The 56383-nt window shown below is 67.9% G+C and carries 51 protein-coding genes, 2 rRNA genes and 1 other RNA gene (2 of these 54 running past the window's edge); 26 read left to right on the top strand and 28 right to left on the bottom strand.

The features are described 5' to 3' along the window. The 3 genes in view from E6J58_12720 to E6J58_12710 are tightly spaced (at most 52 nt apart) and all read left to right on the top strand, a layout consistent with a single transcriptional unit that may run on beyond the window. Nucleotides 1-805, top strand: the 3' portion of a protein-coding gene (locus tag E6J58_12720) for an ATP-dependent DNA ligase (GenBank protein TMB36981.1). 263 nt of this gene lie to the left of the window's left edge; 805 of the gene's 1068 nt are visible here — the last part of the coding sequence; the start codon falls outside the window, past its left edge; the stop codon is at nt 803-805. A 52-nt stretch (nt 806-857) separates the two neighbouring features. After that, nucleotides 858-3242 (top strand): ATP-dependent Clp protease ATP-binding subunit, encoded by a 2385-nt coding sequence (locus tag E6J58_12715; protein ID TMB36980.1) that lies wholly within the window; start codon nt 858-860, stop codon nt 3240-3242. Then, nucleotides 3239-4150: a DUF2520 domain-containing protein gene (locus E6J58_12710; protein ID TMB36979.1), complete on the top strand. Its 912-nt coding sequence runs from the start codon at nt 3239-3241 to the stop codon at nt 4148-4150. The genes E6J58_12715 and E6J58_12710 overlap by 4 nt, the downstream gene beginning before the upstream one ends. A gap of 460 nt (nt 4151-4610) precedes the next feature. Here the strand turns inward: E6J58_12710 and E6J58_12705 are convergent, their stop codons facing one another. The 8 genes from E6J58_12705 to E6J58_12670 all read right to left on the bottom strand — a co-directional run bounded on the left by E6J58_12705 (nt 4611) and on the right by E6J58_12670 (nt 12754). Further along, nucleotides 4611-6554, bottom strand: coding sequence for a HEAT repeat domain-containing protein (locus E6J58_12705; protein ID TMB36978.1), 1944 nt, complete (start codon nt 6552-6554; stop codon nt 4611-4613). Beyond that, complete coding sequence (locus E6J58_12700; GenBank protein TMB36977.1) at nt 6551-8080, bottom strand: DUF4388 domain-containing protein; 1530 nt, start codon at nt 8078-8080, stop codon at nt 6551-6553. The genes E6J58_12705 and E6J58_12700 overlap by 4 nt, the downstream gene beginning before the upstream one ends. A 6-nt stretch (nt 8081-8086) precedes the next feature. Further along, on the bottom strand, nt 8087-8815 hold the full coding sequence (locus E6J58_12695) for a GAF domain-containing protein (protein ID TMB36976.1): 729 nt from the start codon (nt 8813-8815) through the stop codon (nt 8087-8089). An 8-nt stretch (nt 8816-8823) separates the two neighbouring features. After that, nucleotides 8824-9201, bottom strand: coding sequence for a response regulator (locus tag E6J58_12690; GenBank protein TMB36975.1), 378 nt, complete (start codon nt 9199-9201; stop codon nt 8824-8826). Nucleotides 9202-9265: 64 nt separating this feature from the next. Further along, complete coding sequence (locus E6J58_12685) at nt 9266-9580, bottom strand: tetratricopeptide repeat protein (protein ID TMB36974.1); 315 nt, start codon at nt 9578-9580, stop codon at nt 9266-9268. Between the two features lie 8 nt (nt 9581-9588). After that, nucleotides 9589-10860 carry an MBL fold metallo-hydrolase gene (locus E6J58_12680; protein TMB36973.1) on the bottom strand — a complete coding sequence of 424 codons (1272 nt, stop codon included), beginning with the start codon at nt 10858-10860 and terminating at the stop codon, nt 9589-9591. Next, entirely contained in the window at nt 10832-11902 is a 1071-nt protein-coding gene (locus E6J58_12675; protein TMB36972.1) for an FHA domain-containing protein, read from the bottom strand. The genes E6J58_12680 and E6J58_12675 overlap by 29 nt, the downstream gene beginning before the upstream one ends. 102 nt (nt 11903-12004) lie before the next feature. Next, a complete protein-coding gene (locus tag E6J58_12670; protein ID TMB36971.1) occupies nt 12005-12754 on the bottom strand; it encodes an anti-sigma factor in 750 nt (249 codons plus the stop codon). A 342-nt stretch (nt 12755-13096) separates the two neighbouring features. On the opposite strand from E6J58_12670, the gene queF reads away from it, so the two are divergent. Both queF and E6J58_12660 read left to right on the top strand, forming a co-directional pair. Next, nucleotides 13097-13477: an NADPH-dependent 7-cyano-7-deazaguanine reductase QueF gene (gene queF / locus E6J58_12665; GenBank protein ID TMB37065.1), complete on the top strand. Its 381-nt coding sequence runs from the start codon at nt 13097-13099 to the stop codon at nt 13475-13477. A gap of 36 nt (nt 13478-13513) precedes the next feature. Further along, on the top strand, nt 13514-13996 hold the full coding sequence (locus E6J58_12660; protein ID TMB36970.1) for a DUF2231 domain-containing protein: 483 nt from the start codon (nt 13514-13516) through the stop codon (nt 13994-13996). 60 nt (nt 13997-14056) lie between these two features. Here E6J58_12660 and E6J58_12655 read toward each other — a convergent pair whose 3' ends face one another. From E6J58_12655 to E6J58_12640, 4 genes are all read right to left on the bottom strand, one after another. Next, nucleotides 14057-14278, bottom strand: a complete 222-nt coding sequence (locus E6J58_12655; GenBank protein TMB36969.1) for a hypothetical protein — start codon at nt 14276-14278, stop codon at nt 14057-14059. Nucleotides 14279-14314: 36 nt separating this feature from the next. Then, nucleotides 14315-14518 (bottom strand): hypothetical protein, encoded by a 204-nt coding sequence (locus E6J58_12650; GenBank protein TMB36968.1) that lies wholly within the window; start codon nt 14516-14518, stop codon nt 14315-14317. Between the two features lie 17 nt (nt 14519-14535). Next, nucleotides 14536-15003 carry a phage holin family protein gene (locus E6J58_12645; GenBank protein TMB36967.1) on the bottom strand — a complete coding sequence of 156 codons (468 nt, stop codon included), beginning with the start codon at nt 15001-15003 and terminating at the stop codon, nt 14536-14538. A 91-nt stretch (nt 15004-15094) separates the two neighbouring features. Continuing rightward, a complete protein-coding gene (locus E6J58_12640; protein ID TMB36966.1) occupies nt 15095-15367 on the bottom strand; it encodes a hypothetical protein in 273 nt (90 codons plus the stop codon). Nucleotides 15368-15500: 133 nt separating this feature from the next. Here E6J58_12640 and E6J58_12635 point away from each other — a divergent pair, with 133 nt between their 5' ends. Then, complete coding sequence (locus E6J58_12635) at nt 15501-15701, top strand: hypothetical protein (protein ID TMB36965.1); 201 nt, start codon at nt 15501-15503, stop codon at nt 15699-15701. On the opposite strand, the gene E6J58_12630 is transcribed toward E6J58_12635, so the two are convergent. Together E6J58_12630 and E6J58_12625 are read right to left on the bottom strand one after the other, a co-directional pair. Then, nucleotides 15698-16894: a serine/threonine protein kinase gene (locus E6J58_12630; protein ID TMB36964.1), complete on the bottom strand. Its 1197-nt coding sequence runs from the start codon at nt 16892-16894 to the stop codon at nt 15698-15700. The two genes, E6J58_12635 and E6J58_12630, sit on opposite strands and share 4 nt — an antisense overlap. 99 nt (nt 16895-16993) lie before the next feature. Continuing rightward, nucleotides 16994-18730 carry an FHA domain-containing protein gene (locus E6J58_12625; protein TMB36963.1) on the bottom strand — a complete coding sequence of 579 codons (1737 nt, stop codon included), beginning with the start codon at nt 18728-18730 and terminating at the stop codon, nt 16994-16996. Nucleotides 18731-18804: 74 nt separating this feature from the next. On the opposite strand from E6J58_12625, the gene truD reads away from it, so the two are divergent. Continuing rightward, on the top strand, nt 18805-20169 hold the full coding sequence (truD, locus tag E6J58_12620; protein ID TMB36962.1) for a tRNA pseudouridine(13) synthase TruD: 1365 nt from the start codon (nt 18805-18807) through the stop codon (nt 20167-20169). 75 nt (nt 20170-20244) lie between these two features. Then, nucleotides 20245-20664, top strand: a complete 420-nt coding sequence (locus E6J58_12615; GenBank protein TMB36961.1) for a hypothetical protein — start codon at nt 20245-20247, stop codon at nt 20662-20664. 1 nt (nt 20665) lies between these two features. Here E6J58_12615 and fdhD read toward each other — a convergent pair whose 3' ends face one another. Together fdhD and E6J58_12605 are read right to left on the bottom strand one after the other, a co-directional pair. Next, nucleotides 20666-21505, bottom strand: a complete 840-nt coding sequence (gene fdhD / locus E6J58_12610) for a formate dehydrogenase accessory sulfurtransferase FdhD (GenBank protein TMB36960.1) — start codon at nt 21503-21505, stop codon at nt 20666-20668. After that, on the bottom strand, nt 21502-21702 hold the full coding sequence (locus E6J58_12605) for a hypothetical protein (protein TMB37064.1): 201 nt from the start codon (nt 21700-21702) through the stop codon (nt 21502-21504). The genes fdhD and E6J58_12605 overlap by 4 nt, the downstream gene beginning before the upstream one ends. A 110-nt stretch (nt 21703-21812) precedes the next feature. Here E6J58_12605 and E6J58_12600 point away from each other — a divergent pair, with 110 nt between their 5' ends. Together E6J58_12600 and E6J58_12595 are read left to right on the top strand one after the other, a co-directional pair. Then, complete coding sequence (locus E6J58_12600; protein TMB36959.1) at nt 21813-23417, top strand: DUF4091 domain-containing protein; 1605 nt, start codon at nt 21813-21815, stop codon at nt 23415-23417. A 69-nt stretch (nt 23418-23486) separates the two neighbouring features. Continuing rightward, entirely contained in the window at nt 23487-24242 is a 756-nt protein-coding gene (locus E6J58_12595; protein ID TMB36958.1) for a DUF3108 domain-containing protein, read from the top strand. Nucleotides 24243-24246: 4 nt separating this feature from the next. On the opposite strand, the gene E6J58_12590 is transcribed toward E6J58_12595, so the two are convergent. The 3 genes from E6J58_12590 to uvrB form a co-directional block, all read right to left on the bottom strand. Further along, on the bottom strand, nt 24247-24765 hold the full coding sequence (locus tag E6J58_12590; protein ID TMB36957.1) for a DUF507 family protein: 519 nt from the start codon (nt 24763-24765) through the stop codon (nt 24247-24249). A gap of 90 nt (nt 24766-24855) precedes the next feature. Next, nucleotides 24856-27075 carry an excinuclease ABC subunit UvrC gene (gene uvrC, locus E6J58_12585; protein ID TMB36956.1) on the bottom strand — a complete coding sequence of 740 codons (2220 nt, stop codon included), beginning with the start codon at nt 27073-27075 and terminating at the stop codon, nt 24856-24858. Between the two features lie 3 nt (nt 27076-27078). Further along, the gene (gene uvrB / locus E6J58_12580; protein TMB36955.1) at nt 27079-29193 is read right to left on the bottom strand and encodes an excinuclease ABC subunit UvrB; all 2115 of its coding nucleotides are present in this window, start codon (nt 29191-29193) and stop codon (nt 27079-27081) included. 49 nt (nt 29194-29242) lie between these two features. Here uvrB and E6J58_12575 point away from each other — a divergent pair, with 49 nt between their 5' ends. Further along, a complete protein-coding gene (locus tag E6J58_12575) occupies nt 29243-30331 on the top strand; it encodes an asparaginase (GenBank protein ID TMB36954.1) in 1089 nt (362 codons plus the stop codon). 1 nt (nt 30332) lies between these two features. Here E6J58_12575 and E6J58_12570 read toward each other — a convergent pair whose 3' ends face one another. The 3 genes from E6J58_12570 to E6J58_12560 form a co-directional block, all read right to left on the bottom strand. Beyond that, nucleotides 30333-30857 (bottom strand): GNAT family N-acetyltransferase, encoded by a 525-nt coding sequence (locus tag E6J58_12570; protein TMB37063.1) that lies wholly within the window; start codon nt 30855-30857, stop codon nt 30333-30335. After that, the gene (locus tag E6J58_12565; protein ID TMB36953.1) at nt 30839-32281 is read right to left on the bottom strand and encodes a cysteine--tRNA ligase; all 1443 of its coding nucleotides are present in this window, start codon (nt 32279-32281) and stop codon (nt 30839-30841) included. The genes E6J58_12570 and E6J58_12565 overlap by 19 nt, the downstream gene beginning before the upstream one ends. An 82-nt stretch (nt 32282-32363) precedes the next feature. Continuing rightward, the gene (locus E6J58_12560; GenBank protein ID TMB36952.1) at nt 32364-32852 is read right to left on the bottom strand and encodes a CarD family transcriptional regulator; all 489 of its coding nucleotides are present in this window, start codon (nt 32850-32852) and stop codon (nt 32364-32366) included. Nucleotides 32853-32973: 121 nt separating this feature from the next. Here E6J58_12560 and E6J58_12555 point away from each other — a divergent pair, with 121 nt between their 5' ends. Beyond that, the gene (locus E6J58_12555) at nt 32974-35205 is read left to right on the top strand and encodes a DNA internalization-related competence protein ComEC/Rec2 (GenBank protein ID TMB36951.1); all 2232 of its coding nucleotides are present in this window, start codon (nt 32974-32976) and stop codon (nt 35203-35205) included. Here the strand turns inward: E6J58_12555 and E6J58_12550 are convergent. Continuing rightward, nucleotides 35202-35900 carry a hypothetical protein gene (locus tag E6J58_12550; protein TMB36950.1) on the bottom strand — a complete coding sequence of 233 codons (699 nt, stop codon included), beginning with the start codon at nt 35898-35900 and terminating at the stop codon, nt 35202-35204. The two genes, E6J58_12555 and E6J58_12550, sit on opposite strands and share 4 nt — an antisense overlap. 79 nt (nt 35901-35979) lie before the next feature. Continuing rightward, on the bottom strand, nt 35980-36405 hold the full coding sequence (locus E6J58_12545) for a PH domain-containing protein (GenBank protein ID TMB36949.1): 426 nt from the start codon (nt 36403-36405) through the stop codon (nt 35980-35982). A 47-nt stretch (nt 36406-36452) separates the two neighbouring features. Here E6J58_12545 and E6J58_12540 point away from each other — a divergent pair, with 47 nt between their 5' ends. The 7 genes from E6J58_12540 to E6J58_12510 all read left to right on the top strand — a co-directional run bounded on the left by E6J58_12540 (nt 36453) and on the right by E6J58_12510 (nt 46102). Further along, complete coding sequence (locus E6J58_12540) at nt 36453-39371, top strand: bifunctional [glutamate--ammonia ligase]-adenylyl-L-tyrosine phosphorylase/[glutamate--ammonia-ligase] adenylyltransferase (GenBank protein TMB36948.1); 2919 nt, start codon at nt 36453-36455, stop codon at nt 39369-39371. Beyond that, nucleotides 39295-40839 (top strand): patatin-like phospholipase family protein, encoded by a 1545-nt coding sequence (locus E6J58_12535; GenBank protein TMB36947.1) that lies wholly within the window; start codon nt 39295-39297, stop codon nt 40837-40839. Before E6J58_12540 ends, E6J58_12535 begins: the two co-directional genes overlap by 77 nt. Nucleotides 40840-40957: 118 nt before the next feature. After that, nucleotides 40958-41848: a branched-chain amino acid transaminase gene (locus tag E6J58_12530; GenBank protein ID TMB36946.1), complete on the top strand. Its 891-nt coding sequence runs from the start codon at nt 40958-40960 to the stop codon at nt 41846-41848. Nucleotides 41849-42163: 315 nt separating this feature from the next. Next, the gene (locus tag E6J58_12525; protein TMB36945.1) at nt 42164-42943 is read left to right on the top strand and encodes a cell filamentation protein Fic; all 780 of its coding nucleotides are present in this window, start codon (nt 42164-42166) and stop codon (nt 42941-42943) included. A 75-nt stretch (nt 42944-43018) separates the two neighbouring features. Next, nucleotides 43019-43894: a deoxyribonuclease IV gene (locus tag E6J58_12520; protein TMB36944.1), complete on the top strand. Its 876-nt coding sequence runs from the start codon at nt 43019-43021 to the stop codon at nt 43892-43894. Between the two features lie 16 nt (nt 43895-43910). After that, nucleotides 43911-44999, top strand: a complete 1089-nt coding sequence (locus tag E6J58_12515) for a bifunctional oligoribonuclease/PAP phosphatase NrnA (GenBank protein ID TMB36943.1) — start codon at nt 43911-43913, stop codon at nt 44997-44999. 56 nt (nt 45000-45055) lie between these two features. Further along, complete coding sequence (locus E6J58_12510; GenBank protein TMB37061.1) at nt 45056-46102, top strand: cysteine desulfurase; 1047 nt, start codon at nt 45056-45058, stop codon at nt 46100-46102. On the opposite strand, the gene E6J58_12505 is transcribed toward E6J58_12510, so the two are convergent. Beyond that, the gene (locus tag E6J58_12505) at nt 46092-46949 is read right to left on the bottom strand and encodes a serine/threonine protein kinase (GenBank protein TMB37062.1); all 858 of its coding nucleotides are present in this window, start codon (nt 46947-46949) and stop codon (nt 46092-46094) included. The two genes, E6J58_12510 and E6J58_12505, sit on opposite strands and share 11 nt — an antisense overlap. Nucleotides 46950-47157: 208 nt before the next feature. Between E6J58_12505 and ssrS the strand changes: the two genes are divergently transcribed. The 7 genes from ssrS (at nt 47158) to E6J58_12470 (ending at nt 52826) form a co-directional block, all read left to right on the top strand. Continuing rightward, a non-coding RNA gene (gene ssrS / locus E6J58_12500) (6S RNA) lies at nt 47158-47359 on the top strand. Between the two features lie 44 nt (nt 47360-47403). After that, the gene (locus E6J58_12495; GenBank protein ID TMB36942.1) at nt 47404-47967 is read left to right on the top strand and encodes a 5-formyltetrahydrofolate cyclo-ligase; all 564 of its coding nucleotides are present in this window, start codon (nt 47404-47406) and stop codon (nt 47965-47967) included. After that, on the top strand, nt 47964-48755 hold the full coding sequence (locus tag E6J58_12490) for a TIGR00282 family metallophosphoesterase (protein TMB36941.1): 792 nt from the start codon (nt 47964-47966) through the stop codon (nt 48753-48755). The genes E6J58_12495 and E6J58_12490 overlap by 4 nt, the downstream gene beginning before the upstream one ends. Continuing rightward, nucleotides 48752-49993: a tyrosine--tRNA ligase gene (locus tag E6J58_12485; protein ID TMB36940.1), complete on the top strand. Its 1242-nt coding sequence runs from the start codon at nt 48752-48754 to the stop codon at nt 49991-49993. Before E6J58_12490 ends, E6J58_12485 begins: the two co-directional genes overlap by 4 nt. Further along, nucleotides 49990-50763: an alpha/beta hydrolase gene (locus E6J58_12480; protein TMB36939.1), complete on the top strand. Its 774-nt coding sequence runs from the start codon at nt 49990-49992 to the stop codon at nt 50761-50763. The genes E6J58_12485 and E6J58_12480 overlap by 4 nt, the downstream gene beginning before the upstream one ends. Before the next feature lie 33 nt (nt 50764-50796). Further along, nucleotides 50797-52215 (top strand): aspartate aminotransferase family protein, encoded by a 1419-nt coding sequence (locus tag E6J58_12475; protein TMB36938.1) that lies wholly within the window; start codon nt 50797-50799, stop codon nt 52213-52215. 68 nt (nt 52216-52283) lie between these two features. Beyond that, the gene (locus tag E6J58_12470) at nt 52284-52826 is read left to right on the top strand and encodes an ester cyclase (GenBank protein ID TMB36937.1); all 543 of its coding nucleotides are present in this window, start codon (nt 52284-52286) and stop codon (nt 52824-52826) included. Nucleotides 52827-52873: 47 nt separating this feature from the next. Here E6J58_12470 and E6J58_12465 read toward each other — a convergent pair whose 3' ends face one another. From E6J58_12465 to E6J58_12455, 3 genes are all read right to left on the bottom strand, one after another. Next, nucleotides 52874-53188: a hypothetical protein gene (locus tag E6J58_12465; GenBank protein TMB36936.1), complete on the bottom strand. Its 315-nt coding sequence runs from the start codon at nt 53186-53188 to the stop codon at nt 52874-52876. A 114-nt stretch (nt 53189-53302) separates the two neighbouring features. Further along, nucleotides 53303-53418: ribosomal RNA gene (rrf, locus tag E6J58_12460) — 5S ribosomal RNA — on the bottom strand. A 106-nt stretch (nt 53419-53524) separates the two neighbouring features. Further along, a 23S ribosomal RNA gene (locus E6J58_12455) occupies nt 53525-56383 on the bottom strand (it continues 418 nt past the right edge of the window).

Genomic DNA, 56383 nt, shown 5'->3' with positions numbered 1-56383 from the left:
GGAAAAGGCGCTCTGGCCCTCGTTCACGAAAGGGCAGATGATCGAGTGGTACCGCGCCGCCGCACACGCACTGTTGCCGCATCTCGCCGGCCGGGCGGTAACGCTCGCGCGGTTCCCCGACGGAGTCGATGGGCCGGGTTGGTACCAGAGCAACTGCCCGCAAGGCGCGGCGCACACGACGACGGTGACGGGACCGAGCGGCAAGAAGGTACGCTATTGCCTGATCGACGATACGGAGGCGCTGCTCTGGGCGGCGAACCTGGGGACCATCGAGTTCCATCCCTTTCTCGCGCCCGCATCGACGCCAGACCGTCCCCACGCGCTGGTGCTGGACCTCGATCCGCGTCCTCCCGCGGGCCTCGGCGAGTGCTGCGCCGTCGCGCTGCATCTCCGCGCGAAGCTTCGGCCCCTGGAGAGCTTCGTCAAGACGAGCGGCGCCAAGGGCCTGCACCTGTACGTTCCTCTCAACGGCAGCGCGACCTATACGCAGACGAAACCGTTCGCGCGCGAGCTCGCGCGCGCGACCGCGGCGGACCTCCCGGACATGGTCACGGACATGCCGTCGAAGGCGCAGGGATCAGGCAAGGTCTATCTCGACTGGGCGCAGAACGACGCCAACCGATCGACCATCGCACCCTGGTCGCTGCGCGCGACTCGCATTCCGCTCGTCTCGATGCCGTTGCGATGGGAGGAGCTGTCTTCCGAGCCGCGCAGGCTCGGCTTCACGCCAGAGGCGGCCCTCGACCGGCTGCGCCGCGACGGTGACTTCTTCCGGCCGGTGTTGGAGATCGCGCAGCGTCTTTGAGCCGCTTCGCGCTTGCGTCGAAAGATCGCTGTGGGCGAGGATGCCGGCATCGATGCCCCTCGATTCCGCCGAGCTCTCGCAGATCGCCGCCGAAGCCCAGGACATCGCGAAGAGCGTCGGCCAGCCTCCGCGCACCCATCACCTCTTGCTGGCGACGTTCACGGTGCCCGGCCCCGCCGACGTGCTCCTGCGAGAGCGGGGCTGTGACGAAGACCGGGTGCTCGCAGAGCTCACCGCGCTGGGAAAGGCGCCCGAGGAGCCTTCCGCCTCGTTCGCCGACGCACTCGAGAGGGCGCGGCAGCTCGCCCTTGACTGCGGCAACGCACAGGCGGGGGGCCTTCATCTGCTGATCGCGTTGACCCGCCTCTCCCGCAGCACCGCCGCTTCACTGCTGGAACGCACCGCCGGGCCGACGGCCACCCTGCGGACCACCGCGCTCGGCTATCTGACGGGCGCGATCCCGCGGCGCAGGGACGTCGCCGTCGCCGCCGCGCAGACGCCCAAGGCCGCGGTGGTGACCCGGCAAGCCCCTCAACCGTCCACTCCGCAAGTCCGCGTCGCTACCCTGCCCCCGACCGCGGAAATCGACCGGGGCCCTGAACGCGAACCCGCGCCCGAACCGGGACCCGCGCGCCCGCCGGCGCCAGGGGCGCTGGACCCGCGCGAATACCCTTTCCTCGCCACCCATGCGCGCAACCTCACCTCCCTGGCGGTCGAAGGAAAGCTCGATCCCGCAGTGGGCCGCGAGCGCGAGACCGAGGAGCTCCTCGACATCCTCGGCAAGCGCCGGTCGAACAATCCGGTGCTCGTCGGCGAGCCCGGGGTTGGCAAGACCGCCATCGTCGAAGGCCTCGCGCTGCGCATGCTCGGCGGCGACCGCGTTCTCCTCCAGCTCGACGTGGGTGGCCTGGTGGCCGGAACGCAGCTGCGCGGCTCGTTCAGCGAACGCCTGATCGGGATCAAGGACGAGGTGAAGCGCGCCGACGGCCGCTTCATCGTCTTCGTCGACGAGCTTCACATGCTGATCGGCGCCGGAGCCGCCGGCGAGGGACCGCAGGATGCGGCCAATGAGCTGAAGGCGGCGCTCGCGCGCGGCGAGTTTCCCTGCATCGGCGCCACGACGCACGACGAGTTCCAGAAGCACCTCCAGACGGATCCGGCGCTGGAACGGCGCTTCGTTCCGGTGCTGGTGCGCGAGCCGTCGCCGGCGGACGCGGCGCGGATCCTCCGCGGAGCGGCCGCGCAATACGAGCAGCATCATCGCGTGCGGTTCCTTCCCGAGGCGTTGGACGCGGCCGCGCAGCTCACCGCGCGGTACGTTCGCGACCGGTGCCTGCCGGACAAGGCGTTCGCGGCGGTCGACCTGGCGGGCTCGCGCGCACGCCGCGAGGCCCGGACAGCGGTCACACGCGACGACGTCGCCCGCGCCGTCGCCCGGATGGCGGGCTTGCCAGAAGATCGGCTCCTGCAACCCGACGGCGAGCGCTTCCTTAGCCTCGAGAAACGGCTCGGCAGCCGCATCGTGGGGCACGAGCACAATCTCTCCACCATCGCGCGCGCCGTGCGCCGGAACTATGCCGGCTTCTCCGCGCAGCGGCCGCTCGCCTCCTTTCTCTTCTGCGGGCCCTCGGGCGTGGGAAAGACCGAGACGGCCCGCGCGCTCGCCGACGAGCTCTTCGACGGTGCCCTGGTCCGGGTCGATCTGTCGGAATACTCGGAGGCGCATTCCGCCGCACGGCTCGTGGGCGCTCCCCCGGGATACGTCGGATACGGCGAGGGGGGCCTGCTCACGGAAGCCGTTCGACGAAGGCCGGCCTGCGTGGTGCTCCTCGACGAGGCCGAGAAGGCGCATCTCGCGGTCCTGCAGCTGCTGCTCCAGGTCCTCGACGAAGGACAGCTGACCGATGGCCGGGGACGGCGGATCGACTTCTCCGGAGCAGCAGTCATCCTCACCAGCAACCTCGGCGCGTCGGCCTTCGCCGGGGAGAGCCAGCGGCCGATGGGTTTCGCCCAGCCGGCAGGCGCGACGAGAGAGGACGCTCGAGAGCTTGCCGATCCCGCGCAGGCGTCGCGCGCCCTGGAGCAGGCGCGCACCGCCTTTCCACCGGAGCTGTGGGGGAGGCTGGACGAGAAGCTCGTCTTCGCTCCGCTCGCGCGCGGCGAGGTGGCGCAGATCGCGCAACTTCTCCTCGCGGACAGCTCGCGCCGGCTGTGGGAGGAGCGCCGCATCGCCTTCCGCACCGGTCCCGGGCTCGTCGATCACCTGATCGCCTCCGGTGGATACCAGCTCGCATTGGGAGCGAGGCCCATGCGGCAGACGATCCAGCGGCTCGTCGAATCCCCGCTCGCCGACGAGATCCTCGCCGGCCGCGTGAACAGCGGCGAGACCCTCCTCGCGTGCGCCGGCGGCTGCGGAGTGGAGTTCCGGCGGAAATGATCGAGACCGCGGCAGTTCTCGGCGGCGGCGCGGTGGCAAGGGCGCTGCTCCGGGCGCTGCCGCTTTCCGGCGTGCGCGTGCTCGCGTCCTGGCACCGCCGCAGCGGCCTCGAGCCGCCGCCGCTGCGCGATGTGGACGTGGTCCTGCTCGCCGTCTCCGATCAGGCGGTCTCCGAGGTGTGCGGACGGCTCGAGGTTGGCCCGGGACAGCTCGTCGCGCATCTCGCCGGCGCGCTCGGGCTCTCGCCGCTCGCTGCCGCGCGGCGGAAGGGCGCGCGGACGGGATCGCTGCACCCGCTGCGGCCCTTTCGCGGAGCCGACGGAGACGTGTTGGAGGGCTTCGCCGCAGGCATTTCCGGCAGCGATCCCAGCGCGGCCGCGGATCTCGCGCAACTCGCCGTTCGCCTCGGGATGACGCCGCTCCTCACCCGCGATCGTTCTCGCGCCCTGTACCATGCGGCCGCCGTGCTGGCGGCGGGCGCGCAGGTGGCGCTCTTTTCCGAGGCGACGCGCGCGTTCCGGAAGGCGACCGGCCTCCCCGAACCGCAGGCCCGCGCTGCGCTGTTGCCTCTGGCGCTCGGCGCGCTGGAAAAGCTTCGCCGCGAGCCGCCGGAAGCGGCGATCACCGGACCCGCGCTTCGCGGCGACGAGGCAACCATCGCCGCGCACCGCAAAGCCCTGTCCGCGGATTTGCTTGCCCTCTACGATCAGCTGACGGCCGTGGCGCTTCGGCTCAGAAAACCCCTGGAGCCAAAGCTCCTGGCACCGGCCCGAGAGAGCCGATCATCGCATCGACGTCGTCGACCACTTCGGGCGGCGCGCCCATCGGCCAGCTCGCCACGGCAAGCGCCACATGATCGCCGGCGCGGACGACGGCGACGCGGCCCCGCACCTCGTCGGCCACGGTGAACGAGAAGCCGTAGGCCTCGCCTCCGCGAGCGAGCACGCGCTGCAAGTCCTCGACGTGCACACGCGACTCGCCGGCCAGGTTTTCCATCAGCATCCGGGCGAGCAGGCGGATGTCATGGATCCCGTCCGTAGTCTGAACGACGAGCTGCGCGCCGGTCTCCTGCGACATCGCCAGGAGGGGGACGGCCTCGCCATCGGGTCCGCGAACACCACCGCGCAACATCCAGCGTTCCGCGGCCGGCCTCTCGAGCGCAAATTGCCCCGTGCGGTCCTGCCACATCTTCGGAGTCGTGAGGCCGGTCTGCGGCTTTGGAGCGCGACCCAGCGGCGCCTGCACCCTCGCCGGAACGAGCGAGAAAGCGAGCGAGAGCATGGCCGCTCCGGGGATCGCGCTGTACATTCTTTGACGGTCGACACGCCGCGCCCAAAAAGCAACGCGGTTCGAACCGGGCCGATCGCTTCAGGAATGCGGCAGCTTCGCCAGCGCAGAGCGGGCGGTCCGCGCCACCACCGGCTCGGTGTCGCGAACCAGCGCCAGCAGCGCGTCGCGCCCTTGGGGCAGCGCCAGCCGCCCGAGACCCCAGCCGGCGTGGTTGCGGATGCTCCAGTCGGCATCCTGGGCCAGCTTCACCAGCAAGGAGAGCTCGGACGCCGGCACCACGCGCGCGAGCCCGTCCGCTGCCACGCGGCGCACTTCCGGCTCGGCGTCCTTGAGCCGCGCCTTGAGGAATTGGAGAAGCCCCGGCGCACCGATGCGGATCAGCGCCGCGACGATCTCCAGCCGCTCGTGACCCGTCGCGCGCGGGAACAGCCGCTCCAGCTCGGCGGCGGCAATCTCGGCATGCAGCCGCCCCAGCGCGCGGATGGCGTGATACCGCAGATCGTCGGAGACCACGAGCAACCCGACGAGCGCGGGGACCGCGCGCGTCGACCCGTTGCGCACCAGCAGCTCCACCGCCTCGATGCGAACGGACTCGTCGGCGTCCTGGAGCTTGCGGACGAGATGTTCCTCGGCGTCGACGTCGTCGTGGTTCACGAGCACCCGTAGCGCCGCGCGGCGAACCGGCGCGTGGGGAGCATCGAGCAGCTCGACGATCTTGTCCGGGAACAGCGGGCTGCGCGCGGCTTCGAGGATCTCCAACGCGGGCAATACCTTCTCCTCGGCCTCCAGGTACGGAGCGAGCGCGATCAGGCTCTGTCCCGGCATGCTCCCGAGCGCCTCCGCCGCCGCCACGCTCTCCGGCGGTGTCCCGCGGCCGAAATGCTCGACCAGAGCCGGAATGGCCGATACGTCGCGGCACCTTCCCAGCGCCTGGCAGGCCGCGGCGCGGACGTTGGCGTCCCGGTCGCGCATCAGCGGGACGAGGAGCGACACCGTCGCCGGATCCGCCGGTGCGCACATCAGCGCGCCGCGCCGGACGCGCGCGTCACCGCTGCGGAGGAGCTCCGGCAGCGCCGTCCGCACGGCGCGCTCGTGCTTGCGGCAGAGGGAGGCGGTCCAGCGGGCTTCCTCGGCGTCGGGCGACAATGCCCGCTGGACGAGAGCGGGATAGAGCTTTTCCAGGTGTCCAGCGAGCGCAACCGATGCCGCGGCGCGCGCCAGCGCCACCTCGTCGGAACCGAGGAGGCCGCCCAGGTACTCGATCACTCCCGGGTCGCGCCGCTCCTCGTCGAGCTTCCGACGGAAGCGCGTGAAGACCGACGGGGGCGCGAGCTGCGCCTCGAGGATCGCGGCGCAGGCCTTCAACACGCCGTCGCGCAGCGGCAGCCGGTCGTGATCGGCGAGCAGCGTGAGGAGCCGCGGCAGCGCCTCCGGAGAGGCGATCCGCCCCAGCGCGTCCACCGCCGGCTCCGAGAGCATCTCGTTGGGAACCGCGTCGAGCAGCGCCTGCACGGCGCGCGGATCGCCGATCTCGCCCAGGGCAGCGACGGCGGCGAACTGCAACCAGAGATCGGCGTCCAGCAGCCGGATCAGCCCGGGCACCGCTTCGCGCGCTTTCAGCGCTCCGAGCGCCTCGATCGCCGCCTGCGCGATGTTGGAGTCGCCGTGCTCGAGCAGAGGTAAGAGCGCTCGCGCCGAGCCGGGATCCTTGATCCTCGAGAGGATCTGCACGGCGAACATCGCCACTTCGGCGTTCTCGCCGCGCGAGAGCGAGACGAGATGCGGCACCGCGTAGGGCCCCTGCCGCTCGAGCGCCGAGAGCGCCGCGTTGCGCAGCACGGCGTTCTCGTCGTTGCCGACGAAACGGCCCAGCGTCTCGGGGGCGAGGTGCCGCGCCGCCAGCGCGATGGCGCGGTCGCGCAACGCCGGCTCGGACTCCTGGAGCGCAGCGACGATCTGCGCGTCGCTTGCCCCCGCCTGGAAGACTTTCTCGATCTCCGGTGTGCCCAAAGCCGGCCTCACTGCGGCTGCGTCGCCTGCCGGCGCAGCAGCTCGTTCTCGAACGCCAGCCCGGCCTGCGCCGCGGCCAGCTCCAGGATGTCCAGCTCCTCGATCGCGCGATTCGATGGACCGTTGTCCGCGTAGACCAGCGCGATCACGCGTTGCCCGCCCATCACCGGGAAGATCGCGCACTCCCCCGAGCGAGGCTTCCCCACCAGCGCGCGGAAGGCATCCGGAAAGCTTGCTTCGTCGAAGGGGATGGACCGGACCTGGCCATCGGCCAGGCTGTCGGTCAGAGCGTTCTTGCTGGCCAGCTCGATCTTCAGCCCGCGGGTGAGCTGCGCCAGCGACTGACCTCCGGGGCTGTTCCCGAATGCGCCCAGCGCGGTGAGGCCTTCGCGCCGGACGAGGAACAGCACCGCGCGCTCCACCGACTCGCTGATGATGTTCATCAGGCTGAGCGAGATGGTGGTCGAGATCAGGCCGCTGCGGAGATCGCCGACGATGCGCCGCAGCTTGGCGAAGTTCGCGTTGATCCCGTCGGCGCGCGAGCCGCCGGTCATCAGATCCTGCCGGTTTTGCGCGACGGAACGAAAGCACGCAGCGACGAGCTCCAGCTCGGCCGGGAGCACCGCCAGCGCCCCCGCCTGGTACGCCGCCGCGGCGGGCGCGTCGCCGTCGATCAGGGCGAGGATCGACGCTCGCGGACGCGCGCGCCTCAATGCCGAGACCGCGTCCAGTCCGACGCCTCCCTTGCGCATGTCGAGCAGCACCAGCGGCGGCGCCTCTCCGGGCGGAGGAGTACCGGCGTCGCGCACGTTGACCCGGGCGACCGTGATGCCGGGAAGTACATGTGCGAGCCGTTCGGCGAGCTCCCGCTCGGTGGACACGACCTGCAGCCGCGTTCGCGGCTCGTCCGCGAGCGGACCTACTCCGTTCGCCGGCGTCGGCGTCGGCGCGGAGCGGGTAACCGGCATCGGCGTGATCGGCGGGACCGATCTCGCCGCCGGCGTATCGTTGCGCTGCTCCCGCTGCTGGCGGCTGCGCTCGTCGAAGATGCGAAGCGCGTCGAGCAGGACCATCTGCGTGTCGAGGTTGAGGTGCCGGATCACGTCGCCGGGAACCACCGCGATGTCGTCGATCGGCTTCAGATCGTCGAGAGCGAAGTGGAACGTGCCCTGGTTCCAGGTGACGAGGTCGTAGACTGTCCGCTCGATCTGCTGCTCGATGGTGCGGTAGATCGTATCGCTGTCCACCGCCTTCATTGCCACGAGGATCTGTCCGAGCGAACGCCGCGGGTGCTCCTCCCCCTGCTTCCTGAGCGCCTCGCCCAGGGTCGGCGGCTCGATCGCGCCGGCCTCCAGCAAGAGCTCTCCGAGCCGCTTCGTGCCGGGCGACGAGGCGTTGACGATGCGGCCCTGGTGGAACCCGATCTCCGCCTTTACGTCCCCGCGCAGCAGCGTCAGCGTCCCGGTCCTGCCGCCGAGGTGGATGAACTGCATCGCGTCGGCGACGGAGACGTCCTGGAGGTTGCCGGAGAGGCTCATGGGGCACTATTGCCTGCGCACCAGCGCGACGAGGCTCTCCAGCGTCTTGAGCTTCCGGTCCGTCGTCGAATAGACGCGGGCGGCGAACAGCGCGGAGGCGGCGTGCGCCGCGATGAGGTCGAGGAGATCGCGGTCTTCGGGCCGCAGCATGGCCTTGTGATCGAAGAGCTTGAGGATGACGAGCGCCCCCACCCGCGCGCCCTGCATGGTGAGGGGCACGCACGCTAGCGCCTCCGAGCCGTCGATGGGACCGATCCGGAGCCCCCCGTCGGCGAGCGTCGCGTCGACCGCCGGGTCTCCCCCCCGATAGCAGCCATTCGGATAGAGGCCGCTCTTGTCGTCCTCCATTCCCTGCGCGAACGCGACCTCGCATTCGCCCGACGCCTCGTCGCCGTCGTGCTTCCAGAAGAGCAGGACGAACCGCTCGGCGCCGAGCAGGTTGATGGCGATCTCCGCGATGGTGGCCTGCACCTCGCCGGGATCGAGCGTAGCGTGGAGCTGGTAGGTTGCGACGTAGAGGTTCATCAGCCGTCCGACCTGCTGCTCGTACTCCGCCAGCTTGGTGGACAGCTCGTCGCGGTCGGACTGCACGTCCGCCAGCCGCGCCGACAATTCTGCGGCGCTCTCCGGCCTGCTCCCGATCTCCTTGGCCAGCTCCGCGGCGCGGTCCAGCGTCGCGCGCAGCTCATCGAGCGCGGACCCGACCTGAGACGGGAGCTGCTCGGGAGCCGCCATGCGCGAATTCAAGCCGCGGGGCTCGCCGTCAGCCTGTTGATGACGCCGATGAGCTCCTCGTTGCGGAAAGGCTTCTTCACGTACGCGGCGGCGCCCGCCTGCATCCCGCGCTCGGTGTCGTCCTCGGTCCCCTCGGTGGTGATGATCACCACCGGGATCCGCGCGAACTCCGGGTGCGCTTTCACCGCAGTCAGGAACTCGAGCCCGTTCATCCGGGGCATGTTGATGTCGAGGAGGATGAGCTCGACGTCCTTGTGCTCGGCGAGGCGATCCAGGGCCTCCCGGCCGTCGAACGCATGGACGAGCGGGAAGCCGCGCAGCATCATCTCGAACATCCGATGCAGCAGCTTGGAATCATCGACGACGAGGACTTTTTTGGGTTTCATTGCTCTCGCGATCCTCGCCTCCGGCAGATCACCAGTCAAGGAATCGCGCCCTGCTTACCTGCACCTACCGCGAGGGCAGAGTCTCCAGAGCCTGGGTAAGCTCCGAGAGCGTGTGGCCATTGTTTTGCGAGCGCGCAACCTGCTGGCCGCGCACGAGGATCTCGCGCGCTTCGTCGGCCCGGTCGAGCGAGGTGAGAAGCATTCCCAGCTGCAGGTATGCGGCAAGGTAGTCCGGGTTTCGCGCGAGAAGATCCTGCAGCTCCGTTGCGGCGCCGCGCGCGTCGCCGGTGCCCTTCAGCTCCAGCGCCAGCGCATAGCGTGGAAATGGATCGTCCGGTCGAGTGGCGATGAAGTTGCGCAGCTGCCCGATGCGGTCCATGGGCCGCCTTATAGCTCGACCGAGTCGAGATCGTCGCACACGCGCACACCCGCAGGCGGAGCGATGCCGGCGCGCGCGTCGGACCCGAGATGGCCGAGAATCACCATCGGGACCCGCGGCAGCTTCGCGCCGAGCGTCTTCCAGCCGATGTGCTGGTCGCTGCTCTCGCCGAGGTTGGTGCACTCCGCGCAGAGGATCCGCGCTCCGGCGCAGAGGCCGTCCGGGATCTCGCCGGTGTCCCCGGTGAACGCGAGATCGTCGATCCGCAGCGACAACGCGATCTGCGGAGGACTCATGTGCGCGGCGCGGAACGCGAGCAGCGATCGGCCGGCGACCTCGAGGCGATCGCCCGGCATCACCTCGTGCATCTCGACAGCGAACGGCAGCGGGCGCTCCGCGGCGGCGGCGTAGCATGCGGCCCAGAGCGCCTGAAGCCGTTCGCCGGTGCCCTTCGGACCGGTGACGAGGAGTGGCTTGCGGCGCTGCGATCGGTAGACCGCATCGACGAGCAGGAACGGCCACCCGCCGATGTGATCTCCGTGCAGATGAGTGAAATGGACGGCGTCGATCTGGTCGGGGTCGCGCCCGAGGCGCTTCAGCGCCGCAAGCGCGGTGGCCCCGAAGTCGACGGCGAAGGCGCCGCGCGCGTCGTCCACCAGCCAGCAGGTGTGGCCGCGTCCGGCGGAGCAGAAGGCATCGCCGCTGCCCAGCGCCGTGACCCTCATTTCGGCGTCCGCTCGAGCAGCGGCGCAAGCTGCTCCGCGACGTTCCCTTGCCGCAAATGGATCTCGCGCCGCAGCGCTTCCAGCGATGCCATCCCGCCGCGGAGCGACAGCTCCGTTTGCATCACCTCGCCGCCGCGCCGCCAGCGCAGGCGCATCATCGGCAGCTCCTTCTCGGCGATGGGCGCGTACGCGCGGTGCAGCGCCGCTTCCGCGACCTCCGCGTGGGCGATGGAAAGCACGGCCTCGCGCCCTTCGCGCCGGATGAACAGCGCCGCGTCCGTGCACCAGACGTCGCACACGCAGGGCTCCTTCCAGGCCCGCGCGAGCAGCGCGGAGCCGTCCGCGAATCGCGTCCCATGATAGAGGGCCTGGGGCTGATCGAGGATCCGCTCCGCGTCGCCTGGCGCCGGCGGCGGTGGAGCGTCGAGGAAACGGCGGTGGCGCGCCCTGAGCCGTGCCGCAAACGACAGCGCGCCCGCGCCGACGAGGGCGACGAGCGCGCAGGCGATCCAGATCGGCAGCAAGCTCACTCGGCCGGGGCGCCGCCGGCGACATCGTCGAGTTCCTTGAGCTTGTCCTCGACGTTGTTTTTGGCCCGGTCGAAGTTCCGGTTGCAATTGACCAGCACTTCCTGCGCCGTCTTCGCCGCGATGCCGCGGTCGACTTCCGAGTAGAGCGCCTTGTTGCCCTGGACGAATGCCTGGTCGGCCACGTTGGCGTAGCTGCTCGTCGCCTGCGAGAGCTTCTTCCAGTCCGCGATGAACGTGCCGGTCACCTGCGTGCGCTGCTCGACCAGCTCCTGCGCCTCCGCCACTTTGTTCCGCATGTCGGAGTCCGCGATCTGCTCCGCGGAGCCGGTCAGCGCGGCGGCGGTGGACGTGGATTGCGCAGCGAACTGGGTGATCGACACCGCGATGCGATCGTAGGTCTTCGCCAGCTCGCGGTACCCGGCGACGACACGCCGCGCCTCGTCGCCCTTGGGCGGATTCGCCGACGAGGGCCTGCCGAGCGTGTTCAGCGTCCTGGCCACGTCGCCGACCTTGTCGACGGCGGCGGCACAAGGCTTGCTCTTCTGGCTCTCGCGCGCCGCGGCGATGAACGCGGTCAAGGTCGCCCGGTCGCGCTTGGTCTGGGCGCGCTTCTTCAGATAGAGGCCGCCCGCGATTCCCGCTCCCGCCAGCACGAGGACGCCGGCGATGATCCCGGCGAGGACCTTCGGGCTCAGCCCGGCGTCGGGGCGCTTGCGTCCGCCGACCACGTCGACGCGGATGGAGGTCTGACCGAGCCGCAGCACGTCGCCGTCGAACAGCTCCACGTCGTCGACGCGCTCGCCGTTCAGCCAGATCCCGTTTGCCGAGCCCATGTCCCTGACGCGGATCTCGCCGTTGATTTTGCTGATTTCCGCGTGGCGACCGGACATCGAGCTGTCCTTGACCGCGATGTCGCACTGGTCCGAACGCCCGACCGTCACCGTGATCGCGCGCATCGGATAGGCCTTCTCGACACCGCTCGGCCCCTTGACGATGAAGTTGGCGGAGACCCCGTCGAGAAGCGCGGGGTTGATCATCTCGGTTTTCGGAGTTCCTTCTTCGCCCATGATGCCCCCGCAAACGGCCGCCGCTGCGCGCGCCCGGAAGAGCGCAGAGCGTACGGGGGAGCGCCGGTTCGGTCAAGGATCGAGGGGGGTTGGGCGAGTCTGCTACTTCCCGGTCTGGTGCATCTGCTGCGTATCGGTGCCGGCCTTCGCCTTGCTCTCCGACGCGGGAGTCTGCTGCGTGTCCTGCGCCTGCGGAGCCGCACCGGTCATCGTCGGCTGCAGCTTCGGCAGATCGGCCTTGGCGACGACCTCGCCCGGCTGCTTCGCGTCGTGGGCGTCGATCGTCAGCATGACCGCCTTCCCCTGCTCGACGCCGGGAAGGTCCGCCTTCATGGCGAAGCCGCTGCCGTTCTGATCGATGTCGATGGCGCCGATGTCGACCGGATCGCCGGTCTGAGGCGCCATCCACAGATGGTACGCCTTGCCGCCGTCGAGGTTCTGCGACAGTCCGTAGGCGTTCACGCGCATCCAGCTCTTGCCGGTCGGAAGCTCGCCCCAGGTCACTGCCGCCCAGGAGCGGTTCGTCGCGGGCGCGGCCCCCTTTTTCGCCGGCTGCGCCGCCTCGACGATCACCGTGGTGCGACCCGGGCTACGCGCGAGGGAGACGTCTTTCTGCAAGTCCCCGACCTGCTTGCCCATGGCAGCCACTTGGTCGCGGTACTGATTCGCGTCGCGTTCGGCGGTGCTTGCCCTCTGGGAGTAGGAGCTGACGCTCGAGACCAGGTAGGCGATCAGCCCGAGAAAGATGACCAGGACGACGACCGCAGGGACGGCTGCCCGCCAGGAGTGCCGTTTCGATCCTTCGGTAATGCGCGAAAACTGCGGCCGCGTATCGGTCACGGTGGTTTCCATGGCCGCAACGGTTTTCACTGCTGAACAGAAGGGCAACCCTACGACTGCCCGAGCGATTTTACGTATCGCTGCGACGCCGGAGAGCAGGAGCGAGCGCCAGGCAAATGCCGAAGTCCGAGTCGGGGGCCTCGGCCGGCTCCTTGCGGTGGGGGCGCAGATGCGGGTCGGGCGGAACGAGCTCTGTGTTCCGGCGGCGAGGAGAACGACGACTGCTGGGGTCGGCCTTTCTCGACATGGTGCGTTGTTGTACTCGACCTCACCCCTCCCCGCAACCACACACCCCGCCGGCTGGCGGCGGAGCGGGTTTCCTGTTACGACGCGCCGCACGCGATGGCTCGCAGAATGAAGGCCGATCTGGCGCCGCGGAAGGTCACCGAGCCGGGCAAGTCCTTGGCAACGTTCCCGAATCCGAGTCCGGCGCGCGATTACGAGATCCGGTTCGAATGTCCCGAGTTCACCTGCGTCTGCCCGATGACCGGTCAGCCCGACTTCGCCACCATCAAGATCGCGTACGTGCCGGATCGCACCTGCGTGGAGCTGAAGAGCCTCAAGCTGTACCTCTGGAGTTACCGGAACGAAGGCGTCTTCCACGAGGCCGTGACAAACCGGATCCTCGACGACCTCGTCGCAACGCTGAAACCGAGGCGCTGCGAAGTCATCGGCGACTTCTTCGTCCGCGGCGGAATCCACACGGTAGTGGTCGCCCGATATCCGGACCGCTGATTTGCCTCACCCTCCGGCGACCGGCAGGATGACGCGGTGGTCGCCGGCGAGTTCCACCCATTCCTCGTGCACTTCGCGGTGGGGCTGCTCTTGATTGCGCCGCTCGCCGACGTGTTCGGTCTGCTGCTGCGTCGCGAGGCCCTCCTCTATACCGGGCGGTGGACGACGTTGCTCGGCACCGGGTTTGCGCTCCTCGCCGTCGCCAGCGGCTGGGGAGCAGAGGCAGGTCTCGGGGCGCACAGCGCCGCGGGAGAAGCGCTTCTGCATCTGCACGAGGCGCTCGGCTACGTTTCGGCGGCGATCTGGGTTCCGGTCGCAGCCTGGCGAGCCGCCTCGAAGCTCGCCTTGCCCCTGCGCGCCCGCACGCTCTATCTCGCCGCCGCTTTCGCGGCGGCGTCGGTGCTGATGGCAGAAACCGTTCTCGGCGGAGCGTTGGTGTATCGCCACGGAGTCGGGCTGTCGCCCGCGGCGCGGGCAGAGCCCGTGGTCCGCGCTCCGCCGACCGACCGCGGCCGTTGAGCGGCTGCCCCGAAGGCAGCGCGCGGACCTCCGCGGCGTTGTGGGACAGCCGGCGCCGGGCTAGCCTGGCTCGTCGATGATCGGCGCCGGGTGGCGAAAGAGGAGCTTGCCCAGGACGAAGCCCACGGCAAGTCCGGCGAGGAGGACGTGGCCGGGGTTTTCCTCCGCCCACGCGCCGATCTTCCGCGCCGCTTTCTCGGCATAGTCGCGGCCGAGCTCCAGGCCACGCCGGAATGCCTCCGTTTCCTCCGTTGCGGCGGGCGGCGTTGCGATTCCAGACATCGGCAACTGCGTCTTGCTTCGCGTCTCGCCCACGGCCTACCTCGACGTCATGCGGGCGATGAACAGACCCGCGACGAGAGCGCCTGCGAACGACGCGCCGGGATGGCGGCGGACGAAGCTGCGCCAGTTCAACGTCTCCGACACATTGGCGCGGAGGGCATTCACGGACTGCTCGATGTCTTGTCGGGCCCGCTCGATTCCCGCCCGGATGGCAGCGGCGTCCCTGGGGTTTTCAGCCATCACCTTCCTCCTGTGCGTCATCGCGAGGCCGCATCGGACGGGCCGCCGCGGTCCGCGATCGCAACCGGCTGCGGCAGCGCATTTTCCGCCGGGCGGTTGCCCTGCTTCATCGACGAGAGCCACCGCCGGTCGCGGCGGAGCTCTTCTGCCGTGCGCGGCAGGTCGACGCGGTCGCGCATGACGCGCCGCGTGCCCGACCAGGTCAGCGTGCCGCCCGTCACGAGATTCGCCAAGGCGACGATTCCGAACGCCGCCCAGTACGGCAGCCAGCTGGAGAGCAGGAACGACATCGCGACCATCAGCAGCAGATATCCCGCCCCGAGCGCCGGCATTCCGGCCGCTCCGACTGCGAGGTCCCTGCCCATGGCGCGCAGGTCCTGCTTCATCTCCACGCGCGCGAGCGCCAGATGCTCCCGGATGAACGTCTGCAGCCCGTCGAGCAGCCGCTGCAGCGCATCTCTGGAGGGCATGGTGGGCGCCTGCATGGCGCCAACGTAGGTATCGCTCGCCTGCGGTGCCAGCCGCTGCCGCACCGGAGGTGCGGCTTTGCGGCTACTGCTCGAGACCGTACAGCGTCTAGTGCAGCAACGGACTGTCCGCTAGCGACTTGCGGCGGTCGAGATCTTCCTCGAAGCAGCGGATCAGGTACCCGATCAGCAGCAGCGACGAGGCATTCTCGGTGGCGCGCTGCGGCTCGCGCATCATGAGATCCGTCGCGTACATGAGGAAGAACTGAGCCAGCTCCTCGCCGGCCTCGCCGAGGATCAGCTCGTGCAGCTTGTTCCGATCCATGGCGCGGATCTTCCGGATGAACTCGATAGCGAGTTCGCGCTTCCGCGCCGAGTTCATACGTTCCGCCGGCCTCGCCATTTTCTACCCTCGCGCATAGGGTGGGCGCGGCCCTGCTCTTCGGCAAGCCCGCTGATTTGACATCCGGACGGCCGGGTGGATGATTCGCCGGTCAACACCCCGGAGGGGCGGGATGTTTACGGGCGTGAAGGTGTTCTCCGCGACGAAGGCCAAGGAGCGGGACGATCTGGGTGAGCAGGTGACGCGCTGGCTGCGGGCAAACGCAGACCTCGAGATCGTCGATCGCACGGTGACGCAGTCCAGCGACAACGAGTTCCACTGCTTGACGGTGGTGATCTTCTACAAGCCGCGGAACGGGAGCAAGAAGCCTTAACGCAGTCTTTGCGCGGACTTCTTCGCCAAGGCTCGCGCGAGCGAGGGTTTCGGGGACTTGTGCTCCTGCGACACGCGCAACCCCGCCACCCCGAGCATCACCGCGACGGCGGTTCCAATTCCGAGCCATGACCAGACGCCCGATTTTCGGGTGTTCTTGCGGGTGCGCGGCGCCAGTTGCATGGCCTTGGTCATCCCGGCCAGCGCCTCGAGGGCGTGCGCAAGCTCGAGGGCGCTGTGGGGCCTCGATCCCGGGTTCGGCTCGAGGCAACGCTCGATCAAGGCGTCCCAGCGCGGGTCGAGGCCGGCGACGAGCTTGGACGGCGGCGCGAACTTTCCCACCGGCAGCTCGCCCGTGAGCAGCTCGTAGGTCATCACGCCGAAGGAATAGATGTCGGCCTTGTGGTCCGCGCGCTTCGCGTCCTTGCGCTGCTCGGGCGCCATGTAGTTGGCGGTTCCCATGGCGACGTTGCTCTGCGTCAGGCACTGGGCACCCTCGGCGTGCAAACCCGCGAGACCGAAGTCCAGCACCTTGGTGCGCAGGTCCTTCGTCACCAGCACGTTGTCGGGCTTCAGATCGCGGTGCACCACCGCCCGCGCATGCGCGTACGCGAGCGCATGCGCCACCTGCGCGAGCAGCATCGCCAGCTGGCGCGCGCCGGGGCGGTTCTTGTGCGCCCAGAGCCGCAGGGACTCGCCGTCGATCAGCTCCATCGCGATGTAGACGTGCTGACCGGCCTTGCCGCGTCCGCGCAGGCGGACGATGCCCGGGTGGTCGAGCTGCGCCATCGCCGCGGCTTCGCGGCCGAAGCGGCGGACGTAGTCCGGGACCGCCGCCATCTCCGGCGTCAGGATCTTCACCGCGACCAACAGGCCGTCGGAATCGCGGCTGCAGCGGAAGACCTCACCCATTCCGCCCTGCCCGATCCGCTCGAGGACGATGAAGCCGTCGAGCCGGGGCAATGGAGCTTCCGGCGGCGGCGGCAATTTCGGCGGCTCCGGAAGCGGCACGGCGCGCGGGGGGGTGCTTTTCTCGCGATGCACCTCGAAGCGCACGCCGCAGTGGCCGCAGCGCGCGAGCGACCCGTCCACGAACAGGCTCACGTCGCAGCGGATGTCGCAATTGGGGCAGCGCTGGATCGCCCGCTTCTTCGGAAGCGGAGGCTGCGACTTGGGGGCGCCGGAGTCCGCCATTGTGGGGCAGTGTGCCCCCCTGGATCCGAGGCGCAAGTTTTCAACTTCCGTCGCCGGCCGCGTCGCCGTCGCCGCCCAGGTGAACGTGTACGTGATCGTTTATTCGAGCGCTTCGATCACCCGGTAGATATCGACGGGGGCCTCGCGGTTTTTCACCTTCGTGGGCGGCAGCGCTTCCAGGACGAACTTGTCCTTCCCCGCCTTCTGCACGCACTCCTCCGACACCACGATCATGTCCTCGCGCGCCACCCCGCAGAGGCGGGAAGCGAGGTTCACACCATCGCCGATCGCCGTGTAGCTCAGCGCCTTGGACGATCCCATGTTTCCGACGACCACCGACCCGGTGTGCAGCCCGATGCCGATGTGGATGGGCACCTTGCCCTGCGCCGCGCGCTCCTCGTTCCACTCCGCTACCCGCTTCTGCATCTTCACCGCCGCGCGCACGGCGTTGGTCGCGTCGTCGGGCCGCGCCAAGGGGGCGCCCCAAAGACCCATGATCGCGTCGCCGATGAACTTGTCGAGGATGCCGTTGTGCTCGAAGAGGATGTCCACCATCAGCTCGAAGTAGTCGTTGAGCATCCGGACCACCTCCTGCGCCGGCATCTTCTCCGAGATGCTGGTGAACCCCCGGATGTCGCTGAAGAGGATGGTCAGCTCGGTCAGCGCCCCGCCCTTCGACAGCTCGATGCTGCCGCGCGCCGCCTGCTCCACCAGCGCAGGCGAAAGGAATCGCGCGAGCTGCGCGCGCTGGGTGGCCTCGAACTCGAGCGCGCGCGCATAGTCGCTGTTCTCGAGCGCCACCGACGCCTGCGCCGCGATCGCGGAGAGGACCTCCAGGTCCTTGGTGGTGAAGGCGGCGATGCGCTCGCGGGAATCGAGGAACATGATCCCCTTCACGTCCTCGCCCGAGGAAGTCAGCAAGGGAACCGCCATGGCGCTGCGCACGCCGAGCGCGATGATCGAGTGCGAGGCCTGGAAGCGCTTGTCCGCGATGGCGTCGGAGGTGAGGACCCCCTCCTTGGTGAGCTGGACCTGCGCCAGAAGCGTGTCGGAGACCAGCACTTTGCCCTGGCCCGGCTTGCGCTGCCGCATGGCCTGGATGACGAGGTCCTGCGAGTTCGGGTCGCGCAGCAGGATCACGCCGTTGTCGCAGGGGATGAGGTCGAACGCGATCTCGAGGATGCGCGCGAGCAGCTCGTTGAGATCCCGCTCCAGGCGGACGTAGGTGGAGAACTCGTGCCCGACCCGAAGGCGCTCGTAGTCGCGCTTGAGCTGGTTGATGTCCTGGATCTGCTCGACCGGCACGAAAGTCGCCTTCGCCGAGGTCCGCGCGACCACGCCTTCCAGCTCTCCGGTCTGACCGGTGTGCACGATCTCCGCGTTCTTCGGCCGGGCCGGTCCGCTGGTGAGGCGGAACTCCATCTTCGAGGTGCCGACGACCACTTCGTCGCCGTCGCTCAGGGAGGCCGGCGCGACGAGGCGTTTCCCGTTGAGGAACGTTCCGTTCGAGGACTCGAGATCGCGCAGGACGTACCCGTCGCCTTCCCGGTCGATCTGGCTGTGTCTGCGCGAGACCTCGCGGTCGGTGAGCCGCACCGACGCGGTGGTGCTGCGCCCGATCACGCTGCTGTCGTCGAGCGGGTATTCGGTCACCTCGCCTGGCGCCCCCTTGAGGATCAATCGGGGTCCGGGAGACGGGCGGGCAGGACGGGAGCGGGGTGAGTGAGCCTCCTCCGGCGGGGCGTCAGGCACCGGGCGGATTCGCGGCGCACTGCAGGACGGACAGCGGTCCGCGACTGGCTCGTTCTCGCGGTAGCACACTGGGCAGACGGACACGAGCTCCCCCGAAGGTCGAGGGTACCATCGCCCTTGTCCTTTACGAGATTTCGACCTTCTGCTAACCGCACCGCGTGAAGATCAAACAGCGGCCGGAGGATTTCGTGGTGCGGGAGGGCTACCGCTTCGCACCCGAACCGCAGGGGCCCGTCTGGGTCTATCGGCTGGACAAGCAGAAGGTCTCGACGCTGCAGGCCCTGGAGCGGATCGCGAAAGAGTTCGCCGTCCGCCGCCGCGACCTCTCCGTCTGCGGGCTCAAGGACAAGCAGGGCCGAACCGAGCAACTGGTCGGAGTCCTGGGTGGCGCACTCGGCGCATCCGAGGTGGTGCAGACCGGCGACCTCCGGCTGAAGCTGATCGGGCGCACCGCGCAGCCGCTCAGCTCCGCGAACATCACCGCCAACCGGTTCGAGGTCACCGTCCGCGACCTGTCGGGCGAGGAGGCGTCGCGGAGCGCCGAAGCCATCGCGGAAGTGCAGCGCGTCGGCGTGGTCAATTACTTCGACTCGCAGCGGTTCGGCTTCCTCAAGCATGGGCAGGGCTTTCTCGCCCGCCACCTGGTGCGCGGCGACTGGGAAGCCGCGCTCAAGGCGTTCCTGGCGACGCCCAGCGAGCTCGACCACAGCGACGATGCGAAAGTGAAGGCCTTCTGGCGGGATCACTGGGGCGAGTGGCAGCTCCGCGCCCCGCACGAGGCGGCCCGGCGGTATGCGCCTCTGCTCCGCCGCCTGCGGGAGGACCCGCGCGATTTCAAGGGAGCGTTCCTCCACATCGATCGCCGCGTGCGCGCGATGGCGCTGTTCGAGCTGCAGAGCTTCATCTGGAACGAGGGAGTGAAGCGCTATCTCTCGGCGCGCGTTCCGCCCCCTGAGCTGATCGGCCTCCGCTACCAGGCGGGGTCGCTGGTGTTCCCCCGCGCCCTGCCGCGCGGCCTGCGCGACGAGCTGTGGGCGCGAACGTTTCCGCTTCTCGCGCCGGAATCGACGTTCGAGGACGACGACGTTCGCGACGCGGCGCTGGGGGCGCTTCGCGCGCAGGGCCTGCGGTTGGAAGACTTGCGCGTGCCGCAGACGCCCCAGCTCTTCTTCAAGCACGAGGAGCGTCCATTGTTCGTCGTGCCCGGCAAGCTGCGCGCGAACGATCCGCGACCCGACGAGCTGAATCGCGGGCGGATGAAGGTGAACCTGTCGTTCACGCTGCCGCCGGGGGCGTACGCCACCCTCGTGGTCCGGCGGGCGCTCTGGTTCGCCGTCGAGTCGCGCCGGGAGGGACAGTCTGTAGGGCGCGCCTGGGGACGGCCGCTGGAGGAAGCTGCTCCGCCTCAGGAGCCCGCGCGGCGGCCACAACACGCCCCGCGCGCGAAGGCAGTCGGCTTTCGCGAGCGACAGCGGCGCAAGAAAGCCCTCCGCGCGTCCAATCGCCAGGCCGCGAAGAAATAGGCGCCTGCCCGCCTGCCCGCCTCTTGTCGGGCAGAACTTCGCGTTTGCACTTTAATCGACAACAAGGAGACGAGCATGCTGAAAGGCATTGTCGTGGCTTGCGCATGCGCATTGGCGATACCGGTACAGGCGCGCGCAAACGAGGTGAGTCGGCCAAAAACGGTAGCGCCGCCGGAGGCGCTCCCGCAGCAAGTGTACGAGGTGCAGCAGAAGCGCTCTCCGGGAAGCGTCATCGTCACTGACGCGATCGGCGGCGCGGTGCTCGGCGCCCTTGCGGGCGGCGGCGTGGCCGCGTATCGCAACTTCGTGCAGAACGACGGTTGGGGCAACTGGCAGCGCGACGTGCTGATCGGCGCGGGCATCGGTCTCGGCGTCGGCCTCATCGTCGGTGTCGCGGACGCGGCGTCGTCGGATCGGACATTCACGGGGCCGGTCGCAGACCGCCGGGAGACGGGGTTCAATTCCCCGATGCCGGTGTACGGCAACCGGTTCTAGCTTACCCGGTTGCGGGTACAACGATCCGGTCTGCGTGCGCGTAGACGGTCATCGTGCCCTTGCGCACGAAGCCGCAGAGCGTAATCCCGGTGGCCCGCGCCAGGTCGACGGCCAGCGAGCTCGCCGCGGATACGCTCGCGATGACCGGCACTCGCGCCGCGGACGCTTTCTGAACCACCTCGTATGAGGCGCGCCCGCTGACGACGAGCAGCGCCGCTTCGGCCCCGGGGATGCGCCCGGCAAGCAGCAATGCCCCGACCACCTTGTCGACGGCGTTGTGGCGGCCGATGTCCTCGAAGGCGGCGAGAACGTTTCCCTGCGCATCGTGAAGCGCCGCGCCGTGGATCCCGCCGGTCCGGGCGAAGTTCGGCTGCCGGGCTCGAAGGCTCTCCACCGCCGCCAGGATGCTTGCGGCAGCAATGGTTGCGCGGCCAACGGGAAGCGGCGCACAGCGCGCGATCACGTCGTCGACCGTGCGGCGGCCGCAGACGCCGCACGCCGCCGTGGTCAGGGTCCCGCGGCGCGTAGCGGAGATGCGTTCGATGTCCAGCGACACGCCCGGCCCGGGGACGACGTCGATGGTGTTTCCGTAGCCTTCCTGATCGGGCCGGCCGCAGTGTGCCACCCTGCCGACTTCGTCGCGCGAGCCGATCACGCCTTCGGCGAAGAGGAACCCTACGGCCAGCTCGCGGTCTGCTCCGGGCGTCCGCATGGTGATCGCCAGCGTCTCCCCCTGGGCGCGGATCTCGAGCGGTTCCTCGGCGACGACGTCGTCGGCGGCGGGCGCCTGCAGCACGCCTTCCGCCACTCGCCGGACTTCCCTCTGCGCGACGCCCTTCACAGTTCCTTCAGCCCCAGGTTTCCTTCGTCGTCGACCACGGCCTTGAACTGAATCCCGCACCAGTTGCAGAGCACCTCGTCGTTGTTGCCGAACTCGTCGAAGGGATTGTTCGCGCTGCAGGCGGGGCACTCGAACTCAGAGAACCGCCGGCGCGTGCCGAGAGCTCTTCCCGTCGGCTTTTCATCTTCGTCTTCCATCTCCGCGCTGCGACGGTCGTCCCGAGGTGCCATCCGATGAGTGTAACGCCAAACTCCTGACCCACGCACACATTGTCCCGGACCGCCGGGCGCCCCACTTTCCCGCTCCGATGCTCTGGCTTCTCGCAGCGCTGCAGATCTGGGTCGCAGACGAGTCGGACAAGGTGCGCCCCGATGCGCGGCCGCCAGCGGTCGCGCAGGCGCCGCGCATCCGCCTGGCGGCGGCTGGCGGTGAATGCGTGGGAGCGCAGGTGGTGATCCGCGGGCCGGCGCTTGGTTTGACTGCGGTGGCCCGGGGCAAGCCGCAGCTCGGTCTGTACCGCGTCGGCACCATCTTCCTCGAGCATCCCTCCGGTCCCGACGGGGAGACGGGGGAATGGCCCGACGCGCTCATCCCGGTGCGCGACGCCGTCTACGGCGAGGACCGGCGCGCCTTTCCGGTGGACGTCGCGGAGGGCCGCGCACAGGCGATCTTCGTCGAGGCGTGCGTTCCGCGCGGAAGCGGTCCTGCGCGGATGGCAGGGGCGGTCAAGCTCGCCTGGCGCGGCGGCTCGGCGGACATTCCGGTGGAGGTCCGCGTGCGCGCATTCGACCTGCCGGCGACACCCGCGCTCGCTACCGCATTCGGATTTTCCGGTTATTCGGCCATCAGGGGACATGGCCGCGGCGAAGACGCCGCGCGCGAGCTGACCCGGGCGTACAACCTCAGCGCGCTGAGGCGCGGGATCACGCTGTTCGGCGGAACGCAGAATCCGCCCTCGTTCACCAAGGACGGCGACGAGGTGCGGATCGACTGGACGAGCTACGACGCCGAGGTGGCGCCCTTCCTGGATGGCACCGCGATCGCCGGCGGCGCGCACTGGACCGCGGTGGAGCTGCGCGAGCCCGGCCGGCTGTCGCGCGCGCAGCGGAGATCGTACCGCCGGCAGTGGCAGGAGCACTTCCGTGAGCGGGGCTGGCTCGACCGCCTCTTCCGCTACGTCGAGGACGAGCCCTCGCCCGGCGCCTTCGGCCGCGTCGAGGAGAAAGCCCGCGAGGTTCGCGAGGACGCTCCCGCCGTGCGCCGGCTGGTGACCACCGCCTGGACCGACGCGCTGCCGGACGTGAACCAATGGACGCCCCTGCTCAACTGCGTCGGCGAGAAGAACGCGACCTGTCCCCGGGCGGTCTCCAGATCGAAGTATGAACACCTCTGGTGGTACCAGAGCTGCATGTCGCACGGCTGCAGCAGCGACGGAAAGCCGCTCCGGGATCCGGCCTTTCGGGGCTGGCCGAGCTACATGATCGACGCGCCCGCCATAGCAGCCCGCGTGATGGGAACGCTCGCATTCCTGAACGACGTCTCCGGCGAGCTCTACTTCGACACCGTATACGCCTATCACGAGGGCGATCCCTGGAAATCGCAATGGGCCTTCGGCGGCAACGGCGACGGGACGCTCTACTATCCGGGCACGCCCGAGCGGATCGGCGGACAGCGCGATGTCCCGGTGGAGAGCCTGCGCCTGGTGCAGATCTCCCGGTCGCTCGCGGATCACGCCTACCTCACGCTCTGTGCGCAGCTCGGCGATCCCGCGCTCGCGCAGGCGGAAGCGGGCATGGTCGCGCCGTCGCTGCGCGGCTTCTCCCGCGACCCTCGCGCATACGCGCAGATGCGCGAGCGCCTGGCGACGCGCGTCGAGGTGCTGCTATCCGCGCGCAAGCTGGGAGCGCGCTGAATCATTCATGTCCGATACAGTCCAAAACGTAGCCACAAAGCCGCGCCTCCGGCGCGGCAGCGGCTAGGAATGCTGCCGATGCTCGCCGTGCTGCTCGCCGCGCTCTGTCCCCCTCAACAGGTTCCTGCCGCGAGATTCGCGGCCGGCGAGGTCCTCGTCTACAAGCTCGACGCGCTCGGCGCGGACGTCGGCACCTTCGAGGTGCGGGCCGAATCGCCGCCCGCCTCGGAGCGGTCGCGAGCCGCGATCCAGCTGAGCTCGCGGGTGAAGACCAGCGCCTTCGTGTCGACCAACCTCGGCCGCTACGAGACCTATGCGACCGCGCTGATCGGCCGCGACTTCGCCCCGCTGCATTACCGGGAGGACGTCGACGAGAACGACGTGCACCGCGGCACCGAGATCATCTTCCCGACCCAGAGCGGGCCGCCGGCGGTGAAGGCGACGCGAAACGGCGAGCCCGAGGCCCTGTCGCTGCAGATGGATCGCGCCGTGCGCGACATCATCTCGACGCTCTATCTGCTGCGGCTCTTGCCGCTGCAACAGCCGGTGTGCCTGGAGGTGTTCGCGACGAGAAAAGTGTGGAAGCTGACCGGCCAGATGGCAGCGAAGGAGAGCATCGACACGCCCATCGGCCGCTTCGCGACGTTGCGCTTCGACGGCGAGGCAGTCCGCGCCGACGACCCGAAGATCCGGCGAAGCGCGCACGTCTGGGTCACCGACGACGATCGGCGCTTGCCGCTGGTGGCGATCGGAGACGTGAGGGGAAAGACGATCCGGGCGCAGCTGGTATCGGCGCCGGGGATCGGCCGCGCCGCGAAAAAGTGATTCGTTACACCAGACCCTTGTTGCGGCGAATCTGCTCGACGGTCTTCTGATACTCGACCTCCCACGCCTGCGTGCCCTCGGAGAGGTGCTTGAGGCGAGAGCGCGCTTCCCGGTCGATGTCCTCGTCGACGTCGAGGTGCTTCTTGAAGACCTGGTAGATCTTGCGGCGGATGCTGTGGTCCTCCGCGAACACCTCTTCGATGTTGCGGGAGATGAGAAGGAACTCGATCATCTGGTTGATGATGTAATCGATGCCCTCGTCGCCCATCTTGAAGCCGCGCACGTCGGCCATCTCGCGCTTCACCTGGTTGAACCGCGAATGATCATAGCCGCGACGCTCGAGCGCCTCGCGGGTCGCCTGGTTCACCCGCTCCTCGGACGCGAGGTATTCCTTGAGGATGGCCGCCATGTCCATCTCGGCGTCCGCCACCCGCATCGTCTCCACCTCGATGTCGCCTTCCGTCATCAGCGCCGCGATCACATCGCGCGCGATGGCGGGGATGATCTTCGGGTAGAGCTTCATCCTTCTCGGTCCTTTCGCATCGTGTCCTGCGAGGGACGACCTTGTAGGACAGGTGTCCTGTACGAGCAAGGAAAAACAGTGTCTTGCGGATCAATTCGACGGCGGAGTTTCCGCGTCGATCGGCTCGGGCGGAGGCGCCTCTTCCTCTTCGATGGCGTCCAGCTCCGCCGCCGCCGCATCGAACGCGACGTCGTCCCGGTCGCGCAGCAGCGTGCCGTTTCCGGGGCCCGCCTCCGGCGGCGCGCCGCCGTCCAGCTCCGCGCCGCCTTCCGCGGCCTCGTGCGCTTCCGCTTCCGCCGACTGGGCGGTGAGAAAGCGCTGCACGCGTTCGGCGAGCTGGAGGTTGAATCCTTCCACTTCCGCGATCTCCTCCGCGCTGGCGGCACGAATCCGCCTCAGTGAACCGAAGTGGCTGAGCAGCCCGCGCTTGCGCTTGTCGCCGATGCCGGGAATCTCCTCCAGCATCGAGCGGAAGTTGCGCTCGCGGCGCAGCTTGCGGTGGAAAGTGATGGCGAAGCGGTGCGCCTCGTCGCGCAGCCGGGCGAGCAGGTGGAGCTCGCTGGTGTTCTGACGCAGCACGACCGGGTTTTTCTGGCCCGGGAGGAACACGCGCTCCGGGCTCCGCTCGATGTCACTCTTGACGAAGCGTCCTTTCTGCCGGGAGCGGCCGCGCCGCGGCGGAGGCTGTGGTACGGCCGCGCCGGTCTCCGCATCGCCGGCGATTTGCGGCACCTCGGGCTCCGGCCCTGCCCTCGTCGCCCACGCGTCGACGACGCGAAAACCCTGGCGGGCGGCGAACCGCTCCTCGTCCTCGAGCACGCGGCTCTTGGCGAGGCCGGCGAGCGGAACGTCCTGCAGCGTAAGCGCGGCCTCCTTGAGCGCCGCGCGCGCGACGTTGAGCTGGCCTTTTCCGCCATCGACCACCAGCAGGTCGGGCAGGTTCTGCTCCTCGATTCCGCGCTTCAGCCGGCGGGTAAGGACCTGGAACATGGAAGCGAAGTCGTCTCCGGCCGCCTCGCCGCGCACCTTGAAGAGCCGGTAGCCGCTCTTGTCGGGCTCGCCGTCGCTGAACACGACCTGCGAGCCGACGGTGAGCTGGCCCTGGAAGGTGGAGATGTCGAAGCACTCGATCCGTCGCGGGAGCCGCGGCAGCCGCAGCCGCGATTGCAGCCGCGTGAGCGCCTCCAGCTGGCTCTTCTGCGAGCGCGCCTTTTCCTCGTAGCTCTGGCGCGCGTTCTCCATCGCCATCTCCACCAGCCGCACCTTCTCGCCGCGCTCCGGCACGTGCACGCGCACGCGCTCGCCCTTCTTCTCCGACAGCCAGACCTCGCGCATCTCCGCATCGGCGAGGTGCACCGGCAGGAGCAGCTCCTTGGGGATGAACGCGCCCGACTCGTAGTACTGGTCGAGGAAGCTCGAGAGCAGCTCCTCGCTCGGGAACTCCTGCTTGCCGAACCCGAAGCTCCGGCCGCCGGTGAGCCGCCCGTTGCGGAAGAAGAGGAAGTGGATCTCCAGCGCCGGACCCTCGCGATAGAAGCCGAGGACGTCCTGGTCGAGGAGGTCGCCGAGCACCGTGCGCTGTTTCTCCAGGCTGCGCTCGATGGCGTGGAGCTGATCGCGAAGCTGCGCGGCGCGCTCGAACTCGAGCTTGCCGGAGGCGTCCTTCATCCGCCCCGTGAGCTGGCCGGTCAGCTCGTCGGCCTTTCCCTCCAGGAACAGCGCGACTTCGTCGACCGAGCGCCGGTATTCCTCCTGCGGCACGCTGTACACGCAAGGCGCGGGGCAGCGCTTGATCTGGTACTGCAGGCACGGGCGCCGGCGATTCGACATCACGGAATCGGTGCAGGTGCGAAGCTGGAAGTGCCGGTTGACGATCGAGAGCGTCTCCCGGATGGAGGAGGCGCTGGCGAACGGCCCGAAGTACCGCGCTCCGTCCTTGCGGATCCTGCGCACCACCTCCAGCCGCGGGTACGGGTGCGTGTTCGAGAGCCGCAGCGAGATGAAGTTCTTGTCGTCGCGCAGCTTGACGTTGAAGCGCGGACGGAACTTCTTGATCAGCTCGTTCTCGAGCAGCACCGCGTCCTTCTCCGAGGGAGTGATCATCACCTCCACGTCGGAGAGGAGATCCTCGAGGAAGGGGATGAACGCGCGCGTGTCGCCACTGCGCTCCTGGAAATACTGGCCGACCCGTGAGCGCAGGTTGACGGCCTTGCCGACGTAGACGACGTCGCCGGCCTTGTCCTTCATGAGATAACAGCCGGGCTGCGTGGGCAGCGTATCGAGCTTCTGCTTCAGCTGCTCGGCGAGCATGACTCAGCGGCGCTGCGATCCGGGGCGTCCGTTGGGCCGGCCGCGGCGCTTCTGCCCCGCAGGGCGCGTGGGCAGACCCGCCGCGGCGCGCGCTTCCTGCTTCAGCACTTCCGGACGCTTGGGCATGATGCCGAGGTCGAGGTCTTTGATCGCCTGGATCTTGTCGCGCACGATCGCCGCGCCCTCGAAATCGAGCTCCTCGGCCTTGGCGCGCATCTCCGCCTCCAGTTGAGCGACCATCTTTGGAACGTCCTTCCGGTCCGCCGGAAGGTAGCCCGCCAGCTCATCCTTGCCCGCCAGCGCTTCGTCGGCGCCGGAGGCGATTCCGTGGATCGCCATGTCGAGGATGGCGCGCTTCACCGACTGCGGCGTGATCCCGCGCTCCTTGTTGTAGGCGATCTGCTTGGCGCGGCGCCGCCCCGTCTCTTCAATGGCCACCTTCATCGAGGCCGTCACCGTGTCCGCGTAGAGGATCACCCGCCCTTCGACGTTGCGCGCGGCGCGGCCGATGGTCTGGATCAGGGAAACGCTGGAGCGGAGGAAACCTTCCTTGTCCGCGTCGAGCACTGCCACCAGCGACACCTCGGGGATGTCCAATCCCTCCCGCAGCAGGTTGATGCCGATCAGCACGTCGAACAGTCCCCGGCGGAGGTCGCGCACCAGCGCCAGTCGCTCGAGGGTGTCGATGTCGGAGTGCAAGTATCGGACGCGCACGCCCAGGTCCGCGAAGTACTCGGTGAGATCCTCCGCCATCCGCTTGGTCAGCGTGGTGACCAGCACCCGCTGGCCGGCCGCCGCGCGCTTGCGCACTTCCTCCAGCAGGTCGTCCACCTGCTGCGCGACGGGCCGCACCTCCACTTCGGGATCGACCAACCCCGTGGGCCGGATGATCTGCTCGACGATCACTCCCTCGCTCTTCTGCAGCTCGTACTCCGCAGGCGTGGCGGAGACGAAGACGGTCTGGTTGACCAGCCGCTCGAACTCGCCGAACTGCAGTGGCCGGTTGTCGAGCGCCGAGGGGAGCCGGAACCCGTACTCGACCAGCGTCTCCTTCCGTGACCGGTCACCTCGGTACATCGCGCCGATCTGCGGGACGCTCTGGTGCGACTCGTCGATCACCAGGAGGAAGTCCTTGGGGAAGTAGTCCAGCAGCGTCGGCGGCGGTTCGCCGGCGGCGCGGCCGCTCAGGTGGCGCGAATAGTTCTCGATGCCGTTGCAAAAGCCCATCTGCTCGATCATCTCCAGATCGAACATCGTCCGCTGCTCGAGCCGCTGCGCTTCCAGCAGCTTGTCCTGACCCCGCAGCTCGATCAGCCGGTCCCGCAGCTCCTCGCGGATGGCCAGGATGGCGCTCTTCCGGCGCTCGCCCGAGGTGACGTAGTGGGAGGAGGGAAAGATCGACATCTTCTCGATCGCGCCCAGCACCTTGCCGCGGAGCGGATCGATCTCCTTGATGCTCTCCACCATGTCGCCGAAGAGCTCGACCCGGATGGCGCGCTCTTCCTCATAGGCGGGAAAGATCTCGATGGTGTCGCCCTTCACCCGGAAGGTCCCGCGGGAGAAGTCGTGGTCGTTGCGCTCGTACTGGATCTCGACGAGGTCGCGCAGGAGCTTGTGCCGCGGGTACTCCTCGCCGGTCTGCACGGCGACCTTCAGCTCGTAGTACGCCTCCGCCGTTCCCAGGCCGTAGATGCAGGACACCGAGGCGACGATGAGGACGTCGTTGCGCGTGAGCAGCGAGTGCGTCGCCGAGTGACGCAGCCGGTCGATCTCGTCGTTGATGGTGGAGTCTTTCTCGATGTACGTGTCGGTGGAGGGGACGTACGCCTCCGGCTGGTAATAGTCGTAGTAGCTGACGAAGAACTCCACCGCGTTCTCCGGGAACAGGTCCTTGAACTCGCCATAAAGCTGGCCGGCGAGCGTCTTGTTGTGAGCGATCACCAGCGTCGGCTTCTGCACCTGCGAAACGACGTTGGCGACGGTGAACGTCTTTCCCGATCCCGTCACCCCGAGCAGCGTCTGGTGCTTGTCGCCGCGCTTGATCCCGGCGGTCAGCTCGGCGATGGCGCGGGGTTGGTCGCCCTGCGGCGTATAGTCGCTGCGGAGCTTGAACGGCATGACGCGCGAGTGTAACAGCGGGGCTGAACTCTTGCTCGGAGGTGAGGCCATGCGCTCCCGGATCGCCCGCCTGCTCGCCGTATCGTTCTTCCTCGTCTGCGCCGCGGCACGGGCTCAGCAGCCGCCGCCGGCGAAGCCGCCCGCGGCGAACCTGCCGGTGGTGCGGCTGATCGCTACCGGCGGCACCATCGCGATGAAGATCGACCCGGTGAAGAAGGCGCCCGTGCCGGCCATCTCCGGCGAGGACCTGATCGCGACGGTGCCGGAGATCGAGAAGGTGGCCCGCATCGAGGTGCAGAACCTGTTCAACGTGCCGTCCGCTTACATGGACCCGGACCGGTGGATCCAGCTGCAGAAGGCGGTAGCCCAGGCGCTCGCGCGTCCCGAAGTCGCCGGCGTGATCGTCTCGCACGGCACCGACACGCTGGAGGAAACGGCGTGGTTCCTCGACCTCACCGTCGACAGCGAAAAGCCCGTCGTGCTGATCGGCGCCCAACGGAACGCGAGCGAGAAGGATTTCGACGGCCCCCGAAACCTCCTCAACGCGGCGCGCATCTGCGTTGCTCCAGGTGCGCGGCGGATGGGATCGATGATCGCGCTCAACAACCAGATCAACGCCGCGCGCGAGGCGGTGAAGACGCACACCTCCGACGTGGAGACGTTCAAATCCGGAGACTTCGGGTTCCTTGGGGTGGCGGAGAATGACCGCGTGATCTTCTACCGCGCCCCGGTGCGCCGCCAGCACGTGGCGCTCCGCGTGCAAGAGGGCCAGCACCTCCCGCGCGTGGACATCGTCGAACTGTACGGCGGCGCGGACGGCGCGCTGGTGCGGGCAGCCGTGGCCGCTGGATCGCGAGGGCTCGTGATCCAGGCGCTCGGCTGGGGGAACATAAACGTGCCGATGTTCGAAGCGGTGAAGGAGGTCATCTCGAAAGGGATTCCGGTGGTGATCAGCACGCGCGTCTGGAACGGGCGCGTCCTGCCGAACTACGGGTTCCAGGGCGGCGGCAAGACGCTGCAGGAGGCTGGGGCGATCTTCGCCGACAACCTGTCGCCGCAGAAAGCGCGCATCCTCTTGATGCTCGGGCTGCAGACCACGAGCAACGGGCCGGAGATCCAGCGACTGTTCGACAAGTGAGCTAGTGCGAGAGCTCGAAGATCCCCACCGGGCCCACGTCCGGGTCGAAGTCCTTGCCGACCCGCTTGAGTCCCGCGCGCTCCGCGACGCGTTCGCTCGCCCGATGGCCCCGCGGAATGGTCGCGCGCAGCCGCTTCACCCCAGGCTGCGACATCCCGTGGGCGCAGAGCGCGATCACCGCTTCGGAGGCGTAGCCGCGCCGCTGGTGCCTCGGCCAGATGGAGTATCCGAGAAAGAGCGTGCCATCGCCCATCGCCGCGGTCCCGCCGGCGCCGACCGGCTCGCGGGTGTCTCTGAGCACGAAGAGCCAGGGACCCGCCGACCGGCCGTCGGCGAGAGTGTCGAGGATCCGCGGGAGATCGGCGTCGAAGAGCGGCGGCGCGTCCACCGGCTCGGGAAACCGCGCTCCGGTCAGCTCTTCCAGCTTGTTCGCGTCGCGGGCGATCCAGGCCTCGATGCAGGAATGGTCCAGCTGCACCAGTTCCAGTCGCTCGGTCCGCAGCCGGTTCACGGAAGCACCCGCCAGTCGGTGCCACCCGGCCCGTCGCGGAGCTCCAGGCCGCGCGCAGTGACCTCCGCGCGGATCGCGTCCGCGCGCGCGAAGTCCTTCGCCTTGCGCGCGGCGAGCCGCGCGCCGATGCGCTCTTCGACCCAGACGGGATCGATTCCTTTCCGCGCCGCCGCGAGCCGCCGTCGCTCCCGAATCGCTTCCAGGGGCGCACGCGCTGCCACGCCGAGGACCTGCGAGAGGGTGCGTGCCGTGTGCAGCAATGCCGCCACTTCCGGGGGCCGCGCCTTCGCGTCGATGCGGGCGTTGAGCGTGCTGTAGAGGCGTTCGAGGCGGGCCAGCGCGTCGGCGGTGTTGAAGTCGTCCTCCATCGCTTCCCGGAATGGATGCACCTGTTCCTCGGCCAGTTCCATGTTCGACGGGGCCGAGAACTTCTTCTGAGCCAGGTATGCGTCGCCCTTCGCGAGCGTTTCGTAGAAGTACTCGACGCGCCCGTCCGCCTCGGCGAGGGCCGCATCCGTAAAGTTGATCGGATGGCGGTAGTGCGTCGAAAGGAGAAATGCGCGCAGCGCCTCGCCGTCCCAGTGGGCGAACAGGTCGCGCAGGGTGCGGAAATTGCCCAGCGACTTGCTCATCTTCTCCGCATCGAGCGTAACGAACCCGTTGTGGACCCAGTAGCGCGCCAGGTCCTGACCGCTTGCGGCTTCGCTCTGGGCGATCTCGTTCTCGTGGTGGGGAAAGACCAGGTCCTTGCCGCCCCCGTGCACGTCGAAGGTGGTGCCGAGGTACTTCTGGCACATCGCGGAGCACTCGATGTGCCATCCCGGACGCCCCGGCCCCCAGGGGCTGTCCCAGGTCACCGACGCGGGCTCTCCGGGCTTCGCGGCCTTCCAGAGAGCGAAATCGAGCGGGTCGCGCTTCTGCTCTCCCGGCTCGACGCGGGCGCCCGCCTGCAGGTCGTCGAGGTTGCGCCTGGAGAGCTTGCCGTACCCGGGGAAGGAGCGGACTGCGAAGTAGACGTCGCCCTGCGAGGCGTACGCGTTGCCGCGCTCGATCAAGCGCGCGATCAGCGCCTGCATCTCCGGAATGTGATCGGTCGCCTTCGGCTCGACGTCAGCCGGCAGGATCCCGAGCGCCCGCATGTCGCGGCGGCATTCCTCGATGAAGTGCTCGGCGAACCGCTTCGGATCCTGCCCGCTTTCGTTGGCGCGCCGGATGATCTTGTCGTCGACGTCGGTCCAGTTGCGGACGAAGGCGACGTCCCACCCCGCCCAGCGAAGGAAGCGGACCGCAACGTCGAATGCCGTGAGCATCCGGGCGTGCCCGACATGGGTGAGGTCGTAGACCGTGATGCCGCAGACGTAGATCCCGATGCGTCCCGGCCGCAGCGGCCGGAACTCCTGCTTCTCGTTCGTGAGGGTGTTGAAGACGCGCAGCGGCATGGGTCGCCTTTTCAGGGGCTCGAAGCGCCACGGGCGCAGGCACTTGCTCGGTGCCCACGCCCGCAGCCTGTACAGCGGCTGGTCAGCAGTTGAAGATCGTTTTCAGGTCGCCCTCGATGTCGTCCTCGTTGACGCCCTTGGCGAGGGAAAGTTCCTTGATCAGGAGGTTGCGCGCCGTGTCGAGCATCTTGCGCTCGCCGAAGCTCAGATCCTTGTCGAACTTGAGCAGGTAGAGGTCGCGCAGCACTTCGGCGATCTCGAACACGGAGCCAGTCTTGATCTTCTCCATGTACTCGCGATACCGCCGGTTCCAGGTGGCGGAATCGACCGAAATATCCTTCTGCTTCAGGATCGTATAGACCTTGTTGACGGCCTTTTCGTCGATCAGCGACCGCAGCCCGACAGAGCCGACTTTATTGATGGGAATCAGGATTTTCATCCCGTTTTCCATGATCTTGAGGACGTAGAAGGACTGCCGCTGGCCGGCAATGTCCTTGTGCTCGATCCCCATGACCTCGCCGACACCCTGGCCCGGGTAGACGGCTTTGTCGCCGACCTTGAAAGTCTGCATAGGAAGGGGCTTTTAACACACAGCGCCATGCGGAGTCAAGGGTGGGCTTGACGTCGATCCGAATTGGGGTGTAGCGTGGCCGGCCCGCGTGCGGTCGATGTAGGCATTTGCCCACACGCGGATTTTCGGGCGCAAGGGGTTTTCGGGGGAGGGGGGCGTGGGCGTCCGGCCGTTGCTGGTTGCGTCTGCGGCATTTCTTGCCGGCGCCTATTTCGGCATCTCCTCGCAGTGGTGGTGGGCTTTTGCCGCGTTGCCGTTCGCCTCGTGGCGTCCTGCGCGGGCCGCCGCATTGGGCCTCGCGCTGGGCCTTTTGCGCGGAGCGGCGCAGGAGCAGCCCTCGTCTTTTGCTCTGACCGAGGATTTCGAGGGGACCGTCGTCGCTCCTGGAATCGTCCGGGTTCCCGAGGGACTGATCTCGCTCCGCCTGCGCGGGCTCGCCGTACATCGCGGCGATCGGGCACGGTTCTTCGGACAAGTGCACGTTCCGCCGGGACGGCTGAACCCCGGTGGCCGCGATCGGCGCGCGCAGCTCGCGGCGAGCGGCATCGGGGTCGAAGGAAGCGCCGAGGTCGTCGAGGTCCTGCAGCCCGGCCCACGCATCTGGCGATGGTTCGACGAGCTCCGAGCGAGATTCTCCGAGCGCGCCGCGGCGACCTGCACCTCGAAGGAGCGGGCCGCGCTGGTGACCGCGTTGGCGGTCGGCGACCGGACCGGCCTGTCCCGCGAAGTGGAGGACGAGATGGCCGCGAGCGGGCTCGTGCACCTGCTCGCGAGCTCCGGGCTGCACCTCGCGGTGGTGGCGCTGCTGGTCCGCGAGCTGGCGAGGCGGGCGTGGCTGCGTACGCCGTGGGCAGACCGGATGGGCGCGGGTGTCGCTGCCGCCGCTGCCGCTCTTCCCTTTGCCGCATTCGAGGTGTTGCTGCTCGGCTCGCCATGGCCGGCGATCCGCGCCGGCACCGGCGCATGCGTCGGCCTCCTCGGCTCGGCGCTGGCGCGGCGCCCGGACTCCCTGACCACGCTGGCCTTCGCTGCCGCCACCTGCGCGGCAGTCGATCCGGCGGCGGCACACGATCTCGCCCTGCAGCTTTCCATCGCCGGCATCGCCGGCCTCATCCTCCTGGCCCGTCCCATCCGCGACCTGCTCCCGCTGCCGCTTCCGCCAACCGGCGCTCGCTGGTGGCGGCGCTTCCTCGAGCACCTCCTCGGCCTCGCCTGCGCGACGGCCGCCGCCGCACTCTGCACCGCGCCGCTGCTGGCTGCGGCCTTCCATCGCCTTTCGCTCGTCTCGGTGGCGGCAAACGCGCTGGGGCTCCTCCCCGGCCTGGCGGCCATCCCCATCGCCACGCTTCTCGTTCCGTTCGATCTCGTGATCCTGTGGTGGATCGCGGATGTGCTCGCCGGAGCGACATTGGCGGCGTCGCATTTCTTCGCCTCGCTGCCGTTCGCCACCATCGTCATCGCCGCGCCGGGATTGCTCGCGTGCCTCCTCTGGTATGGCGGAGTGGCGCTCTGCACGCGGAGGAGCTTCCGCTTCGCGCTCGTTCCCTGGGCGCTGCTCGCCTTGGTCGCGGGCATGCGCGCGGCGCTCGCTTCCGCCCGGAACGGGATGACCATCACCTTCCTCGCGGTGGGCCAGGGAGACTCCGCCGTGGTCCAGTTCCCGGGCGGCGCCTCGATGTTGATCGATGCCGGCGGCGACCTGCGCTGGCCGGGAAAGTTCGATCCCGGCGCACGCGACGTCGTCCCCGCGTTGGCCGAGCTCGGGATCCGCCGCCTCGACGTCGTCGTGCTCACGCATCCGCACCCCGACCATGCCGGCGGCCTGTTGACCGTGCTCGACCGCATGCCGGTGGGCGAGCTGTGGATGACGCCGGAGCGCGATGCCATCGCCTCCGCGGTGCGCACTCGGGCGGCGGAGCGCAGGATTCCGGTGCGCGATCCCCATGATCGGGTGCTCGGCGGCGTGCGCATAGAGGTCGCCTCGCGGTTCGAGCCGGAATGGTCGCTGAACGACAATTCCATCGTCCTCCGCCTCGTCCACGGCGACGTTGCGGCGCTCTTCGCAGGAGATGTCGAGGCGCTGGCGGAGGCGGACCTGGCGCAAGGGACCGCGGAGATTCGCGCCCAGCTTCTCAAGGCGCCGCACCACGGCAGCCGGACGAGCAGCACAGAAGCGTTCCTTCGCCGTGTGGCGCCGGCGTTCACCGTCTATTCGGTCGGCGCCGGCAACCGGTTCGGGTTCCCGAACGAAGAGGTGCTCGTGCGCACACCGGGTCAGCATTTTCTCACCGCGACCGGCGCGATCGTAGCGGAAAGCGACGGGCGAACGCTTCGAGTCGCAAGCTGGCGTTAATCCTCGAACCGCAGCGTGGCGAATCGATCGAGTGCGTGAAAGTCGCCGCGCATCGGCGGTGACCAGGCCTGTCCTTCCCCCGCCTGCCCGGGACCCTGCCGCAGCCGGTACAGGTTGAACCTCCACCGGTCGCCGCGCTGCGGCCGCGGCTTCGGCATGCCGGTGAGCGAGGCGAAGGGAATGGCCAGCTCTACTGTCCATCCCCGATCGACGTCGCGCGGGTCGTTGAGCGTCCCGTCCACGTGCACGGCATGCCGCGCGCGCGACGACCAGGACAGATCCATGCCTTGGCGTGGTCCTCCGGCGAAGCTCGCATCGAACAGGGCATTTGTCGGCGCCACTTCGATCTCGTCGTAGTGCGAGCCGTCGCCCGAAGGATTGAGGAAGATCTCGACGACGTTGGAGGTGTAGAGCTTCTCGTCGTCCTTGAAGAACGCGCCGGAGACGTTCGCGTCCTCGCAGAGGAACGCGACATACAGATGGTCGTCGTCCCAGAGGAGCCGCGCCTCGGTCGCCGCGGTCGCGGGCTTGCCGTCCAGGCTGCGCACGAACGGACCCGCTTTTTCCGCCCTGCCCCAGCCGGATTCCGCGAGCACCCCGTCGATGGCCATGGGACCGCTCGTGCGATGCACTACGTACGCAGGGTCGCGCTTGCACCCGATCGAGAGGATCAGCAGGACGACGGCCGCGCGCATTGGCTTTTCAAGGCTGTTTCCACCTTCGCGGAAACAGCCAGCAACAGCATATCGCCTAAGCCGCCTTCGGCGGCCCGCGCTAACTGAGTCGGGCGCCGCGGACGATCAAGTCGCAGAGGCGCTGGTGCCCCGCAAGAAGCGAGGAGAACGTCAGCGACCCGAGGCGCGTGCGGACCGCGTAGGACGTCCCGAGCAGGCCGGGCACCACGTCGACGCGCAGGATGTCGCTGAAGGAAACCGTCCGCTCGGCGGCCACCGTCCGCACGGTGAGGCCGGTGTCGGTCACCGTGAACGCCAGGCGGTTGTAGAAGAACGAGCAGGCGGTGAAGAGCACCACGAAGAACGCGGCGGAGAAGAACGACGACCGCGTCGCGCCCTGCATCAAGGCCAGCGCCAGGAACACGGCGATCCAGAGCGTCGCCGCGCCCATGACGACGGTGCGCAGCGCCATCCAGGGACGAAACGTCTCTGGTGCGAGCGCCTCGCGTCCCCTGGGCGACACCATGAATTTGAGCATAGCGACGCGGGTTTGGCGCGGCAATCGCTGGGCCGCTGCTACACTCGGGAGCCGTGCACGGAACCTCGCGAACGCAACCGGCGCCCGGCTGGGAGGACGCCGACCGGGCAGAGCGGCTCGGGGCCCGCATTCCGGCGGAAACCGGGTTGCCGGCCGCGGAGCTCCTCGCGCTCTGCGCCGCGAGCGCCGACCCGGATGGAGCGCTCGCAGGTTCGGTTCGCGCCCTTTCCTCGCGGAAGGATCGGTACGGCGGAGCCGCTTCACGCAAGGCGCTTGCGCCGCTCGTCCGGATCAGCGCGGCATCGAGGTTTCTCGCGCAGATCATCGCCGCCCGCCCTCGCCTCCTCGATCTGCTCGCCTCGAGCCAGTTCCCGGAACGACCCGCTCCGCTGCGCGCCTCTCGCTGCAAGGACGGCGTCTCGTTCGCGCGCCGGCTGCGCGCCCACAAGCAGGTCGAGATGCTGCGGATTGCCCTCAACGATCTCTCGGGCGCCTCCATCCCCGACGTGACCCGGGATCTCTCCCGCCTCGCCGAGCGCGCGTTCGAGGCGGCGGTGCAATTCCACTACCGCCGGCTCTGCGCGCTGCACGGGCCTCCGGCGGAGCGCAGCGCCGGCGGTCCTTCGGGTTTCTGCGTCCTCGGGATGGGAAAGCTGGGCGGCGAGGAGCTGAACTTCTCCTCCGACGCAGACGTCCTCTACGTCTATGACAAGGATGGACGGACGCAGGGCGCCAATCCGATCGATCACTTCGCCTTCTACGCCCGGCTCGCGGAAGCCGTCACGGCGTCGGTGGGTTCTCCGGGTGCGACGCCCGAAGGCGGATTCGTCTTCCGCGTCGATCTCGATCTGCGGCCCGAGGGGCGCAGCGGACCCATCGTCAACGCCATCCGCGGCCTCGAGCTCTATTACGAGTCCCAGGGAGCCGCCTGGGAACGCTTCGCGCTGCTCAAGGCCCGCCCAATCGCAGGCGATCTGGACGCCGGCGAGGACGCGCTGCGCAGGCTCGTCCCGTTCGTGTTCCGCAAGTACTTCGACCTCAAGGCCATCGACGAGATGCGGCAGCTCAAGGCGCGCGCCGAGAAGGAAGCGGCGCGGGCGCCGGGCATCGATCTCAAGCTCGGCCGCGGCGGCATCCGGGAGATCGAGTTCTTCGTACAGGCGCTGCAGCTCCTGCACGGCGGCCGCGATCCCAACCTGCGCGTGCGCGGCACGATGAAGGCGCTCGATCGCCTGCTCTATGCAGGCCTGATCTCCAGCCGCGACCGCGACGAGCTGGCCGAGGCGTACGTCGTCCTGCGGCGGCTGGAGCACCGCGTGCAGATGCTCGCCGAGCGACAGACGCACTCGATGCCGGAGGACGTTCGCGAGAACCAGCGGCTCGCGCGCCGCACCGGCTACCAGGACGCATCCGCGATGAGCGCTGATCTTGCGCTGCACCGCAGCCGCGTCGAGGCGCGGTTCAAGGATCTGCTGCGCGTCGCTTCCGGAAGCGGCCCTTCCGAGGATCCGCGTGCCGCGGCGGCCGCCGATCCGGACGCCACCCCCGAGCAGCGCGCGGCAGCGCTGGCGGAGCTGGGATTCGATCAGCCGGATGCGAGCGCCGAGGAGCTGGCGCGGCTGGCTCAAAAGCGCGGCACCCCGTTCCAGCAGGCGCAGCCGCTCGGCGCCGCTTTGGTCACCGAGCTCGCCGCGGCGCCCGATCCCGATCAGGCCTTGCGGCACCTCGCCGACCTGTACGGCGGACCCGTCCATCCCCATGCCACCAGCGAGCTGCTCGCGCAGAGCCCGCGCACCACGAGGCTGCTCATTTCGCTCTTCGGCTCCAGCGACTACCTGTCGCGGCAGCTCCTGACACATCCGGAGCTGATCGACCAGCTCGTCCTGCGCGGCGCTGCTGCCCTCGTGCGCGAGCGCGCCGATCTGCGCGACGACCTCGCCAACCGGCTGCGGCCGCTTTCGCCGCTCGACGTGGAGGCGGCGCTCACCGAGCTGCGCCGCTTCCGCAACGAGGAGGTGCTGCGCATCGCGCTGCACGACGTCGCCGGCGCGCTCGCCGTCGAAGCGGAGATCGAGAAGCGCTACGGCAAGCGCGATGCCGAGATGGTCGTGCTCGCGCTGGGGAAGCTCGGGGGCCGCGAGCTCGGCTATCACTCCGATCTCGACCTCCTCTTCCTCTATTCCAGCGCCGGTGAGCATGGCGCCAACCACGAATACTTTGCGCGGATCGCGCAGAAGCTGATCAGCCACCTCACCCTGCCGCTGCGGGAAGGATTCCTCTATCGGATCGACACCCGGCTCCGCCCGAGCGGCAGCGCGGGTCCGCTGGTGGTTTCGTTCGACGCGCTCGCCTCCTACCACGGGCGCGAGGCTCGACTCTGGGAGCGGCAGGCCCTGCTCCGCCTCCGCCCCGTCGCCGGCGACGAGGCGCTGTTCGAGCGCGCATTCGCGCAGGTCATCGAGCCGAGCGTGTACCGGCCGATCGATCGCGCCGCCGCCGCGAAGGAGCTGCTCTCCATGCGCGAGCGAATCGAGCGCGAAATTGCCGACGAATCTCCCGGCCGGTACAATTCCAAGCTGGGGCGCGGAGGGCTCGTCGACGTGGAGTTCGCGGTCCAGTTCCTCCAACTCGCCCACGGCGCGGATGATCCGCAGATCCGATCGGCGAACACGCCGCAGGCGCTCGGCCTGCTGCTCGAGCATGGCCATCTGGCCGCGCAGGACCACGCGCCGCTCGCCCGCGGCTACCGCTTCCTCCGCCGGCTGGAATCGCGCCTGCGGATCGTCCGCGATCGCTCGGTGGATCGCCTGCCGGAGGGCGGCGCCGAGCTTCTCCGCCTCGCCCGCCGCATGGGGTACTCGGGGCCGCGCGCGGGAGATGACCTGCTTTCCGACTACCAGCGCACGGCGGCCGGCATCCGCCAGGCCTTCTTGCGCGTCCTGGGAGCCGCATGAGCGTCGTGCGCGAGCGCACCTCCGCATGACCCTGCTGCAAGAGAGATTCGCGGAGGTCGGCCCCGTCACCGCCATGGAGGCCCAGCTCGCGCGGGCGGCGGTGGCGGCGCGCGGTCGCCTCGACGAACGCGACGAAACCGCCATCCGTTACGCGCTGGCGTTGAGCCGCTGCTGGCACGTGCGGGCGCCCGACGGCCGCGACGTCGCGGTGGCCGCCATCCTGCGCCCGTTTCGCGAGCAGTTGGTCCAGGTGCTCTGGCCGCTGCTCGATCCGCAGCGGCCGATGCTGGCGGCGCCACACGAGCTACTCCCCGCAGCGCGCGAGTCGTACCGGATCGCCACGGCGGCGCTGGAGCAGGTGGCGCAGCAGCTCGGCCATCGGCTGCCGGCGGATCGGCTCGATCGCGAAGTGCGCGAGCGCCATCTCGTGCTCGTCTGCGGCGGCGGAGGCGGCACCGGGTACGTGCACCTCGCTGCATTTGCCCTGCTGGAGGCCGCCGGGCTGCAGCCGGCGCTGATCGCCGGCAGCTCGATGGGAGCGATCCTCGGGCTCTTTCGCGCGCGGGAGCGCCGCTTCGACCTGGCGCGCATCCCGGAAATCCTCCAGGACCTCACTTACCGGAAGATCTTCCGCCTGGTGCCGCAGCCCAGCGTCTACGGCCTGCCCGGTCCGCTGCGTCTCCATCTGCGGGCAGCGATCGGGCACTGGTTCCGCCACCCGGACGGCTCGCCGGTGCGGATGTCCGACCTGCCGATCCCCCTGCTCGTCACCGTCACCGGGATCCGCCGTGGCAAGCTTCCCCGCCCGCTCGAGGAGTACGAGTCGATGCTCGGCGTGCCCGATCCGGATCCTTCGCGCTGGGGCGTGCGCGCGCTGCACCGCAACGTGCAGAGGCTCACGGCGGCGATCTCCGAGCTTGCGCGGATCCCGCGGATCACGACGCGCCTCGTGTTCGGCGCCTCCGAGGAGACGCGCCAGGCCGACGCCATCGACGCTGCCGGGTTCTCGGCCAGCGTCCCGGGCGTGATCCACTACGACGTGCTGCGTGACGATCCGCGCATGCGCGAGCTGCTCGATGGTCTGCTCGAGCGACACGATCTGCTCCGCCTCTGCGACGGCGGCGTGGTCGACAATGTGCCCGTGCGAACGGCCTGGCAGCACGTGCAGCGCGCCGGGCTTCCCGGCAGCGGCAGCCGGAACGTCGTGATCTTCGCCCTCGACGGGTTCGCGCCGCGGTTGATGACGCCGCTCTGGCTCCCCCTGCAGAGCGTCGCCGCTCCGGCGGTGACGCGCAACCGGCCCTACGCGCACGTGTACAAGGCATTTCGCAAGACGCTGTCGCCGCTCGCGCTTCTGCCCAGCCAGCGCGCCCTGCAAAGCGTCGTGCGCTCGGCGAAGGAAGAGCTCCTCGACGAGCTTCCCACCCTCCAGCGCCTCCTCGCCCCAATCCCCCCACTGCCAAGCTAAAAGCTTCACCGCCAAGCACGCCAAGCACGCCAAGGTTGGGGATGTGCGTGCCCGCCCCAAGCGCTCTGCTCGGCGTGCATGGCGTGCTTGGCGGTTGATCTGAAGCGCTGCATCTTTCATTACCTGGCGCCGGCGTGCTAAGAGCGCCCGACGTTGCATCCGCTGCTATCCGCAGCCCGACGGTCGCGGAGCGATCTTCCGCCTCCGCGAGCACGTCCGCCGCCTCTTCGAGAGCGCAAAGATCTGCCTGATGGAGATGCCCTTTACCAAGGAGCAGGTCTTCGAGTCCTGCAAGCAGGTGATGGTCGCGAACAAGATGAACGAGGGATACCTGCGGCCCATCGCCTATTACGCGGACGGGCTGATGGGCGTGGGCGCCGTCAACCCGGTGCGCCTCTGCATCGCCACCTGGTACTGGGGCGCGTACCTCGGCGACGAGGGGCTGAAGAAAGGCATCCGGGTCAAGATCAGCTCGTACACGCGCATGCACATGAACTCGGACCCGACGCGCGCGAAGGTCACCGGCCATTACTTGAACGGCGTCCTCGCCAAGCGCGAGGCGCTGATGGCGGGATACGACGAAGCGATCCTCCTCGACCAGCAGGGATACGTCGGCGAGGCCACCGGAGAGAACGTCTTCCTCGTCCGCGACGGCGTCCTCTACACGCCGCCGGTCGCGGGAGGAATCCTCGAAGGGATCACGCGCGAGTCCATCCTTCGCATCGCCAAGGACAAGGGAATTCCGGTGGAGGAGCGCCGCTTCAGCCGCGACTATCTCTACTGCGGCGACGAGGCGTTCATGTGCGGCACGGCGGCGGAGATCACGCCCGTCCGCGAGGTCGACGATCGGCGCATCGGGGCGGGCGAGATGGGCCCGATCACCCGCGAAATCCAGGCGACGTTCTTCCGCGCAGTGCGCGGGCTCGAGCCGCGGTATGCGGAGTGGCTCACGCCCGTGGATGCGCCAGCGCAGGCGGAAGCGAACGGGAAGCGCGCCGTCGCCAGGTAGGGACAGGTCCCTATTCACCTACAGGCTCGAGCAACGCGTGAATGTGCCCAATCCGTGCGGTACATGACGTGACGCGCTGCATCGTAACTTCTTCATATCGCGACGGAATGTCGCGATGAAGGGCCTTGTTCGCTCAACGTACAGGCGAATCGGGGGCGTGGTCGTCCGGAAAGCGGGCGGGTCGCCCCCATGTAGCAGGAAGGCGTACCACCGCAGCCGAATTTTCCATTGACGACTCATCCGCGAACTTGCTAGCCTGACCGCTCTACGAGCAAGCTAAATCGCTGAGTTCGCACGGCAAAGGAGCGCAGCAGCATGAGCCGGACCCAGTACCTGGACCTCGATGACCGCACCGAGGACGTACGGGAGCTGATGCGGGAGCGCCCGCGGGAAACCCAAGACTTTCTCGAGAAGTACGAGCTGTCGTGGATCTACCATGAGTGCGCGCTCGAAGGCATGGTGTTGACCCATGCCGAGCTGCGCCAGGCGCTGGACCCGAACCCCGGAATGGTGGACTCGAGCATGGTCCATCCCTTCACCGAAGTCCGGAACCAGCTGAACGCCATCGAGTTCATCAAGCAGGAAGCCAAGGCGAAGCAGGTCAAGTACAGCCTTGCGCTCGTCAAGAAGCTGTACGAGGTGCTGTACGGCAACTTGCCGAATCGCACGCCGGTCCAGTTCCGACGCGACATGCCGCTCCACCGCACGTACTTCCACGACATCGTGCAGCCGGTGCAGATCCAGCCCGCGCTGGAGCAGCTCTTCCACTTCATGGAGAGCGAAGAGTTCCTCCGCATGCACCCGTTCAAGCAGGCCACGTACTCGCAACATCGCTTCATGGAGATCTTCCCCTTCTCCGATCTCTCCGGGAAGGTCGGGCGCATGATGATGAACCTGATCCTCATCCGCGCCGGCTACATGCCGCTCGTGATCCACAGCATGGACCGCGAGACGTACTACGACGCGCTCCGCCTGAACGCGAGCCAGTTCGGCCAGGTGATGATGGAGAGCATGGACAACGCGCTCGACAACGCGTTCAAGTTCTTCCTGCCGAAGTGGGACGAGACCTCCCGGCGTCGCGCTGCCAGCGAGTAGCCGCTACCGGACTCAAAGACAGGCTTTGCGGCTATGTCTTGAGGCTGTACAGCTCGCTGTTATAGACCCGCCGCCATGCGGCTCGGGGCGCACGAATCCACTTCAGGCGGCTTGCACGAAGCCTATCCCCGCGCGCTCGCCGACGGCGCCGAGGCCGTGCAGATCTTCACCAAGTCGAGCCGCATGTGGCGATCCAGGGAGATCACCCCGCAGGACGCCGGACTGGTGCGCGCAGCCGCCAAAGCAGCCGGATTCTTCCCCACTGTCCACTCCAGCTACCTGATCAATCTCGGCTGCGGCCCCGGCGATCTCCGCGAGAAGTCGATCGAAGCCTTCACGGATGAGCTGCGGCGCTGCGATCTGATCGGAGCGCCGTATTTGGTGGTCCATCCGGGATCGTGCGTCGATACCGGAGCCGGCCTGCGCGCGGTCGCCGACGCTCTCGATCGGACGTTCGCCGCGCACAAGGGCCGGTGCATCGTCCTACTCGAAACGGCCGCCGGTCAGGGCACCACGTTGGGGCGGACGTTCGAGGAGCTCAGGGAGATCCGCGACCGCGTCCGCAACCCGGAGCGCATCGCCATCTGCATGGACACGTGCCATGTGTTCGCTGCCGGATACGACCTGTCGACCAATCGCGGATACGACGAAACGTTCAAGCAATTCGACCACATGTTGGGCATCGGACTCCTCAAGGCGTTCCACCTCAACGACTCGATGAAGCCTCTCGGTTGCCGCGTCGACCGGCACGAGCACGTGTGCAAGGGTGAAATCGGGCCAGTCGCTTTCCGCCGCCTCGTGAATGACCCGCGATTTCGCGATGTTCCGGGCTTCCTCGAGATCCCGCCCGAAGGCAACCGGGCGTGCCTGCTGCGGCTCAAGCGCCTGAGGGAGGAGACTTCCCGACAGCCCCGCCGCTCCCGCGTTGCCACCCTCCCCCGCCGCAGCTAAGGTAGCCGCCACATCCATGGGCAATGCCCCCTCGCCGCGCGAAAGCGACCGGCCCCCAGATCTCGCTTCGTCCCAGTTCCTGATCCGCGACCGGTTGCGGAAGCTCCTCCAGGTCGCCAAGGGTCACGATCGTGCCCTGATCCTGACGCACGACAACCCGGACCCCGACGCCGTGGCGAGCGCCTGTGGGCTTGCCTACCTGCTCGCACACTCCGCGGGGGTGTCCACGACCACCGCCTACGGCGGGATCATCGGCCGCGCCGAGAACAAGGCGATGCTGAAAGTGCTGCACCTCGGCATCCAGCCCGTCTCCCGGATCGAGCATCAATCGCATGACCTGGTCTGCCTCGTCGACACGCAGCCCGAGGTCGGTAATTACTCGCTCGCTTCGTCGGAGCTGCCGCAGCTCGTCATCGACCACCACCCGGCGCGACCGGCGTCGCTGATGGCGGCGTTCCACGACGTGGGCGGGCCGGCGGGGGCGACCTCGACGATGGTCACGCAATATCTGCGGGCGGCGAAGCTGATTCCGAACCCGCATCTTGCGACGGCGCTCTTCTACGGGATCAAGAGCGACACTCGGGACCTCGGACGCGAGTACGAGCCGGCGGACATCGACTGCTACAACTGGCTCTTTCCCCTCATCGACAAACCTGCGCTGTCGCGCATCGAGCACCCGTCGGTGCCGGCCCGGTATTTCGCCGCCTATCACCTCGCCTACGAGCGCGCCCGCCTCCACGGCGGCGGGGAGGCCGTGGTCGTGGACATGGGTGAAGTCTACGTCCCCGAGATCGTTCCGGAAGTCGCCGAAAAGCTGGTCAGCCTCGAGGGGCTGCGCTGGTCGCTTGCAACCGGGTCATACAAGGGTGAGCTGTATCTTTCGCTCCGCCTGAACGACCGGCGCGTCAACGCGGGCAAGCTGGTGCGGGAAGTCTGCGCGCCGCTCGGCGGGAGCGCCGGTGGACACGGTGCGATGGCGGGGGCGCGCGTGCCGTTGCGCGGGCGATCGCCGGATCTGCTCGCGACCGACATCTTCGCGACGTTCCTGAAGGCGTTCCATCTGCGGCCAGGGCCGGGGATTCCGCTCGTACCGCTGGAGCCGTGAGCCCTTCGGCCATCTACCTGGACGCAAACGCGACCACCCCGCTGTCGCGGCAGGTGATGGCGGAGATGACGCCGGCGCTGGCCGACTTCTTCGCGAACCCTTCCTCGGTCCACAAACCCGGGCAGGACGCCCGCGCCCTCGTCGACACGGCCCGGGAGCGGTGCGCGCAAGCACTGGGATGCGCGCCGCGCGACGTCATCTTCACTTCGGGGGGAACCGAGGCCGACGCGCTCGCGATCCTCGGAACGCGACCGCACAAGGTCGTCACGACCGCAGTGGAGCACCCGGCGGTGCTCGGAGCGTGCGCGGGCGTGCCCGAATGCGTGCGCGTTCCTGTCTTCGGGTCCGGTGAGCTGGACCTCGATGCGCTGCGGCGCGCGCTCCCCGGCGCGTCGCTGTGCTCGGTGATGGCGGCGAACAACGAGACCGGCGTGATCTTCCCGATTCGCGAAATCGCGGCGATCTGCCGCGAGCATCGAGTGCCGCTGCACGTCGACGCCGTCCAGGCGGCCGGGAAGGTGGGGCTCGACTTCCCCTGGGACCTGATCAGCCTGTCGGCGCACAAGATCGGGGGCCCGAAGGGCGTCGGGCTTGTGGCTACGCGGACGAAAGTATTCGCGGTGCAGAGCGGCGGTCATCAGGAACGCGGCCGGCGCGCTGGAACGGAAAACGTGGCCGGCATCGTCGGGATGGGTGCGGCGCTTGCCCTGTCGAGCGCGCAGCAGCCGTCGGTTGCGCCCCGGCTGACCGCCCTGCGGGATCGCCTCGAGGCGACGGCGCGGGAGATTCCGGGTGCGCGCGTTGCCGGGGCGGGGGCGTCGCGAGTGTGCAACACGGCGAACGTGGCCTTCGAGGGTTGCGACGGCGAAACGCTGCTCGCCGCCCTCGACTTCGCGGGCATTGCGACGAGCACGGGGAGCGCATGCAGCTCCGGCTCGCTGGAGCCGTCGCCCGTGCTGCTGGCCATGGGGTATTCGCCGGCGCTCGCTCGCGGAGCCATCCGGTTTTCGCTCTGGAGCGGGAACACCGAGGAGGAGATCGATCGGGTTTGCGCCGTTCTGCCCGACATCGTGGCGCAGGCGAGAAGGAGTTTCAGCTCCTGAACAGCCCGCGTACGACCGAAGCGATCCCGAGCGCGCCCCCGGAGATTTCGTCGTGGAATGGCTCCAGCGCCTCGGCGAACTCCTGCGCGCTGGCGTAGCGCGAGGCCGGGTCGATCTGCAGTGCGCGGTGCACCACGTCGCCCAGCCCGGTCGGGATGTCGGGCCGCAGCGACTCCACCCCGGCAATCCGCCCCGCCCGCAACGCTTCCTGCATCTGGTCGTTGTCCGCGCCACGGATGGCGCGTTGGTTGGTCAGGGCTTCGTACAGGATGGTGGCGGCTCCCCAGAGATCTACCTGCGGCGAGAGCGGGCGCCGCTCGAGCTGCTCCGGCGCGAGATAGGCGAGCTTGCCCCACAGGGTGCCGGCCTGGTCTCCGTCGCCCAGCGAGCGCACCTTGGCAATGCCGAAGTCGCCCAGCTTGATCTCGCCGAGACGGGAGATGAACAGGTTCGAGGGCGAGACGTCGCAATGCACGATGTTGAGGTGCAGACCGGTGGGTCCGCGCGCTGCGTGCGCGTAGGCGAGCGCATCGAGCGTCGCCTTGGCGATGTGCACCGCGAAGTGCACCGGGAGGAAGATCCTCCGCTCCCGGCAGCGGGCAAGGATCAGCGCGAGGTCGCGGCCGTCCACGTACTCCATCGCCAGGTAGTAGACCTCGCCGACCACCCCCGCCTCGAACACCTCGACGATGTTCGGGTGCTTGAGCATCGCCGACACGTCGGCCTCGCCGCAGAACAGGTCCACCGCCTCGGGGTCGCTGGCGAGCCGCGGGGTGAGCCGCTTCAAGGCGACGAGCTGGTTCTTGCGCGGCCCCTCCACCGCGCGCGCCTTGTACACCTCCGCCATGCCGCCGCGGCCGAGGAGCTGGACGATCTCGTATTTGCCGAATCGCGGATTGTTCACGGGGACGCGGTGGCGGCCGGCACGGCGAGCAGGGGGGCGGCCATGTCGATCACTCTACGGGTGCTCCCGGGTGTGCGCAATGTTGCGTTGACACCGGCCGCAGGTCGCCCCAGACTTCTCTCAAGAGGAGGAATTGCGCAGGGCCTCGAAGCTTCCCCTGCCTGGATTGCGTGATGGATAGCTGACCTCGTGCCCGATAGCTGTATCCAGGGGTCCCGAGAATTCCGTGGTGTGCAAGCCCCCGCCGCGCCCCGCGCGGTCAACGGGGAAGCCTGAAGCGGGAAAACAGGGATCCCACCTGCCATAGCGCAGGGCACCATCGACGCTGCCCACACGGCCGAGGCGGGGGTTTTTTCTGGAGGAGCCGGCTTGCGCAAGCCGGCTCCCGCTTTTTTGCATGCCTTCTCTCGACGACCAGAAGCGGGAGCTGCGGGCGCGCGTGCGCGCGGGAATTCCCAAGCCGGGGTCGCCGGAATTCGTTGCCGCGTCGGTCAGTGCGCAAGAAAGGCTGCTGGCGAACGCGCTGCAGGGTCGAGCACGGATGGTGGCCCTCTACCGGGCCCTCCCCTCGGAGTGCGGGACGGCGTCGGTGGCGGCGGCGCTGCACGACGCTGGAGTGGAGGTCTGCTACCCGGCGGTCGTTCCCGGAGATCGTGCGCTGCAGTTCCGGCGCTCAGCGGGCGTATTCGTCGCAGGAGCGCTGGGCGTCGAGGAACCCACCGGTTCTCCTGTGGCGCTCGCCGGGATCGATCTCCTGGTCGTTCCGGCGATGGCGGTCGACGCGGCCGGCAGACGCCTTGGCCGTGGCAAGGGCCACTACGACGCCACGCTGTCGGCGTACAAGGGACGGAGCGTCGCACTGGTCTTCGATTCGCAGCTTGTGCCGGAGGTCCCGGTCGGCGAGCATGACCGCCGGGTTGGCGCGGTGTGCACGGAAGCGCGGTGGGTTTCCGTCCTATGAAGATCCTGTTCGTGGGCGACATCGTCGGGAAGCCGGGCCGGAACGCGGTGCGGGAGCTGTTGCCCAGACTTCGCGCGGACCATGGCCTCGACCTGTGCATCGGCAACTCGGAGAACTCGGCCGGCGGGGCCGGGATCACGCCGGAGAGCGCGGATGAGCTTCTGGGCGCGGGACTGGATCTGCTGACCAGCGGGAACCACACCTTCGCGAAGCGTGAGATCGCTCCCTACCTCGAACGCGCGGACTCCCGGCAGCTCCGGCCGGCGAACTATCCGGAAGGCGCGCCTGGACGGGGGCACGCGGTGCTCAGCGCGGCGTCGGGCGCGCGGCTCGGCGTGATCAATCTGGAAGGGCGCGTGTTCATGAAGCCGCTCGACTGCCCGTTCCGCACGGCGGATCGGCTGATCGCGTCCATGCGCGCGGAAGGCGTGCGCTGCGTGCTCGTCGACATGCACTGCGAGGCGACGAGCGAGAAGAACGCCATGGGGCACTACCTCGATGGCCGCGTCAGCGCCGTCCTCGGGTCGCATACCCACATCCAGACTGCCGACGAGCGCGTGCTGCGCGGAGGGACTGCCTACATCACCGACGTGGGCATGTGCGGTCCGTGGGACAGCGTGATTGGCCTTCGCAAGGAGACGGCGATCGAGCGGTTCCTCACGCAGAGGCACTCGCCCTTCGATCTCGCGCAAGGCGACGTGCATCTGCAGGGCGCCATCGTCGAAATCGACGACGCCAGCGGGCGGGCGCGCAACATCACCCGCGTGCAGCAGAGGCTTGCGCAATGAGCTCGGTGCTGCGCAAGGCGACGCCGGACGAGCAGCTCGCGGAGGTGACGCGCGGCGCGGTCGACGTGCACACCCGCGAAGATCTGATGAGGAAGCTGCGCGCCTCCTACGAGAAGGAGGTGCCGCTGCGGGTGAAGATGGGATTCGATCCCACCGCGCCCGATCTTCACCTCGGCCACACCGTCCCTCTGGAGCGGATGCGCCGATTCCAGGATCTCGGCCACACCGTCATCTTCCTGATCGGCGACTTCACCGGGATGATCGGCGATCCCACCGGCCGCAACTCGACGCGGCCGCCGCTGAGCGAGGAGCAGATCGCCGTGAACGCCGAGACGTACAAGAAGCAGGTGTTTCGCATCCTCGACCCGGCGCGGACCGAGGTGCGCTTCAACAGCGAATGGCTCACCGCGCTGGGCTCGGCGGGGCTGATCAAGCTCGCGGCCCGGTACACGCTGGCGCGCATGCTGGAGCGGGAAGATTTCAAGAAGCGCTGGGAGAACGAGATCCCCATCGCGCTCCACGAGCTGCTCTACCCGCTGGCGCAGGGCTACGATTCCGTCGCCCTGAAGGCGGACGTCGAGCTGGGCTCTTCCGACCAGCTCTTCAACCTCCTCGTCGGAAGGCAGCTGCAGAAGGAGTACGGCCAGGCGCCGCAGGTTTGCCTCACCGGGCCGCTCCTGGAGGGAATCGACGCGCGCGAGGTGGACGGGAAGATCGTCGGCGACAAGATGAGCAAGTCGACGGGCAACTACGTCGGCATCACCGAGCCGCCGCAGGAGCAGTACGGCAAGCTGATGAGCATCTCCGACGGGCTGATGTGGCGGTACTACGAGCTGCTCTCCCGGCGATCGCTGGCCGAGATCGAGGCGCTGCGTCGCGATCACCCGCGCAAGGCAAAGGCCGAGCTGGCGAAGGAGATCGTCGCGCGCTACCACGGCCCCGAGGCGGCGCGGGCCGCCGAGGAGCAGTTCGAGCTCGTCCACAAGCGCCGCGAGGTCCCCGAGGATGTCGAGCAGCGCAAAGTGTCGCGCGATGCCGGAGCGGACGCGGTCCCGCTGGCGAAGACGCTGGCGCAGCTTGGGCTCGCCGCGTCCGGGTCGGAGGCGCGCCGGCTGATCGCGCAGGGCGGAGTCAGCGTCGAGGGGGAACGGGTATCGGACCCGAACGCGAAGCTGTCCCCCGGCGTCTACCTATTGAAGGTCGGCAAGCGGAAGTTCACGCGAGTGACGGTGACTTGAAGCGGGGTCGGTGGGCGCTGCGATCGATTGCCGCGCTGGTACTCGCGTTCGCGGTCGTCGGAGGATGCACGCAGACGGCGATGATCTTTCCTGCGCCTCCGCGAGGCCGGGAACCGGCGTATCCGGACAACCTCGTGCGCACGCCGGGGGCGACGTTCCTCTATTTCGAGGGGAAGAGGGTCGTCGCCTACTTTCATGGAAACGGGGAGGACCTGGCCGATTCCGTCCCGATGATCTCGCTCTTGCGTTCCTTCGGCGTCGGCGTTCTAGCGGTGGAGTACCCTGGCTACGGCATCGCGGGCGGCCGGCCCTCGGAGGAAGGCGCTTATGCCGCGGCGGAGAGCGCGCTTTCCTGGTTGCGGACCGAGCGCGAGGTGGACGCCTCGCGCGTCGTTCTTCTCGGTCAGTCGCTGGGAAGCGGCGTCGCTTGCGAAATGGCGAAGCGCGGGCTGGGCGCGAGGGTCGTGCTCATCTCGCCATTCACGTCCGTCGCGGCGATGGCGAGGCGGGTCTTTCCGCTGTTACCATTTCCCGCCGTCTTCGTCCGCCACCGATTCGACACCCAGTCCAAGGCTGCGGGGATCGCGCTGCCGGTGCTGATCATTCACGGCACGGAGGACGAGGTGGTTCCCTTCGCCATGGGCGAGCAGCTTGCGCACGTCTTTCCCCGGGCGCAATTCGTCCCCGTCGCCGGTGGGCAACACAACGATCTGCTGTCGATGCATCCCGTCGCCCTGCGCGAGGCGCTGTCTCCGTTCCTGAAGTTCTGACGCGGGTTATGCTGGGCGGATCGAGGGACCGCCATGACGCCCGAGGAATTTCGCCGCCGCGGACATCAGATCGTCGACTTCATCGCCGATTATCGGACGCAAGTCGCGCAGCTTCCGGTGATGTCGCGGGCGGAACCGGGAGAAGTGGCGGCGCGGCTGCCCGTCTCGCCGCCGCAGGAGGCCGAGTCGTTCGACGGCGTCCTCCGCGATCTCGAGGAGATCCTCGTGCCCGGCCTCTCGCACTGGCAGCACCCGCGCTTCTTCGGGTACTTCCCCTCGAACGGAGAGCTGTCCTCGGTGCTTGGGGACTATCTGAGCACCGGGCTTGGAGTGCTCGGCCTGTCCTGGCAATCGAGCCCGGCGCTGAGCGAGCTGGAAGAAGTGGTCACCGACTGGCTGCGGCAGATGGTCGGACTTTCCGGAGCGTGGAAGGGCGTCATCCAGGATACCGCCTCCACCTCCACGCTGGTGGCTCTCATCTGTGCGCGCGAGCGCGCCACCCGGTACTCGCTCGCGGGAAAGGGCTTGCAGGACGAAGAGCGGCCGCTCGTCGTGTACGCTTCGGCGCAGGCCCACAGCTCGGTGGACAAGGCGGCTCTGCTGGGGGGTTTCGGCCGCGACAACGTGCGCCACATCGCCACCGACGCGGCCTCCGCCATGCGCGCGGACGCGCTCGCGGCGGCGGTCCGGGAAGATCTCGCGAGCGGCTTGCGGCCTTGCGCGGTGGTGGCCACGACCGGGACGACTACCAGCACCGCGCTCGATCCGGTGGACGCCATCGCGGAGGTGGCGCGCGAACACGGCCTCTGGCTGCATGTGGACGCAGCGATGGCGGGGTCGGCGATGATCCTGCCGGAGTGCCGCTGGATGTGGGAGGGGATCGAGGGCGCCGATTCCGTCGTGCTCAACCCGCACAAGTGGCTCGGTGCGGCGTTCGACTGCTCGGTGTACTTCGTGCGCGATCCCGAGCACCTGGTTCGAGTGATGAGCACGAACCCGAGCTATCTGCAGTCGGCGGTCGACAACCGGGTGCGCAATCTGCGCGATTGGGGAATCCCGCTGGGCCGCCGCTTCCGGGCGCTCAAGCTGTGGTGCCTGATTCGCGAGCAGGGCGTAGCGGGGCTGCAGGCGCGTCTGCGACGTGACCTGGAGAATGCGCGGTGGCTCGAGGGGCAGATCCGGGCGACGCCGGGCTGGAGGGTGCTCGCGCCGGTTCCACTGCAGACGCTGTGCGTGCGGCACGAGCCTTCCGGCATGTCCGGAGAGGATCTCGACCGCCACACGCAGGGTTGGGCGAACCGGATCAACCTCTCCGGCGCGGCGTACCTCACGCCGGCGATCCTCGACGGCCGCTGGATGGTGCGCGTCTCGGTTGGGGCGATTCCGACCGAGCGCGAGCACGTGGCGGCGCTCTGGGCGCAGATGCGCAACGAGGCGGAAGTCGCCGGGTAGAGGCGCCCGATGTGGGTCCGGTGGAATTCCAGCTTGCACAAGAGCAAACTGGCGACGAGGGAGCGCCCATGGACCCCTCTTCTTCAGCAGCTCGCCGGATACGGCAGGTCGAGGAACACATCCGATTCGAGAACGCGCACGATCTCGACGGTCTCATATCGACCTTCGGAACCAATGGGTTTTATGACGACGCGCCCTGGTCCGAGCGCCACGAAGGGCTCGACGGCGTCCGCAGCTATTACGAGACGATGCTGCGCGCGGCTCCGGACTTTCACATCGAGGTGAAGCATCGGCATGTCGCCGAGGATTGCATCGTGCTCGAGGTCGAGCTTACGGGTACGCATCTGGGCGCCTGGCGCGGATTGCCTGCGACCGGTCGGCGCTTCGATTTCCCGCTCTGCGCCGTGTACACCTTCGACGACCAGGATCGGCTCGCGGGCGAGAGGATCTATTACGACCGGACCACGGTCCTCCGGCAGCTCGGGATCGTCTCCGAGCCGACGAGCCTCAGGGGCCGGATCGGCGCGCTGGTTCTGCATCCCGTCAACGTCACGGCGGCGTTGCTTGGCGTCCGCCGGAAGAACGGTAGCCGCCCCGCGCCACCTGCCTGAGTGGCGTCGGAGCCCATGGTCGCGCTCGTCCGACGAGGGAGCCAAGCCTACTGTGGTGCACACAAGCCTGAGCAGTCGGCTCCGCCGGCTTTCGGATCGCAATCGTCACGGGGGTCGTCGACGCATGTCATCCCCTGTGGACAGCGCAGCCCGGCCATTCCTCCGCATTGCGGAGATGTGGCGACACAGAGTCCGGCGCAGAGCTCGCTACTTGCGTCGCACGCGTCCTTCGGATCGTCGACACAAACCATACTCGATGGGCACGGTGGACAGGCGAGACCGCGCTGCCCAGATCCTCCGCAGGCTAACAGCGCGACAGCGCAGGATGCGAAAAGCCTGATGGCGATTCCGCCTCGCGACATCGCTGATCCATGCACGTGAAACCGGTCCCGTCGCAACGGTCGCCGGACGAACCCGACAAAAGAGCGACGCCCCGCGGCGGGGCTCGAAGCACCGCGGCGAGGCGTCAGAAAAAATTCCGGCAGCGACCTACTCTCCCACACGGAAACCGTGCAGTACCATCGGCTCTGGAGGGCTTAACTGCCGTGTTCGGGATGGGAACGGGTGGAACCCCTCCGATAAAGCCACCGGAAAGCGGAAACCTTTGCATATGCGCAAGCGACGTGTCGTCGCGGCGGCACTGTGCCGCGCTCGACCCTGGTCTTCTGCAAATTCGGTAAAGCAGCTGGAAGAGAAGAACGACCAAGCCGCACGAGCGATTAGTATCGGTCAGCTCAACGCGTTGCCGCGCTTACACCTCCGACCTATCAACGTCGTCGTCTTCGACGGCTCTTCAGGGGGCTTACGCCCCGGGAGGCCTAGTCTTGAGGTCTGCTTCCCGCTTAGATGCTTTCAGCGGTTATCAGATCCGGACACTGCTACCCAGCGGTGCCACTGGCGTGACAACTGGTACACAGGCGGTCCGTCCAACCCGGTCCTCTCGTACTAAGGTCGGGACCCCTCAAGCCTCCTACGCCCACAGCAGATAGGGACCAAACTGTCTCACGACGTTTTGAACCCAGCTCGCGTACCGCTTTAATTGGCGAACAGCCAAACCCTTGGGACCTGCTCCAGCCCCAGGATGCGATGAGCCGACATCGAGGTGCCAAACCACGCCGTCGATGTGAACTCTTGGGCGTGATAAGCCTGTTATCCCCGGAGTACCTTTTATCCGTTGAGCGATGGCCCTTCCATACAGAACCACCGGATCACTATGACCTGGTTTCCCACCTGCTCGACCCGTCGGTCTCGCAGTCAAGCTCCCTTGTGCCATTGCACTCGTCGGCTGGTTTCCAATCAGCCTGAGGGAACCTTCGCGCGCCTCCGTTACATTTTGGGAGGCGACCGCCCCAGTCAAACTCCCCACCAGCCAGTGTCCCCGTCCCGGATCACGGGACCAGGTTAGACACCAAGACTCAACAGGGTGGTATTTCACCGTTGCCTCCACCTGAGCTAGCGCCCAGGCTTCAAAGGCTCCCACCTATCCTACACAATCAAGTCCTAGTGTCACTGGCAAGTTAGAGTAAAGGTTCACGGGGTCTTTCCGTCTTGCTGCGGGTAAACTGCATCTTCACAGCTATTTCAATTTCGCTGAGTCCCTGGCCGAGACAGTGCGGAAGTCGTTACGCCATTCGTGCAGGTCGGAACTTACCCGACAAGGAATTTCGCTACCTTAGGACCGTTCATCGTTGTTGCTCGACGATTTCTCGCCGGGCGCGGTCATTTCTGCCGCGCTCTGCATGTTGCCATGCAGATCGGACTGTATCATCCGTTCCGCATCCGGAACGGTCTGGCGTGCAGTCTCTGAGGATTTCTCGAACTTGAAGCATGTTCGAGACCTTTCCTGCTGATTGCCCGTCCGCGGGAGATTTTCACTGCCGCCTTCTTCGGCGCCAACTACGCGCCCAGCGACGAGTACTCTCGCTTCAACCGGGTGTTCCAGCATATAGCCAGATTTTACAACTACAGTGGTCCATGTCTATAGTTACGGCCGCCGTTTACCGGGGCTTCGGCTCATCGCTTCGGGGGTTTAACCCCCCTGACGAATCCCCTTAACCTTCCGGCACCGGGCAGGCGTCAGACCCTATACTTCCTCTTTCGAGTTAGCAGAGTCCTGTGTTTTTGGTAAACAGTCGCTACCGCCGTTTCTCTGCGACCGTGTAAGGCTCCGGGAGCAAGTCCCTTCACCAAACGCGGCCCACCTTCTTCCGAAGTTACGGTGGAAATTTGCCGAGTTCCTTGGCCAGAGTTCTCTCAAGCGCCTGAGGATTTTCTCCTCGCCCACCTGAGTCGGTTTGCGGTACGGGCACCACATGGCTCCACTGAATGCGGGGATTTTCTTGGAAGCTGAGCGTCGGTTGCTTCAGGCCATACGGCCACGACGTCGGGTCTCGGCCTTGTGCCCCCAAGTTGCACTTTCCTCGGGGGCAGCCTACGCCCTTGAACCTCCATGTCCGTCAGGAGGCCAACCTAGCTTTCTCCGTCCCCCCGGCTTCGACGCCATGAGGTGGTACAGGAATATTAACCTGTTCTCCATCGCCTACGCCTTTCGGCCTCGGCTTAGGGCCCGACTAACCCCGGGCGGATTAACCTCCCCCGGGAAACCTTGGGCTTACGGCGAACGGGTTTCTCACCCGTTTTAACGCTACTCATATCGGCATCAGCTCTCGCAGAACCTCCACCACTCCTTCCGGTATGGCTTCGACGGCGCTGCGATGCTCCCCTACCACTGCTCCACCTCCGAAGAGGTCGAGCAATCCGAAGCTTCGGTACGATGCTTGAGCCCCGTTTCATTTTCGGCGCGGCCTGGCTTGACTAGTGAGCTATTACGCTTTCTTCAAAGGATGGCTGCTTCTAAGCCAACCTCCTAGTTGTCTGAGCCCTGCCACATCCTTTCCCACTTAGCATCGACTTTGGGACCTTGGCTGTCGGTCTGGGGTGTATCCCTCTCGCGCGCGGATGTTATCACCCGTGCACTGCCTCCGAGGGTAACTGTTTGCGGTATTCGGAGTTTGGTACGGTTTGGTAATCTGGTAGGACCCCTAGCCGTTCCAGTGCTCTACCTCCGCAACAGAGTTTCCTCAGGCGATACCTAAATATCTTTCGGGGAGAACCAGCTATCACCAGGTTTGATTGGCCTTTCACCCCTATCCACAGCTCATCTCAGGAGTTTTCAACCTCCATTTAGTTCGGCCCTCCACGTAGTTTTACCCACGCTTCAGCCTGGCCATGGATAGATCACCTGGCTTCGGGTTATAATGCACGCGACTCGTCGCCCTGTTCAGACTCGCTTTCGCTGCGGCTCCGCCTTCACGGCTTAACCTCGCCACGTACATTAAGTCGCCGATTCATGATGCAAAAGGTACGGAATCAGGCATTCCCTTGCGGGCATAGCCCTCTCCCTGCTTGTAGGCACACGATTTCAGGTTCTTTGGACTCCCCTCACCGGGGTTCTTTTCACCTTTCCCTCGCGGTACTGGTTCACTATCGGTCGACAGGGAGTATTCAGGCTTACGGGATGGTCCCCGCAGATTCAGGCAGGATTGCACGTGTCCCGC

The organism is Deltaproteobacteria bacterium, from assembly GCA_005879535.1.
Lineage (GTDB): Bacteria > Myxococcota > Myxococcia > Myxococcales > 40CM-4-68-19 > 40CM-4-68-19.
The sequence above is the reverse complement of the archived record's forward strand: the minus strand, read 5'-3'. Positions and strand labels throughout refer to the sequence as shown.

Bases quoted from the DNA above. Each gene is read 5' to 3' on its own strand.
- E6J58_12670 (TMB36971.1), bottom strand. From the start codon at position 12,754: ATGGAAACCACCGTGACCGATACGCGGCCGCAGTTTTCGCGCATTACC.
- E6J58_12595 (TMB36958.1), top strand. From the start codon at position 23,487: ATGCTGCCGATGCTCGCCGTGCTGCTCGCCGCGCTCTGTCCCCCTCAA.
- E6J58_12495 (TMB36942.1), top strand. From the start codon at position 47,404: ATGCCTTCTCTCGACGACCAGAAGCGGGAGCTGCGGGCGCGCGTGCGC.
- E6J58_12550 (TMB36950.1), bottom strand. From the start codon at position 35,900: ATGCGCGCGGCCGTCGTCCTGCTGATCCTCTCGATCGGGTGCAAGCGC.
- E6J58_12600 (TMB36959.1), top strand. From the start codon at position 21,813: ATGCTCTGGCTTCTCGCAGCGCTGCAGATCTGGGTCGCAGACGAGTCG.
- E6J58_12475 (TMB36938.1), top strand. From the start codon at position 50,797: ATGACGCCCGAGGAATTTCGCCGCCGCGGACATCAGATCGTCGACTTC.
- E6J58_12515 (TMB36943.1), top strand. From the start codon at position 43,911: ATGGGCAATGCCCCCTCGCCGCGCGAAAGCGACCGGCCCCCAGATCTC.
- E6J58_12565 (TMB36953.1), bottom strand. From the start codon at position 32,281: ATGCCGCTGCGCGTCTTCAACACCCTCACGAACGAGAAGCAGGAGTTC.
- E6J58_12635 (TMB36965.1), top strand. From the start codon at position 15,501: ATGTTTACGGGCGTGAAGGTGTTCTCCGCGACGAAGGCCAAGGAGCGG.
- E6J58_12695 (TMB36976.1), bottom strand. From the start codon at position 8,815: ATGGCGGCTCCCGAGCAGCTCCCGTCTCAGGTCGGGTCCGCGCTCGAT.
- E6J58_12575 (TMB36954.1), top strand. From the start codon at position 29,243: ATGCGCTCCCGGATCGCCCGCCTGCTCGCCGTATCGTTCTTCCTCGTC.
- E6J58_12470 (TMB36937.1), top strand. From the start codon at position 52,284: ATGGACCCCTCTTCTTCAGCAGCTCGCCGGATACGGCAGGTCGAGGAA.
- E6J58_12520 (TMB36944.1), top strand. From the start codon at position 43,019: ATGCGGCTCGGGGCGCACGAATCCACTTCAGGCGGCTTGCACGAAGCC.
- E6J58_12640 (TMB36966.1), bottom strand. From the start codon at position 15,367: ATGAACTCGGCGCGGAAGCGCGAACTCGCTATCGAGTTCATCCGGAAG.
- E6J58_12645 (TMB36967.1), bottom strand. From the start codon at position 15,003: ATGCAGGCGCCCACCATGCCCTCCAGAGATGCGCTGCAGCGGCTGCTC.
- E6J58_12710 (TMB36979.1), top strand. From the start codon at position 3,239: ATGATCGAGACCGCGGCAGTTCTCGGCGGCGGCGCGGTGGCAAGGGCG.
- E6J58_12465 (TMB36936.1), bottom strand. From the start codon at position 53,188: ATGTCGCGAGGCGGAATCGCCATCAGGCTTTTCGCATCCTGCGCTGTC.
- E6J58_12545 (TMB36949.1), bottom strand. From the start codon at position 36,405: ATGGTGTCGCCCAGGGGACGCGAGGCGCTCGCACCAGAGACGTTTCGT.
- E6J58_12605 (TMB37064.1), bottom strand. From the start codon at position 21,702: ATGGAAGACGAAGATGAAAAGCCGACGGGAAGAGCTCTCGGCACGCGC.
- E6J58_12615 (TMB36961.1), top strand. From the start codon at position 20,245: ATGCTGAAAGGCATTGTCGTGGCTTGCGCATGCGCATTGGCGATACCG.
- E6J58_12525 (TMB36945.1), top strand. From the start codon at position 42,164: ATGAGCCGGACCCAGTACCTGGACCTCGATGACCGCACCGAGGACGTA.
- E6J58_12560 (TMB36952.1), bottom strand. From the start codon at position 32,852: ATGCAGACTTTCAAGGTCGGCGACAAAGCCGTCTACCCGGGCCAGGGT.
- E6J58_12685 (TMB36974.1), bottom strand. From the start codon at position 9,580: ATGGACCGCATCGGGCAGCTGCGCAACTTCATCGCCACTCGACCGGAC.
- E6J58_12655 (TMB36969.1), bottom strand. From the start codon at position 14,278: ATGTCTGGAATCGCAACGCCGCCCGCCGCAACGGAGGAAACGGAGGCA.
- E6J58_12505 (TMB37062.1), bottom strand. From the start codon at position 46,949: ATGGCGGAGGTGTACAAGGCGCGCGCGGTGGAGGGGCCGCGCAAGAAC.
- E6J58_12715 (TMB36980.1), top strand. From the start codon at position 858: ATGCCCCTCGATTCCGCCGAGCTCTCGCAGATCGCCGCCGAAGCCCAG.
- E6J58_12510 (TMB37061.1), top strand. From the start codon at position 45,056: ATGGCGGAGATGACGCCGGCGCTGGCCGACTTCTTCGCGAACCCTTCC.
- queF (TMB37065.1), top strand. From the start codon at position 13,097: ATGAAGGCCGATCTGGCGCCGCGGAAGGTCACCGAGCCGGGCAAGTCC.
- E6J58_12700 (TMB36977.1), bottom strand. From the start codon at position 8,080: ATGAGCCTCTCCGGCAACCTCCAGGACGTCTCCGTCGCCGACGCGATG.
- E6J58_12690 (TMB36975.1), bottom strand. From the start codon at position 9,201: ATGAAACCCAAAAAAGTCCTCGTCGTCGATGATTCCAAGCTGCTGCAT.
- E6J58_12535 (TMB36947.1), top strand. From the start codon at position 39,295: ATGACCTGCTTTCCGACTACCAGCGCACGGCGGCCGGCATCCGCCAGG.
- uvrC (TMB36956.1), bottom strand. From the start codon at position 27,075: ATGCTCGCCGAGCAGCTGAAGCAGAAGCTCGATACGCTGCCCACGCAG.
- uvrB (TMB36955.1), bottom strand. From the start codon at position 29,193: ATGCCGTTCAAGCTCCGCAGCGACTATACGCCGCAGGGCGACCAACCC.
- E6J58_12630 (TMB36964.1), bottom strand. From the start codon at position 16,894: ATGGCGGACTCCGGCGCCCCCAAGTCGCAGCCTCCGCTTCCGAAGAAG.
- E6J58_12485 (TMB36940.1), top strand. From the start codon at position 48,752: ATGAGCTCGGTGCTGCGCAAGGCGACGCCGGACGAGCAGCTCGCGGAG.
- E6J58_12650 (TMB36968.1), bottom strand. From the start codon at position 14,518: ATGGCTGAAAACCCCAGGGACGCCGCTGCCATCCGGGCGGGAATCGAG.
- E6J58_12490 (TMB36941.1), top strand. From the start codon at position 47,964: ATGAAGATCCTGTTCGTGGGCGACATCGTCGGGAAGCCGGGCCGGAAC.
- E6J58_12590 (TMB36957.1), bottom strand. From the start codon at position 24,765: ATGAAGCTCTACCCGAAGATCATCCCCGCCATCGCGCGCGATGTGATC.
- E6J58_12675 (TMB36972.1), bottom strand. From the start codon at position 11,902: ATGGGCGAAGAAGGAACTCCGAAAACCGAGATGATCAACCCCGCGCTT.
- E6J58_12680 (TMB36973.1), bottom strand. From the start codon at position 10,860: ATGTCGCCGGCGGCGCCCCGGCCGAGTGAGCTTGCTGCCGATCTGGAT.